The organism is Streptomyces sp. NPDC003720 (genome assembly GCF_042875075.1).
Classification (GTDB): Bacteria; Actinomycetota; Actinomycetes; order Streptomycetales; family Streptomycetaceae; genus Streptomyces.
This window is the reverse complement of record NZ_JBIANZ010000015.1, coordinates 131,321-185,954: the sequence shown is the minus strand read 5'-3', so window position 1 is coordinate 185,954 and position 54,634 is coordinate 131,321. Positions and strand designations below refer to the sequence as shown.

Genomic DNA, 54,634 nt, shown 5'->3' with positions numbered 1-54,634 from the left:
TCGGAGTCGCCCGCGCCTCCCCGCATGCGCTTGGCCTGCAGCTCGAACGGCGGCCGTACCCCGCCGAGCAGCAGGAACCACACCACCGCGTACGCGAACGCCGCCTGCACCTGCGGCCCCGTGAGCCACGACACCAGCAGGAAGGCGCCGCCGGCCAGCACCACGGTCAGTACCCCGTAAGCGTTGCGGATCATCACCAGCATGACGAGCAGCAGGGCGGTGGCCGCCCACAGCAGCAGGGTGATCCGGCCGGTGGCCAGCAGCGCGGCGCCGCCCAGGCCCAGCAGCGAGGGCGCCGTGTACCCCGCCGCCGCGGTGAGGATCATGCCCAGCCCGTACGGCTTGCCCCGGCTGACCGTGAGGCCGCTGGTGTCGGAGTGCAGGCGGATGCCGGTGAGCTGCCGCCCGGTGAGCAGCGCGACCAGACCGTGCCCGCCCTCGTGCGCGATCGTGATGGCGTTGCGGGCTATGCGCCACAGGGTGTGCGGTACGACGACGGCCAGCGCGGCGACCCCGGTGGCCAGCACCACCCACAGGTCGGGGTCGGGCTGGGTGCCGGTGAGCCGGTCCCAGAGGCCGGCGGTGAGGCTTTCCATATGACCGAGCAGCTCCTGTCCTCGTACGGAGTCTGGCAGTGTGGCACGTATGTGCGGACGGTATGCATCCAGTCGTGGGCCCGAGGATCTCGCCGGAATCTTCGAGGTCGAGAAGTGGGAGCCGGAGGAGACCCTCGAGCCGGACTACAACGTGGCTCCGACCAAGGAGGTCTACGCCGTCCTGGACCGCCCGTTGAAAGACGCCGAGGACCCGCGTCCGGTTCGGCAGCTGCGCAGGCTGAAGTGGGGCCTGGTGCCCTCCTGGTCCAAGACGCCCGAGGGCGGCGCCCGGATGATCAACGCGCGCGCCGAGACCGTGCACGAGAAGCCCTCCTACCGCCGCGCCTTCGCCGCCCGGCGCTGCATCCTGCCCGCCGACGGCTACTACGAGTGGGTCACCGGCGCCCAGGAGCGCGAGCTGGAGACCGAGGGCAGGAAGAAGCGGCCGCGCAAGCAGCCGTACTTCGTGCTGCCCGCCGACGGCTCGGTCTTCGCGATGGCCGGCCTGTACGAGTTCTGGCGCGACCGGACCCTGCCCGACGACCACCCGTCCGCCTGGTGGGTCACCTGCTCGGTGATCACCACGGAGGCGGAGCGGACCCCGCTGGCCGTGGCCCCCGCCGAGGGACCGCACTCCCTCGCCGACATCCACCCCCGGATGCCGCTCATGCTCACCCCGGACCGCTGGGACGCCTGGCTGGACCCCGCGCGCACCGACCCGGACGGCCTGCGCGAGCTGCTCGCCCCGCCCCCGCACGGCCTGATGCGCGCCTACCCGGTCTCCACCGCCGTCAGCAACGTCCGCAACGGCGGCCCGGAGCTGCTGAAGGAGCTGGAAGGCCCGGAAGTCGGCACACTCTTCTGACGTGACCACCATGACCACACAGACCGTCCCGACGGACGCCGGCGAGGCCCGGATCACCTGGCACCGGGCCGGCGGGGCCCGGCTCGTGCTCGCGCTGAGCCACGGCGCCGGAGGCGGCGTCGAGGCCCGCGACCTCCAGGCGCTCGCCCGGGTGCTCCCCGGGCACGGGGTGACCGTGGCCCTCGTCGAGCAGCCCTGGCGGGTGGCGGGCAAGAAGCTCGCGCCCGCGCCGAAGACCCTGGACACCGGCTGGCGCGGTCTGTGGCCCGCGCTGGCGGAGCCAGGACTGCCCGTCGTCGCCGGCGGCCGCAGCGCCGGCGCCCGGGTCGCCTGCCGCACCGCCGCCGAGCTGGGCGCGCACGCCGTGCTCGCGCTGAGCTTCCCGCTGCACCCGCCGGGCCGGCCGGAGAAGTCCCGCGCCGCGGAACTGCTCGGCGCCGGGGCGCCCACCCTGGTCGTGCAGGGCGGCAACGACCCCTTCGGCAGGCCGGGCGAGTTCCCCGAGGGGGATTTCCGGCTGCTCGAGGTGCCCGGCGGCGATCACGGGTTCGCCGTCCCCAAGCGCGCCGGGATCACCCAGGAGCGGGCCCTGGAGATCATCACCGACGGCGTCGCGGGGTGGGCCGGCTCACTCGGATGACCCGGGAATGCCCGGCGGCGGGGCGCTGTTGAGGCGAACAGAAAGTGCTGGGGAACCGGCACCGACGTCGTAGGAGAGGAAGTCCGCCGCATGGGTTCGACCATCTGCCCGAGCCGTGAGCGTCGCGCTGACCTGGACTGGACGGTGCTGCACGCGGCCAGGACCGCTCCTATTCGAGCGGCGGCGGGTACGGGTCGTGTTCTATCCTCCGAAACAGGTGGGACCGGTCTCGGTCCCGTCCGGGAACTTGAGGAGGTGGGTCCGGTCACCGGTACCGACGCAGGGACCGACAACGGCCAGGCGGAGCAGCCCGAGGGCCGGGGCACGAGCGCGGACCCGGAGACCGGCTCCGAGTCGACCGCGCAGCGCAGCGCGCGCTTCGAGCGGGACGCGCTCGAGTTCCTCGACCAGATGTACTCGGCCGCCCTGCGCATGACGCGCAACCCGGCCGACGCCGAGGACCTGGTGCAGGAGACCTACGCCAAGGCGTACGGGTCCTTCCACCAGTTCCGCGAGGGCACCAACCTCAAGGCGTGGCTGTACCGGATCCTGACCAACACCTTCATCAACTCGTACCGCAAGAAGCAGCGCGAACCCCAGCGCAGCGCGGCCGAGGAGATCGAGGACTGGCAGCTCGCCCGCGCCGAGTCGCACATGTCGACGGGTCTGCGCTCCGCCGAGTCGCAGGCGCTCGACCACCTGCCCGACTCGGACGTGAAGGAAGCGCTGCAGGCGATCCCCGAGGAGTTCCGCATCGCCGTCTACCTCGCGGACGTAGAGGGCTTTGCGTACAAGGAGATCGCGGACATCATGGGGACACCCATCGGTACGGTGATGTCCCGGCTGCACCGGGGCCGCCGTCAACTGCGCGGCATGCTGGAGGACTACGCCCGCGAGCGCGGACTGGTCCCGGCGGGCGCCGGAGAGTCGAACGAAGCGAAAGGCTCGGGCTCATGAGCTGCGGAGAGCCGCACGAGACGGACTGCAGTGAGGTCCTCGACCACCTCTACGAGTTCCTCGACAGCGAGATGCCGGACGTCGACCGCGACAAGTTCCAGCACCACTTCGAGGAATGCTCGCCGTGCCTCGAGAAGTACGGCCTGGAGCAGGCCGTGAAGAAGCTCGTCAAGCGGTGCTGCGGCCATGACGACGTGCCCGCCGACCTGCGCGCCAAGGTCATGGGGCGGATCGACCTGATCCGCTCCGGGCAGACCGTCCCCGAGCACGACGTCACCAAGGCGCCCGCCGCCCCGGTGACACCGCAGGAGTCCTGACCCCGCGCCCTCCGGCCGGCCCCGTCACCCGAACGTGCTAATCCTCGGGCCATGGGCCCCCGGACCCCCCGAATCCCGCCCTAGGCTCCGAGCCTGCACCGGCACGGTCGGGGGAGGGCGCGATGGAGGCGGCGGTTCCGGCGAGAGCGCGAGGCTACGTGGCCTGTGTCGCCCTGCTCGCCGCGCTCTGTGCCCTGCCCGTGCACGCCACCCGCACGCCCTGGTGGGCGCTGGCCCTGCTCGCCGCGCTGTACGCGGCCTGTGACCACGTCGTACGGCGCCGCTTCGGCGGAACGTTCTACCCCGTGCTGCTCGCCGGCGCCTTCCTGCTGCCGCCGCCCGCCGCCGCGCTGGTCCCGCTGCCGGCCGCCCTGCTCGCCCACGTCGAGCACGGGCCGGTGCTGCTCCGGCGCGTCTGGCGGGCCGCGCAGCCGGCGCTCGCCGTGTGGGCCGCGGCCCGGGTCCACGGGGCGCTCGGCGGCCGGGACGCCGTCGTGGCCCACGCCTTCCCCTACGCCCTCGTGTCCGCGGGGGCGGCCGTGCTCGCCTTCTGCGTGGTGCTCACCGCGCTCGACGGAGGCCTCCTCGCCGCGGGCGTGGGAGTACCGCCCACGCCCTCGAGGCAGTGGCGGAGGGCACCGGTGGGCCGGGCCTGGGGCGGGCTGCTGTCCCGTTCGCTGGCGCCGGTCGCGGTGCACGGGCTCGCCGGGCTGATGATGGCCGTGCTGTGGCGCAGCCGGTACGGTCCGGTCTCCGCGCTGCTCGTGCTGCTGCCGATGTGCGTCTCCTGCTGGGTCTTCGCCCAGTACCACCGGGAGCGCGCCGCCCACCAGGCCACCATCCGCGCCCTGGTGCAGGCCGTCGACATCAAGGACGGCTACACCCGCGGCCACAGCGAGCGGGTCGGCCGGGCCTCGGTGCTGATCGCTCGCGAACTCGGCCTGGACGACGAACGCGTGGAGGTGCTGCGCTTCGCCGGCATCCTGCACGACGTCGGCAAACTCGGCGTCCCCACCCGCCTGCTGCGCAAGGACGGCCCGCTGACCCCCGAGGAGCGGCGGATCATCGAGCTGCACCCGGAGTACGGCCACGAGATGGTCCGCGGGATCTCCTTCCTCGGCGAGGCCCGCGCGGCGATCCTGCACCACCACGAACGGCTCGACGGCAGCGGCTACCCGTACGGGCTGGCGGGCGGTCAGATCCCCGAGTGCGCCCGCGTGGTCGCCGTCGCCGACGCCTTCGACGCGATGACCTCCACCCGGTCCTACAGCAGGGCCCGCCCGGTGGCCGCGGCGGTCGAGGAGCTGGAGCGCTGCGCGGGCAGCCACTTCGACCCGCGCATGGTCACGGCGCTCGTCCGGGCCCTGAGCCGGCACGGCTGGCACCCGGCCGTCACCGCCGACGACGCCCCGCGCACGGTCCCGGCCCAGCAGCCGGCCGCCGGCCGCCGCAGCGGGGCGCACCGGTGACCGCACTGCGGCTCATCCACGCCTGCGCCGCCGTCGCCGCCGCCGTCTGCCTCGCCCGCACCCTGTGGACCGGCATCGCCGACCCGGGCGTCGCGCTCGCCTTCGGCCTGCTCATAGCCGTCGGCGAGCTGACCCGGTGGTCCGGCGCCGGAGCGCGCCGCACCGCGCCGCTGGGCACCGCCGGGTCGCTGTCGTACGCCCTGCTCGGGCCCGACGCCGGGCACCCCACCGGGCACAGCGCCGCACAGGTCGTCACCGTCGTCCTCGCCGCCTCCCTGCTCGGCGGTGTCCCGCACATCTGGTGCGGCCGCACCCCCACCCTCGACCACCTCGCCCGCCGCGTCCTCACCACCGGATTCGCCGCCGTCTGCTTCCAACCCCTCTTCCACAGCGGCGCCTTCCGGAGCTGGGACGGTCCCGCCTACGCCCTGCTGCTCGTGGCGCTGCTCGTCCTCACCGCCCTGTGCGACGCCGTCCTCGCCGCCGCCCTCGCCCACTCCCGCACCCGCTGGCGCTTCGGGCCGCTGCTCCGCGACGAACTGCGCGGACTGCTCGGCATCGGCTCCGCCGTGTGCGCGACCGGCGCGGTGATGGCGCTCGCGGTCGCCGTCGCCGGACTGTGGGCGCTGCCCGTTTTCTGCCTGCCGCTGCTGCTCACCCAGCTCTCGGTCCGCCGGTACGCCGCCGTCCGGGCCACCTACCGGCAGACCATCGCCTCCCTCGCGCGGGCCACCGAGGTGGCCGGCTGCACCCCCGCCGGGCACGCCCGCCGCGTCGCCGCGCTCAGCCGGGCCGTCGGCCGCGACCTGGGCCTGTCCCGCCCCGAGCTGACCGTGCTCGAGTACGCGGCGCTGATGCACGACATCGGCCAGCTCAGCCTGGTCGACCCGGTCCCGGCCGGGGCCACCGCCACGCTGCCCGGCGAGGAGCAGCGGCGCATCGCCCTGCTCGGCGGCGCCGTCGTACGGCAGACCGGGGTGGACGCGGCGGTCGCCACGGTCGTGGAGCGGCAGGCCGACCCGTACCCGGAGCAGCCGCTGGCCGCGCGGATCGTCCGGGCCGTGAACGCCTACGAGGAGAAGGCCCGCGACGCCGGACCCGAGGGCCCGCTGCTGGCCCTGGAGGAGCTGCGCCTGGCCACCGCCGGGGACTACGCTCCCGAGGTTGTCGAATCCCTCGCCCGGGTACTCTCCCAGGCGCTGTCTGACCCTGCGCGTGACGGGGTAACCCATGGGTAATGAGCGCCTTTGAGGCCGTACGTGGTTGGATGCGAGGGAGAGGGTGTCCGGGGGCACAAGCCAGCCCACTGTGCGGAAATGGAACTGGCAGGCGGGAATCGTGAGGATCTTCGGAAAGGGACGACACCGGCCCTCCGCCTCCTGGCGGCAGGCCACCGACCGGGCGTTCACGCTCATCGGCGACGGCCGGTACGAGGACGCGGGCGAGCTGCTGACACGCGCCGCCGACCTGGAACCCTGGCTCGCGGAGTCCTGGTTCAACCTCGCCCTGCTGCACAAGTTCCGGCACGACTGGGAGCAGGCCCGCGCCGCCGGTCTGCGGGCCGTCGCGCTGCTGGACCGGGAGAACGGCGCCCCGGACTGGTGGAACGTCGGCATCGCCGCGACCGCCCTGCAGGACTGGCCGCTGGCCCGGCGCGCCTGGCAGGCCTACGGGCTGCGGGTGCCCGGCGGCGTCGCCGCCGCGGGCGAGCCGCTCGGCATGGAGCTGGGCAGCGCGGCCGTACGGCTCTCCCCGGAGGGCGAGGCCGAGGTGGTGTGGGGCCGCAGGCTGGACCCGGCGCGGATCGAGGTGCTGTCCATTCCGCTGCCCTCGTCCGGGCGGCGCTGGGGCGAGGTCGTGCTGCACGACGGGGTCCCGCACGGCGAGCGCACCACGTCCGCCGGGCACTCCTTCCCGGTGTTCGACGAGATCGAGCTGTGGGCGCCCTCGCCCGTGCCCACCTGGGTGGTGCTGCTGGAGGCGGCCACGGAGGCCGACCGGGACGCCCTGGAACAGCTCGCGGCGGACGCCGGGTTCGCCGCGGAGGACTGGTCGTCCTCGGTGCGGCTGCTGTGCCGGATGTGCTCGGAGTCGCAGATGCCCTCCGACGAGGGCGACGGCGAGCACCTCGACCCCCACGACCACAGTGAACCCGGTCACCCCGGACCGCTCGGACACCGTACCGACGGGCAGCTCTGGGTGCCGGAGCGGGAGTGCGGCGTCGCCGCGCCGGCCTCGCTCGTCCGGGGCCTGCTCGACGGATGGGTCGCGGACAGTCCGGACTCCAGGGACTGGCGCGATCTCGAAGAGGTCTGCTGACCGCCGGCGACCGGCCGCACCGGCCCCGCGAGCCCGGCCCGGCCCGGACGGGAGGGCCTAGGCTGTACCCCGAGAATTCAAGGCTTGCAGGAAGGCATACGTCGGTCATGGCGCAGCAGGACACCGATCAGCAGCACGCGGGCGTGCTCCCCGTCGACGACGAGGGCTACGTCGTCGACACGGGGGACTGCGAGGAGCGCGAGGGGACCTGGCGCGAGCGCGGCACCTCGCGGCCGATCACGGTCGTCGGCAACCCGGTGCTGCACAAGGAGTGCAAGGACGTCACCGAGTTCGGCGCGGAGCTGGACCAGCTGGTCGCCGACATGTTCGCCAGCCAGCGCACCGCCGAGGGCGTGGGCCTGGCCGCCAACCAGATCGGCGTCGACCTGAAGGTCTTCGTGTACGACTGCCCGGACGACGAGGGCGTCCGGCACGTCGGCGTGGTCTGCAACCCGAAGCTGGTCGACCTGCCCGCCGACCGGCGCAGGCTGGACGACAGCAACGAGGGCTGCCTGTCCGTCCCGACGGCCTACGCGCCGCTCCCGCGCCCCGACTACGCCGAGGTGACCGGCCAGGACGAGAAGGGCAACCCGATCAAGGTCCGCGGCACCGGCTACTTCGCGCGCTGTTTGCAGCACGAGACCGACCACCTCTACGGCTACCTCTACATCGACCGCCTGTCCAAGCGTGACCGCAAGGACGCGCTGCGGCAGATGGCCGAGAACGAGCCACGCTACCCCGTGGTCGCCAACGACTGAGCCGCCCGGCCGGAACCCCGGCCACCGCGCAGAGCAGCGACGACGTCCGTCACGACGCCCGTCCGGGACCGGCCCCCGGACGGGCGTCGTTCATTTGTTCGCCAGACGAATCCCGGCAACCAGGGGTGGTGATTGGAGCAAATCCGTTCCCACGGCGGTCAGTTGTGGTGCTGAATGGTAAGTGCGGGGATACGCAACGGCGCACGCCCGGCACGACAAGGAGGGCTGTGCGCGCCTGGCGGCTGAGAGGGGACAGTTCGTGCACGCTTTCTCACACGGCACCACATCGGCGACCTCGGTGGCGGTACCGCCGTCTCTCGCACTTCCGGTGATCGAGGACTCCTTTCCACGACAACTCCACCCGTATTGGCCGAAGCTCCAGGAGAAGACCCGGCAGTGGCTGCTCGAAAAGCGGCTCATGCCGGCGGACAAGGTGCGGGAATATGCCGACGGCCTGTGCTACACCGACCTCATGGCGGGGTACTACACCGACGCCCCCGACGAGGTCCTGCAGGCCATCGCCGACTACAGTGCCTGGTTCTTCGTCTGGGACGACCGCCACGACCGCGACATCATCCACGGCCGGGCCGCCGACTGGCGCCGCCTGCGCCGCCGGCTGCACGCGGCCCTGGACGCGCCCCGGCAGTACCTGGACCATCCCGATCCGGTGGTCGCGGGGCTCGCGGACAGCGTGCTGCGGCTGTTCTCGTTCCTGCCGCACACCTGGAACCAGCGGTTCGCCCGGCACTTCCACACGGTGATCGACGCCTACGACCGCGAGTTCCACAACCGCACCCGGGGTCACGTCCCGCAGGTCGAGGAGTACCTCGCCCTGCGGCGGCTCACCTTCGCCCACTGGATATGGACGGACCTGCTGGAACCCAGCGCCGGACGTGAACTCCCGGACGCCGTGCGGAAAAACCCGGTCTATCGCCGTCCGGCGTTGCTGAGCCAGGAATTCGCCGCCTGGTACAACGACCTCTGCTCGCTGCCCAAGGAAATCGCGGGCGACGAGGTGCACAATCTCGGAATCAGTCTCGTCGCACACCAGGGGCTGACCATCGAGGAAGCGGTCGAGGAAATCAGGCGGCGTGTCGAGGAATGCATCGGTGAATTCGTCGTCGCCGAACGTGAGGCGCTGCGGTTCGCCGACGAACTCGCCGACGACGGCACGGTGTCGGGAAAGGAACTCGGCACCGCCGTCCGCGCCTGTGTCGGCAATATGCGGAACTGGTTCAGCTCCGTCTACTGGTTCCACCACGAGTCGGGCCGGTACATGGTCGACAGCTGGGAGGACCGGTCCACACCCCCGTACGTCAACAACGAAGCGGCAGGTGACCAATGACCGTCGAGTCCGTGAAGCCCCAGACGGCCCGGACGGGCCCCGCGGCCGAACCGCGCGAGGCGCCCCTGGCCGGCGGCGCCGTCCCGTTCCTCGGCCACGGCCTGAAACTGGTCCGCGACCCGCTCGCCTTCATGTCCGGGCTGCGCGCGCACGGTGACGTGGTGCGCCTGAAACTCGGCCCCAAGACGGTCTACGCCGTCACCACTCCCGAACTCACCGGCGCGCTCGCGCTCAGCACCGACTACCGGATCGACGGACCCCTGTGGGAGTCCCTGGAGGGCCTGCTCGGCAAGGAGGGCGTGGCCACCGCCAACGGCCCGCGGCACCGCCGCCAGCGGCGCACCATCCAGCCCGCGTTCCGGCTCGACGCGGTCCCCGCGTACGGGCCGGTCATGGAGGAGGAGGCGCACGCGCTGACCGAGCGCTGGCGGCCCGGCGAGACGGTCGACTGCACCTCGGAGTCCTTCCGGGTCGCGGTGCGCATAGCGGCCCGCTGCCTGCTGCGCGGCGAGTACATGGACGAGCGCGCCGAGCGGCTGAGCGCCGACCTCGCCACCGTCTTCCGCGGTATGTACCGCAGGATGGTCGTGCCGCTCGGACCGCTGTACCGGCTGCCGTTCCCGGCCAACCGTGAATTCAACCGGGCGCTGGCCGATTTGCATCTCCTGGTCGACGAGATCGTCGCCGAGCGGAGGGCATCTGGTCAAAAGCCGGACGATTTGCTGACGGCATTGCTGGAGGCGAAGGACGACAATGGCGAGCCCATCGGGGAACAGGAGATCCACGACCAGGTGGTGGCGATAGTCACCCCGGGCAGCGAAACAGTCGCCTCCACGATCATGTGGCTGCTCCAGGTGCTCGCGGAACACCCGGAACACGCGCGGAAGGTGCGCGCGGAGGTCGAATCCGTGACCGGCGGCCGGCCCGTCGGATTCGAGCACGTCCGCCGCCTCACGCACACCAACAATGTCGTCGTGGAGGCCATGCGGCTGCGTCCCGCCGTATGGATTCTGACGCGGCGCGCGACCACCGACACCACGCTCGGCGGTTATCGCATTCCGGAGGGCGCGGACATCGTCTACAGCCCCTACGCCATCCAGCGCGACGCCCGCTCCTACGGTGACCACCTCGGTTTCGACCCCGACCGCTGGCTGCCGGAGCGGGCCAAGGAGGTGCCGAAGTACGCGATGAGCCCCTTCAGCGTCGGCAACCGCAAGTGCCCCAGCGACCACTTCTCCATGGCCCAGCTCACCCTGATCACCGCGGCGCTCTCGGCGAAGTACCGCTTCGAGCAGGCCGGCGGGTCGGACGACACCACCCGGGTGGGCATCACGCTCCGGCCGCAGAAGCTGCTGCTGAAGCCGGTGCCCTGGTAGGCCGCCCAGGCCGCCGCTGCCGGCGCGCTCAGGCGGCCTCGGGGCCGCGGAACGCGCGCCGGTAGGCGTTGGGGGTCGTGCCGAGGGCGCGGACGAACTGGTGGCGCAGCGCCGCCGCCGTACCGAAGCCGGTGCGGGAGGCGATGGCGTCCATGGTCTCGTCCGTGCCCTCCAGCAACTCCTGTGCCAGCAGCACCCGCTGGCGCAGCAGCCAGCGGTAGGGGGTGGTCCCCGTCTCCTGCTGGAAGCGGCGGGCGAAGGTGCGCGGCGCCATGTGGGCGCGGGCGGCGAGCTGTTCGACGGTCACCTCCTCGCCGAGGTGCCCCTCCATCCACACCAGCACCTCGCCGACCGTGTCGCACGGGGTCTCGGGCAGCGGCCGCTCGATGTACTGCGCCTGACCGCCGTCCCGGTGCGGCGGCACGACCATGCGCCGGGCGATCTTCGTGGCCACCTCCGGGCCCTGCTCCTTGCGCACGAGGTGCAGACAGGCGTCGATGCCGGCCGCGGTGCCGGCGGAGGTGATCACCGGGTCCTCGTCGACGTAGAGGACGTCCGGCTCGATGATCGCCCGGGGATTGCGCAGCGCCAGCTCCCGCGCCTGCCGCCAGTGCACACTGCACCGCCGCCCGTCGAGCAGTCCGGCGGCGCCGAGCACGAACACGCCCGAGCACACGCTGAGCACCCGGGTGCCCCGCGCCACGGCCCGCACGAGGGCGTCGAGCAGCGCGGGGGGATAGTCCCGGGTCACGTAGTCGCTCCCGGCCGGCACCGCGATCAGATCGGCCTCCTCCAGCCGCTCCAGACCGTACGGCGTCGACACGGTGAGCCCGCCGACATGGGTGCTCAGGGCGGGGCCCTCCGCCGAGACGACCGCGAAGTCGTACACCGGCAGTCCCTCGTCACTGCGGTCGATGCCGAACACCTCGCACACCACGCCCAGCTCGAAGGGGTGCACGCCGTCCAGCAGCACTGCCGCCACGTTCCTCAGCATGCTGCCAGTGTGCCCCGAAGCTGGCAGTAAATCGAGGGTGTACGGCAGTACTGCCACTGTCGGTAAGGTGTATCCGGCGCGACAGTGGTGTCATGACCGGAAACCAGATCGAAGGCCTGATCGGAATGCTCGCCACCCTCGGCATCCTGGTCCTCCTGATCCTCCCGTCCGTGCTCGGCATCGCCCGCGACAGGCGGGTCGACCGGCAGCTCAGGGAGGCTCAGGAGGCCCGGGGCGTGGTGAGCCGGGAGAAGGAGGCTCAGAAGTCCTCGTCCAGGTCGACCGTGCCCTCCACGGCCACCTGGTACGCCGACGGGCGGCGCTCGAAGAAGTTCGTCAGTTCCTGAACGCCCTGCAGCTCCATGAAGGAGAAGGGGTTCTCCGAGCCGTACACCGGGGCGAAGCCCAGGCGCGTCAGGCGCTGGTCGGCGACGCACTCCAGGTACTGCCGCATCGACTCGGTGTTCATGCCCGGGAGGCCGTCACCGCACAGGTCGCGCGCGAACTGCAGCTCGGCCTCGACGGCCTCCCGCAGCATGTCCGTGACCTGCCCGCGCAGCTCGTCGTCGAACAGGTCCGGCTCCTCCTTGCGGACGGTGTCGACCACGTCGAAGGCGAACGACATGTGCATCGTCTCGTCCCGGAACACCCAGTTGGTGCCGGTGGCCAGACCGTGCAGCAGACCCCGGCTGCGGAACCAGTAGACGTACGCGAAGGCGCCGTAGAAGAACAGACCCTCGATGCACGCGGCGAAGCAGATGAGGTTCAGCAGGAAGCGGCGGCGGTCGGCCCTGGACTCCAGCCGGTCCAGCTTCTCGACCTCGTTGATCCACTTGAAGCAGAACCCGGCCTTCTCCCGGATGGAGGGGATGTTCTCCACCGCCGCGAACGCCGCCGCCCGGTCGTCCGGATCGGGCAGATAGGTGTCCAGCAGCGTCAGGTAGAACTGGACGTGCACGGCCTCCTCGAAGAGCTGGCGGCTCAGGTAGAGCCGGGCCTCGGGGGAGTTGATGTGCTTGTAGAGGGTCAGCACCAGGTTGTTCGCGACGATCGAGTCGCCCGTCGCGAAGAAGGCGACCAGACGGCCGATCAGATGCTGCTCGGCCGGCGTCAGCTTCGCGAGGTCGGCGACGTCCGAGTGGAGGTCGACCTCCTCGACGGTCCAGGTGTTCTTGATGGCGTCCCGGTAGCGCTCGTAGAAGTCGGGGTAGCGCATCGGGCGGAGAGTCAGCTCGAAGCCCGGGTCGAGCAGGTTCTTGGCTTCGCTGGTCATCACTGGCAGGCCTCGCAGGACTCGGGGTTCTCAAGGGAGCAGGCGACCGCGTCGGGGTCGGCGATCTGCTGCACGGGGACGGTGGCTCGGGTCTGCGCCCGGGCGGCGCGGGCGATCCTCGTCGCCGGGCGCGAGCGCAGGTAGTACGTCGTCTTCAGCCCGGACTTCCAGGCGTACGCGTACATCGAGGAGAGCTTGCCGATGGTCGGCGTCTCCAGGAAGAGGTTCAGCGACTGCGCCTGGTCGAGGAACGGGGTGCGGGCGGCCGCCATGTCGATGAGGCCGCGCTGCGGGATCTCCCACGCCGTGCGGTACAGGTCGCGGACGTCCTGCGGCACCCAGGTGAAGCCCTGCACCGAGCCGTTGGACTCGCGCAGCGCCTCACGGGTCTGGGCGTCCCACACGCCGAGCCGCTTGAGCTCGTCCACCAGGTAGGAGTTCACCTGGAGGAACTCGCCCGAGAGCGTCTCGCGCTTGAACAGGTTGGACACCTGCGGCTCGATGCACTCGTACACGCCCGCGATGGACGCGATGGTGGCCGTGGGCGCGATGGCCAGGAGCAGCGAGTTGCGCATCCCCACCTCGGCGATCCGCGCCCGCAGCGCCGCCCAGCGCTCCGGCCAGGTGAACTCGACGCCGTAGTGGTCGGGGTGCAGCACGCCCTGGGCGGTGCGGGTCTTCCGCCAGGCCGGCAGCGGGCCGTTGCGCTCGGCGAGGTCCGCGGATGCCTCGTACGCGGCGAGCATGATCCGCTCGGCGATCCGCGTGGACAGCGCCCTGGCCTCGGCGGAGTCGAAGGGCAGCCGCAGCTTGAAGAAGACGTCCTGCAGGCCCATCGCGCCCAGGCCCACCGGACGCCAGTTGGCGTTCGACCGGCCCGCCTGCTCGGTCGGGTAGAAGTTGATGTCGACCACGCGGTCGAGGAAGGTGACGGCCGTGCGGACGGTCTCGTCGAGCCGCTCCCAGTCGAGGTCGCCGGCCGCCGTGTCCACGAAGGCGCCGAGGTTGACCGACCCCAGGTTGCACACCGCGGTCTCGCCGTCGTCGGTGACCTCGAGGATCTCGGTGCACAGGTTGGAGGAGTGCACGACGTGGCCCGCGGTCGCCGTCTGGTTGGCGGTGCGGTTGGCGGCGTCCTTGAAGGTCATCCAGCCGTTGCCGGTCTGCGCGAGGGTGCGCATCATGCGGCCGTACAGGTCCCGGGCGGGCATCGTCTTCCTCGCGAGCCCGGCGGCCTCCGCCCTGCGGTACGCGGCGTCGAACTCCTCGCCCCACAGGTCGACCAGCTCCGGCACGTCCGCCGGGGAGAACAGCGACCACCGCTCGTCGGCGTCGACCCGGCGCATGAACTCGTCCGGGATCCAGTGCGCGAGGTTCAGGTTGTGCGTACGGCGGGCGTCCTCACCGGTGTTGTCCCGCAGCTCCAGGAACTCCTCGATGTCGGAGTGCCAGGTCTCCAGGTACACCGCGGCGGCCCCCTTGCGCCGGCCGCCCTGGTTCACCGCGGCCACCGAGGCGTCCAGCGTCTTCAGGAAAGGCACGATCCCGTTGGAGTGCCCGTTGGTGCCCCGGATCAGCGAACCGCGGCCGCGGATGCGGGAGTAGGACAGGCCGATGCCGCCGGCGTGCTTGGAGAGGCGGGCGACCTGGTGGTACCGGTCGTAGATGGAGTCCAGCTCGTCCAGCGGGGAGTCGAGGAGGTAGCAGGACGACATCTGCGGATGCCGGGTGCCGGAGTTGAAGAGGGTGGGGGAGGAGGGCAGGTAGTCGAGCCGGCTCATCAGGCCGTACAGCGCGGCGACCTCGTCCACGGAGCGGGCGGTGTCGTCCTCGGCCAGGCCGGCGGCGACGCGCAGCATGAAGTGCTGCGGCGTCTCGATCACCCGGCGGGTGATGGGGTGGCGGAGCAGGTAGCGGCTGTGCAGCGTGCGCAGGCCGAAGTACCCGAAGCGGTCGTCGGCCGCCGGGTCGACCAGCGCGTCGAGCCGTTCGGCGTGCAGCCGCACGAACTCCGCGGTGCGGTCGGCGACGAGACCCTCACGATGGCCGACGGCGACCGACCCGGTGAAGGACGTGACGCCCTGCGAGGCGGCCTCGGCGCGGATGGAGACGGTCAGCAGCCGGGCGGCCAGCCGGGAGTAGGCGGGGTCCTCGGAGATCAGTCCGGCGGCCGCCTCCGTGGCCAGCTCGCGCAACTCCGCCTCGTCGGCCCGGGCGGACCGGCCGCGCAGCGCGGCGGCGGCGACCCGGCCGGGGTCGGCGTCGGGGAGGTCGGCGGTCAGCTCGGTCAGGGTCCGCAGCAGTGCGGCACCGGGACCGTCGGTCTCCACCGGGGCTCCGCTCGCCGGGGTGGCTGAAGCCGGGTCGGCTGGCGCGATGGTCACGTGGGGCTCTCCCTCGCTCGGCACGGGGCCTTGCGGAGGGCAGGGGGCAGCGCGAGCGCGCACGGCGTCGCGTCCCCGGCCCATTCCACGAGGCCCGGACGTCGATGAGCACCCGGACCGGACGGCCGGGCGCGTGCTGCCGGCAGGTCCTCGGACTGAACAGGCGTGCGGAGACACGCGAGTACACCGTTGCGGGACAGTTCCGGATTCGCACCGGATTCCCCTGCGGCGACAGCGAGCATGAGCATACATCTAGTGCCGGGCCGTCGTGTCACCCCCACATGTTGTGCCTGTTGCGTGTTGCGACGGCTCCGCAGTGTCAACTCGCACGACAGCGGGCCGCCGGGGGAGGTGCCCTCGGCGGCCCGCTGCGGGTGGTCCGTGACCGGTCGCGCTAGTGGGCGCTTCCCGCGGTGGCGGGCGGGAGCTCCACCTCGACGCCGGGGTCGCCCGCGTCCGCCGTGTAGTCCTCCGGCCGGGTCTCGTCGAGGCCCTCCGGGGCCTTCACGGCCTTCAGGACGAAGGTGAGCACCACGGTGACCACGACATTCAGCACGAACGCGGTGAGGCCGATGTAGCCGATCTCCCCGATGCCCGGGATCTCCTTCGCGGAGCCGCCGAAGTGCTTCTGGGTCGGCGAGGCCACCCCGTACGCGGCGAGCGTGCCGTACACCATGCCGACCGCCCAGCCGGCGAGCAGCGCCCAGCGGTGGAACCAGCGGGTGAACAGGCCGCCGACCAGGGCCGGGAAGGTCTGCAGGATCCAGATGCCGCCCAGCAGCTGGAAGTTGATGGCGACCGTCTTGTCCATCGTCAGGACGAAGACCAGCGCGCCCACCTTCACCAGCAGCGACACGATCTTGGAGACCCGGGTCTCCTCCTTCGGCGTGGCGTCCGGCTTGATGAAGTCCTTGTAGATGTTGCGGGTGAACAGGTTCGCCGCCGCGATGGACATGATGGCCGCGGGCACCAGCGCGCCGATGCCGATCGCCGCGAAGGCCACGCCCGCGAACCAGTCCGGGAACATGTTCTCGAAGAGCTGCGGGATCGCCAGCTGGCCGTTGGTGACCTTCACCCCGGCCGCGATCGCCATGAAGCCGAGCAGGGCCAGCAGGCCGAGCATCAGCGAGTACAGCGGCAGGATCGTGGTGTTGCGGCGGATCACCTCACGGCTCTTGGAGGACAGGGTCGCGGTGATCGAGTGCGGGTACATGAACAGGGCGAGCGCGGAGCCGAGCGCCAGGGTGGCGTACGTCCACTGGCCCGCCTCCGGCGGTGCGAGCGCGCCGCGCGGCTTGCCGGTGGCCGGGTTCACCTGGCTGAAGGCGTCACCCGCCTTGGCGAAGACGTCGTCGAACCCGCCCAGCTTGATCGGGATGTAGATGATCGCCACCGCGATGACGATGTAGATCAGCGCGTCCTTCACGAACGCGATCAGCGCGGGGGCGCGCAGACCGGACGAGTAGGTGTACGCGGCCAGCACGCCGAAGGCGATGAGCAGCGGCAGGTCCTTCACGAACCAGTTGGTGTTCTCGCCGCCGCCGACGCCCATCACGTCCAGCACCGCCTGGATGCCCACGAGCTGGAGCGCGATGTACGGCATCGTCGCGAGGATGCCGGTGACCGCCACGGCCAGCGACAGGCCCTTGGAGCCGAACCGGCCGCGCACGAAGTCCGAGGTGGTGACGTAGCCGTGGCGGTGCGAGACCGACCACAGGCGGGGCAGGAACGTGAAGATGAGCGGGTAGACGAGGATCGTGTACGGGACGGCGAAGAAGCCGGCCGCGCCCGCCGCGTAGATCGCCGCCGGCACGGCGACGAAGGTGTACGCCGTGTACAGGTCGCCGCCGAGCAGGAACCAGGTGATCCAGGTGCCGAACGACCGTCCGCCCAGGCCCCATTCGTCCAGGGAGTGCTCGTTGTCGGCCCTGCGCCAGCGTGCGGCCATGAAGCCCACGACCGTGACGGCCAGGAAGAAGAAGATGAAGACGCCGAGTGCGACGCCGTTGACGCCGTCCTTCACTTCGCCGCACCCCCGCTCCGGGCGCCGCGGGCGCGCTGGTCACGCTGCCACAGCTGGTACGCCAGCATCGTGAGCGCGGTGGAGAGCAGCACCCACAGCATCTGGTACCAGTAGAAGAACGGGATCCCGATGAAGGCGGGGTCCGTCTTGGAGTACGAGCCGACCCACAGCATCGCCACGAAGGGCGCGACGAGACACAGCCCGATGATCACCCGGACCGGCGTCACCACCGGTGGTCTCACTTCTTGCGTTTCGGACATGCCACGGCTCCGTCCCCTCGCTGATCACCTGTGTAATGCGCAGGCAATCTAGGTGACGCCGTCACGGCAGCGGAAGACCTCGTCCGCATATCGGCATATCGATTTCGCGTGCGGAGCGTGAAGGTTCTTCGCCGGTCAGTCCTGGGGGCGCTTCAGACGGGCGACGAACTTGTACCGGTCGCCCCGGTAGACGGACCGCACCCACTCCACCGGCTGGCCGCCGCGGTCCAGCGAGTGGCGGGAGAGCATCAGCATCGGCAGGCCCACGTCGGTGCCGAGCAGACCCGCCTCGCGCGGCGTGGCCAGGGAGGTCTCGATGGTCTCCTCGGCCTCGGCGAGGTGGACGTCGTAGACCTCGGCGAGCGCGGTGTACAGGGACGTGTACTTCACCAGCGACCGCCGCAGCGCGGGGAAGCGCTTGGCCGACAGATGGGTGGTCTCGATGGCCATGGGCTCGGCGTTGGCCATGCGCAGCCGCTCGATGCGCAGTACCCGGCCGCCCGCCGTTATGTCGAGGAGCTCGGCGAGCCGGTCGTCGGCGGTGACGTACCCGATGTCCAGCAGCTGGGAGGTGGGCTCCAGGCCCTGGGCGCGCATGTCCTCGGTGTAGGAGGTCAGTTGCAGCGCCTGGGACACCTTCGGCTTGGCGACGAAGGTGCCCTTGCCCTGGATGCGCTCCAGCCGGCCCTCGACGACGAGCTCCTGCAGGGCCTGCCGGACGGTCGTGCGGGAGGTGTCGAACTCGGCCGCCAGCGTGCGCTCCGGCGGGACGGGCGTGCCCGGCGCCTGCGTCTCCGTCATGTCGAGCAGGTGCTTCTTCAAGCGGTAGTACTTGGGCACGCGCGCGGTACGGACGGTCGTGCCGGCCTCGTGCTCCGCACTGCTGACGTCGGTGCTCATGCTCTGCCTTCCCGGCTCCGGGTGCCGAAAGCGACCGACCGACCGTCGGCCACGGCTCACATCGTGGCACGGCTTCGTGTGTCGGGCTCCACCCGCACGCTCCGTGATCTCCTCTGTATACCGGCGCACCCCCTGCTGGTCTAGTCCAGCGGCCCCGGCGGCAGGCCTGGGGCACGCCGGGGCGGGTGGGCCGGACGCTCCCTATATGCCCTGCCAGTCCGGCTTGTGGGCGTAGGTGTGGCGGAAGTAGTCGGCCAGCTTGAGCTTGGACGCGGCGGCCTCGTCGACGACCACCGTGGCGTGCGGGTGGAGCTGGAGCGCCGAGGCCGGGCAGACGGCCGCGACCGGTCCCTCGACGGTGGCGGCGACCGCGTCCGCCTTGCCCTCGCCGGTGGCCAGCAGCACCAGGTGGCGGGCCTCCAGGATGGTGCCGATGCCCTGGGTGATCACGTGGTGCGGCACCTGCGCGATGTCGCCGTCGAAGAAGCGCGCGTTGTCGATCCGGGTCTGCTCGGTCAGCGTCTTGATCCGGGTGCGCGAGGCGAGCGAGGAGCACGGCTCGTTGAACCCGATGTGCCCGTCCGTCCCGATGCCGAGGAGCTGCAGGTCCACGCCGCCCGCCTCGGCGAGCGCGCGGTCGTAGGCCTCGCAGGCCGCCTGGACGTCCTCGGCGGTGCCGTCCGGCCCGATGAAGGCCTCCATCCCGATGCCGAGCGGTTCCAGCACCTCCCGGCGCAGCACCGAGCGGTAGGACTCGGGGTGGTCGGCGGGCAGCCCCACGTACTCGTCGAGCTGGGCTATGCGCGCCCCGGAGGTGTCCACCGCACCGGAGCGCCACTTGAGCGCCAGTGCCTGGTAGACGGGCAGCGGAGTGGAACCGGTGGCCACACCGAGCAGCGCGTCGGGCTTGCGTCGCAGCAGCTCGGCCATGGACTCGGCGATCAGCTCGCCGCCCGCCGCGGCGTCCGGGACGATGACAACTTCCACGCTGGGCCTGCCGTTCTCAAGAGGGCTTGAAGTCTGGGAAACGTGCCATGTGGTTTAGACCAATCTAACAGAATGCGCGGTCGCGGGCAGAGGGGTGCGAGCCGCACGTCTTGTTTTCTAGCGATCGCTACATTAAAACTGTACTACGCGGCACGGACCTTTCTCTAGGGATCGCTATAGAATGCACTCCATGGTGACGGGTCAGGAGACGAACGCGCAGGCCAGGCCGTCGAGATCACGGGGGCGCCCGCGCTCCTTCGACCGGACGACCGCCCTGGAGAAGGCGCTGACCGCCTTCTGGCGGAACGGCTACGAGGCGACGTCGGTCTCCGATCTCACCCGGGTCATGGGCATCGGCGCCCCGAGCCTCTACGCGGCCTTCGGCGACAAGCGGACCCTGTTCGAGGAGGTCGTCGAGGTCTACGCCGGCACCCATGGCGCCTTCGCCGACCGGGCCCTCGCCGAGGAGCCCACCGCCCGGGCCGCCGTCGAGCGCATCCTGCGCGAGGCCGCCGCCCGCTACGCCGACCCCGAGCACCCTTACGGCTGTCTGGTCGCGCACGCGGCCACCAACTGCACGAGCCCCGAGGTCGAGGGGCTGCTGCGGGACCGGCGCGGCGCGTCCCTTGCGGCCCTGGAGTCCCGCGTCCTGGGCGACGTGGCGGCCGGCCTGCTGCCCGCCGGCACCGACGCCGCGGCCCTCGCCCGGCATACGACCGCGGTGCTCCACGGCATGTCCCAGCAGGCCCGGGACGGCGCGAGCCAGGCGCAGCTCCGGGCGCTCGCCGAAATTGCCATGGTTATCTGGCCCCGCGGCTGAGCCGGTCGGGCTAGGCTGCGTGGCATCGCGTGCCGTCTGGACGCATGCTCTCGCGCTCATGGACACGCGCTCGTGGTCTAGTCCACAATGCCTGGGGGGATTCCCCCGGAAAACTGAACAGCTTCCGCCCTCCCCGCACAGGAGGGCGGACCGAGGACCCGGTGCTCTCTGCCCTGACTGCCCCGGCTCCTCGGCCTTCGGCCGGCCGGGACCGCACACCCCGCGGCCGATGATGCTCCGGGCTGCGGTGCCGGAAGGGTTGAGGGTCCCTTCCAGGCGCCGCGGCCCGCGGGTGTTTTTCGGTCACCCGTGCGGCCCCGGGTACGCTCGCATCGTGCCCTCCATGAACGAACTCGTACGCCAGCACACGGCCCTCGACGACTCCGACCTCGAGTGGCTCCACCTGCTGGTCTCGGAGTGGCAGCTGCTCTCCGACCTCTCCTTCGCCGACCTGGTGCTGTGGGTCCCGACCAGTGACGGCACCCGGTACGTCTCGGTCGCCCAGATGCGCCCCAACACCGGCCCGACCTCGTACCAGGACGACATGGTCGGCCACCTCGTCCCGCGCGGCCGGCGGCCCATGCTGGACGCGGCGCTGGACGAGGGCCGGATCGTGCGCGAGGGCGACCCGGAGTGGCGCGAGGAGGTCCCCGTCCGGGTCGAGTCCATTCCGGTGCGGCGGGCCGGCCGCGTCCTCGGCGTCATCGCCCGCAACACCAACCTGCTCACCGTCCGCACCCCGAGCCGGCTGGAGCTGACCTATCTCCAGAGCGCCTCGGACCTCGCGCAGATGATCGCGGCCGGCTCCTTCCCCTTCCCGGACCAGCAGGTCGACATGGACGCCTCGCCGCGGGTCGGCGACGGACTGATCCGGCTGGACGCGGACGGCACCGTCCAGTACGCCTCGCCCAACGCCCTGTCCGCCTACCACCGGCTCGGCCTCGCCGCCGACCTGGTCGGTCACCACCTGGGCCGGACCACCGCCGAACTCGCGCCCACCCGGGGGCCGGTGGACGAGGCGCTCGCCAAGGTGGCGAGCGGCTGGGCGCCGCGTGAGTTCGAGATCGAGGCCCACGACGGGGTCATCCAGTTCCGGGCCATCCCGCTCAAGCCCAAGGGCACCCGCATCGGTTCGCTGGTGCTGTGCCGGGACGTCACCGAACTGCGCCGCCGCGAGCGCGAGTTGATTACCAAGGACGCGACCATCCGGGAGATCCACCACCGGGTGAAGAACAACCTGCAGACCGTCGCGGCCCTGCTCAGGCTGCAGGCCCGGCGCATCGAGTCCGAGCGCGGCCGGGAGGCGCTGGAGGAGGCCGTCCGCCGGGTCGGCTCGATCGCGATCGTGCACGAGACGCTCTCCCAGAACCTGGACGAGCGCGTGGAGTTCGACGACATCGCCGACCGGGTGCTCGCGATGGTCGCCGAGATCTCACCGGGCAAGGTGACCGGCCGGCGCAGCGGGCGCTTCGGCATACTCGACGCCGAGGTCGCCACCCCGCTGTCGATGGTGCTCACCGAGGTGCTGCAGAACGCCCTGGAGCACGGCTTCCGCGAGGGCGACACCGGCACCGTCGAGGTCTCCGCGGTCCGCGGCGGCACCTCCAAGGAGGCCCGCCTGCTGGTCACCGTCCAGGACGACGGCGTCGGCCTGCCCGAGGGCTTCGACCCGCACCGCTCGGGCAACCTCGGCCTGCAGATCGTACGGACGCTGGTGGAGGGCGAGTTGGGCGGAACCTTCGACATGGTCCCGGCGCCGGAGCGGGGGACCCGGGTGATCCTCGACATCCCGGTGCGCGCGCAGAAGTGAGCCCGCTCGTCCCCGAACAGCATTGAGCCCCGGACCACTTGGTGATCCGGGGCTGAAGCTCGAAGCTATGCGCATCGGGGGTACTGCGCGCTGCGGCTCGGGGGCGGGAGATGCGTACGCGGTGTACGCGCCGCCAAGCTCAGGCTGTCATCGGGGTGGGGATGTCAGGCGGAGGCCTGACGAGCCCGGTTGCGGGCGGCGCGGCGCTTCATGGCGCGGCGCTCGTCCTCGCTGAGACCACCCCAGACGCCGGAGTCCTGACCGGACTCGAGCGCCCACTGCAGACACTGATCCATAACGGGGCAGCGACGGCAGACGGCCTTGGCTTCCTCGATCTGCAGCAGCGCAGGACCGGTGTTGCCGATGGGGAAGAAGAGCTCGGGGTCTTCCTCGCGGCAAACGGCGTTGTGACGCCAGTCCATGGCTGCTACCTCTCCTTGGTATTACATGCACGTTGCTTGTGAATGTGAACGCTTTCACGAATCCCTCAACAAGTGAAGGGCCGACCGCCGAGTCTTCCCCGGCGTGGTCCTTGGTTTGTAGAGGGGTTCCGGTGATCAGTGGAGGCCGTTCCTGCGGGCCGTCCCGATCGCCACGTAGAGACTCGCAAACCTCAGCGGCGGATACAACCCCTTCCGGAAAGTTTTTTTTGATTCCTCGGTGTCGACTGGGTCACAGCCGTACTTCCATGGGGTGGATCCTGGCCTAAACGTTCGAGTGAAAGGACTTTCGCCTCTTCCGCTCACACAATCACACGCAGTGCGCGGCGTACGCCTGTGAACGTCACGCTCGTACGCAGCCCCAGGTGGTCACCGTCCATCTGAAGGGGCAGCGGCACCTTCGAATGCAAGGTGAACCGGTCCAGGTCGTGCAGTGAGACGGCATGCTTCCCATGGGGTCCCCGCTCGGGGGACGAAGTGAGCAACTGGGTGCCATACCGGGCAACCGCGGCCGTGGACAGACGGCTGAGACCCAGTACGTCGAGGCCCGTGTCGAACGAGGCCTTAGGTGACGTGTACATCGGGCGATTGCCGAGATACGTCCACGGGGACGTGTTCGAGGCTATGGCGACCACGAGATCGGTGACCGGATCCGCACCGGCCCGTTCGAGCGTGATCGTGCCGTGCCGGCGGTGCTGCTCGCCGAGGAACTGGCGCATCACCTGGCGGACGTACAGCGCGTGCGTCGACTTCTTCCCGCGCTCGCGCTGCTGCTCCACCCGGCCCACCACACCCGCGTCGAACCCGAGACCGGAGTTGAAGGTGAACCAGCGGGCCGGCACCGACTCGTCCTCGGTGCCGGGCGTACCCGAGGTCAGGCCCAGGCCGACGACCCGCTGGCTGTTCTCGCGCAGGGCGTCCAGCAGAGCGCCGGTGGCCTCGACCGGATCGTTGGGCAGACCCAGCGCACGGGCGAAGACATTGGTGGAGCCGCCCGGCACCACGGCGAGACCGGGCAGCCGGTCCGGGTCGGGGCCCGCGTGCAGCAGGCCGTTGACCACCTCGTTGACGGTGCCGTCGCCGCCGAGGGCCACGACCATGTCGATGTCCGAGCTCTGCGCGGCCTGCCGGCCCAGGTCGCGGGCGTGGCCGCGGTACTCGGTGGTGACCGCCTCGAGCTTCATCTCGCTCGCCAGCGCGTGGATCAGCACATCACGCCTGCGTGCGCTTGTGGTGGTTGCCGCCGGATTGACCACGAGAAGTGCACGCATGGACTGCAGCGTACCTACTGGGGGGTACCCGGCCCAGACCGAGGTAGGGATCCGGTAAGAGGAGGGGACGTGAGCCTGCCCACGCGGGCCCTCGGACCGGCGGCCCGCGCCCGGCACCTCCCCGGCTGCCGTGGGTGGCCGGCGGATACCCTTCAGGGGTGAGCAGTGAGCAGAACTCCGCCCCGGACACCGCCGAAGCCCCCGCGGGCGCCGGGCCGCGCCCGCGCCGCCTGACCTGCGCGGCCGCGCTGACCGCGCTGGAGGGGGCCGCCCTCGTGATCGGCGGCGTGTGGATCCTGGTCCTCGCGCTCACCGGCGCCCCGGACGACCGGCAGCAGGCGGTGACCGGCGGGATCACCCTGCTCGTACTGGCGCTGCTGCCGCTGCTCGCCGCGCGCGGCCTGCTGCTGCGGCGCGGCTGGAGCCGCGGACCGGCGGTGATCACCCAGCTCATGGCCCTGCCGGTGGCCTACAACCTGCTCCAGGCCGACAGCATGGCCATCCCGGGCGGCATCGCGCTCGCCGTCGTGGCGGTCGCCGCCCTGGTGCTCCTCGTGAGCCCCGCGACGACCCGGGCGCTCGGGATCAGGGGCCCGGGCCGGGCCGAGTAGGCGGCCCGCTCGGTCCGGTCACTCGCGGCGCCCGGATCAGGCGGACCCGGTCACTCCTCGACCAGCAGCTTCTCCCGCAGCTGGGCCAGGGTGCGGGCCAGCAGCCGGGAGACGTGCATCTGGGAGATGCCGACCTCCTGCGCGATCTGCGACTGGGTCATGTTCCCGAAGAAACGCAGCAGCAGGATCCGCTTCTCGCGGGGCGGCAGGTCCTCCAGCAGGGGCTTGAGGGACTCCCGGTACTCGACGCCCTCCAGCGCCTCGTCCTCGGCGCCGAGCGTGTCGGCCACCGCGGGGGACTCGTCGTCGGTGTCGGGGACGTCCAGGGACAGCGTGGAGTACGCGTTGGCGGACTCCAGGCCTTCCAGGACCTCCTCCTCGGAGATGGCCAGCTTCTCGGCCAGCTCGTGGACGGTGGGCGAGCGGCCGTGCAGCTGGGACAGCTCTGCGGTGGCCGTCGTCAGCGCCAGGCGCAGCTCCTGCAGCCGGCGCGGCACCCGGACCGCCCAGCCCTTGTCGCGGAAGTGCCGCTTGATCTCGCCCACGACGGTCGGGGTGGCGTACGTGGAGAACTCCACGCCGCGCTCCGGGTCGAAGCGGTCGACGGACTTGATCAGGCCGATCGTGGCGACCTGGGTGAGGTCGTCCAGCGGCTCGCCCCGGTTGCGGAAGCGGCGGGCGAGGTGCTCGACGAGCGGCAGGTGCATACGGACGAGCTGGTTGCGCAGTTCCGCGTACTCCGCGCTGCCCGCGTTCAGCCCGCGCAGCTCGAGGAACATGGCACGCGCCCCGCTGCGGTCCTGGGGATCGCGACGGGTGGCGTGCACGGCCTCGGCGCCCACCGCGTCGTCCTCCGCGTTTCGCTCGTGCTCGCTCATCGTCCCGCCCGTAGCCCTTCCCCGAGCCCCCGCCCCCGCGCGGGCGGCGGACCCGGATCCGCCGCGCGCCCCGGGAGGCGCGCTCTGCACGGCACCGTCGCCGGCGGCCTCCGCGGAGTCGTCCTCCGGGTGCGGCCTGGCCTGCTCGGGGATGCCGTCGACGCCGTCCGCCATGCGCCGGGCGCCGTCCGTGGGGCCTCGGCCCTCCGCCGGCAGCTCCCGTGTGCCGCGCTCTTCGTCCCGCACCGGCCCGTCCCCGTTCCTCACGCCGGCCCGGGGCCCGCGCCGCGCTGTTTGTAGAGGCTGATCGACACGGTCTTGTCCTCGTCGACGGCGGACGAGACCTTCCCCGCCAGCGCCGAGAGCACCGTCCAGGCGAAGGTGTCCCGCGAGGGGGCGTGGCCGTCGGTGGTCGGCGCCGACACCGTGACCTCCAGCGAGTCGTCGACGAGCCGGAAGACACAGCTGAGCACGGAGCCGGGCACGGCCTGCTGCAGCAGGATCGCGCAGGCCTCGTCCACGGCGATGCGCAGATCCTCGATCTCGTCCAGGGTGAAGTCCAAGCGGGCCGCCAGACCGGCCGTGGCCGTCCGCAGCACCGACAGGTAGGCACCCGCAGCCGGCAGCCGGACTTCCACGAAGTCCTGGGTCGCGGGCTCGCCTGCGATCTGGGACACCCTCACCTCCATGGTGGTACAAGCTTCACGGGGCCGAGGGTCGCCCCCCGGGGTAACGCGTACGTGGTTCCGCGGTGACGCTATCGCGCTCCGAACGTTTCTGTCCCCGGGGCCCCAACCCCCTGGCGTCACTCACAGTAAAGCTGCGAATACGCTCCGTGTCTAGAGGGTCTGCGAGCCCAAATGGGAAGAGCGCGCGCCGGGTTGACGTACCCCGGCGTCACACGCCCGAACCGCGTCGGCGGCGGCCGCTCACTGAAGTGTCACACGAGTACGTGGTCGACGAAGCACCAGCGCCAGTCCTCGCCCGGCTCGAAGGTCCGCATCACCGGGTGACCGGTCTCCGTGTGGTGCCCCGTGGCGTGCCGTCCCGGCGAGGAGTCGCAGCAGCCGATGTGGCCACAGGTCAGACAGAGCCGCAGCTGCACCGGATGCGTGCCCTGCGCGAGACACTCCGGGCACGTCTCGCTCAGCGGCTCGGGCTGGGGGTGCGGCAGCGCGTCGGAGTGCGTGCACTGTTTCATGATTGCCAGGTTACGACGGGCGCGCGGTCGGCCGCGCGGAAAAACGAGGGTGGGCGAGGACCATGGACGTGATGCCGCTGCTCCTGCTGGTGGCGGGGAGTGCCGCGGTCGCGGGGGCGGCCCGGCGTACGCCGCTGCCGGCGCCCCTGCTGCTGGTGGCGGTCGGCCTGGCGGTCTCCTACATCCCCGGCGTGCCGGACTACCGGCTCGACCCCGAGGTGGTCCTGCCGCTCGTGCTGCCCCCGCTGCTGTACACCTCGGCGAGCGACAGCTCCTACCTCGACCTGCGCGCCCAGCTCAGGCCGGTGGCGCTGCTGTCGGTGGGGTACGTGCTGTTCGCGACCGTCGTCGTCGGCTGGGCCGCCTACCTGGTCATCCCAGGGATGCCGCTGCCCGCCGCCCTGGTGCTGGGCGCGGTGGTGGCGCCGCCCGACGCGGTCGCCGCCACGGCGGTCGCCCGCCGGGTCGGGCTGCCGTCCCGGATCACCACGATCCTGCAGGGGGAGTCGCTGCTGAACGACGCCACCGCGATCACCGCCTACAAGGTGGCGCTGGCCGCCGCCATCGGTGAGGGCGCCACCTGGGCGGGCGGCATCGAGGAGTTCCTGATCGCGTCCGTCGGCGGTGTCGGCGTCGGCCTGCTGCTCATGGCGCCGCTGCACTGGCTGCGCACGCACCTGAAGGAGCCGCTGCTGCAGAACACGCTGTCCCTGCTCATCCCGTTCGTCGCCTACAGCGTCGCCGAGCAGGTGCACGCCTCCGGCGTCCTCGCGGTCGTGGTCGTCGCCCTCTACCTCGGGCACCGCGCGTGGGAGGTCGACTTCGCCACCCGGCTCCAGGAGGACGCGGTGTGGAAGATGGTCGCCTTCATCCTGGAGTCCGCCGTGTTCGCCCTGATCGGCCTCCAGCTCCCGGTCGTCCTCAGGGGCCTCGGCGAGTACGAGGGCGTCACGGCCGCCTGGTACGCGGTCGTGGTCTTCGTGGTCGTCGTGCTGGCCCGGTTCATCTGGGTCTACCCGGCGGCCTTCGTGCCCCGGATGCTGTCGGAGCGGATCAGGACCCGGGAGGAGAACCCGACCTGGCGGGGGGCGATGGTCACCTCGTGGGCCGGGATGCGCGGAGTGGTCTCCCTCGCCATCGCCTTCTCCATCCCGCTGACCGTGCACGGCGGCCATCCCTTCCCGCAGCGCAACCTGATCCTCTTCCTGACCTTCACCACCGTCATCGGCACTCTGGTCCTGCAGGGGGTGACCCTGCCGCCGCTGATCCGCCTGCTGAAGTTCCCCAGCCGCGACCGGCGGGCCGAGACGCTGGCCGAGGCCAACGCCCAGGCGCAGGCCTCCCGGGCCGCGGAGAGCCGCCTCGAGGAACTCCTCGCGGACGAGCGCAACGCCCTGCCGCCGCCGCTCGCCGACCGCCTGCGCTCGGTGCTGGAGCGGCGCCGCAACGCCGTCTGGGAGCGGCTCGGCCAGGTCAACCCGGTCACCGGCGAGTCCGTCGACGACACCTACCGCCGGCTGTCCCGCGACATGATCAGCGCCGAGCGCGAGGTGTTCGTGCGGCTCCGCGACCACCGCTACATCGACGACGAGATGCTGCGCGCGCTGCTGCGCCGGCTCGACCTGGAGGAGGCGGCCGCCTACCGGGAGGCCGCCTAACGAGGCCGCCCGGATCGCGCCGGGCTACGGGAACGGCCGGCCGGTGACGACCGCCGTGACCGTCGTCCCGCGCGCGAAGGCGCCCTCCTCGGCCAGGGAGACGAGCCCGTACAGCATCTTGGCGACATACAGCCGCTCCACGGGCAGCGAATGCCGCTGCTCGAAGTCCTGTGCGAAGGCGTCGAGCGCGGGCGTCGTGCGGGCGTAGCCGCCGAAGTGGAAGCGGTCGTCCAGGGACCAGCTCCCGCTGCGGGCGCCGAAGGCGGCTTCCTGGAGCGCCTGGACGTCGGCGGCGAGGAAGCCGCCCTTCAGCACCGGTATGCCGAGCGCCCGGCTGCCGGCGGGCAGCCCGGCGGCGAGTCCGGCGAGCGTCCCGCCGGTGCCGCAGGCCACCGCGACGACCTCCGCGTGCCCGGCCAGTTCCTCGCCCAGGGCCCGGCAGCCGCGCACGGCCGCGGCGTTGCTGCCCCCCTCGGGGACGACGTACGCGTGTTCGGCGCCGGCTGCGCGCAGGATCGCGGCCCGGGTCTCCGGCTCGTGCTTGTGACGGTATGTCGATCTGTCGACGAAGTGCAGCCGCATCCCGTCGGCCGCGCACCGGGCCAGCGACGGGTTGAGCGGCCGGCCGGCCAGCTCCTGGCCCCGGACCACGCCGGTGGTCGCCAGCCCCAGCAGCCGGCCCGCCGCCGCCGTCGCGCGCAGATGGCTGGAGTAGGCCCCGCCGAAGGTGACCAGCGCCCGGCCCCCGGCCGCCTCGATGTTGGGAGCCAGCTTGCGCCACTTGTTGCCGATCAGCTCCGGGTGGACCAGGTCGTCCCGCTTGAGCAGCAGGCGCAGGCCGCGCCGGCCGAACCGGTCGTCCCGCGCCTCCTCCAGGGGTGAGGGCAGGCGCGGGGCGAGCGGGTCGGTGTGCGGGTCGGCGCTGGTCACGCCCTCATCGTCGCCCGGCGGCGGGCGCGGTCGCGGACGGCTGTCACTTCAGGCGATCGCGTACCCGTTCCCGCAGCCACGCCATCGAGAAGCCGCGCGGGTCCACCTTGCCCGGCTGCCATTCCAGGTGGCCGATCACCGAGCGTTCCGTCCACCCGTGGTGGCGGCACACGGCCGCGGCGGCCCGTGCGATCGCGTCCAGCTGAGCCTCGGGCCACGGGTCGTCGCCGTCGCCCATGTTCTCGCACTCGAAGCCGTAGAAGTGCCGGTTGCCGTCCGTGTTCGCCTCGTTGTCCGGCGGCAGCCGTTTCTCCGCGATCACGGCCCGCAGCACCTCGTCGTCACCGAGCCCGGCGTGGTTGGCGCGGCCGTAGCCGACCAGGTGGATCCTGCCGTCCTTGGTGATGACGCCGTGGCACAACGGGCCGGGCAGGGCCGCGTGCCCGTCGCGGCAGAGTTCGACGGTGCGGGCGCTGCCCCGGGTCACCGTGTGGTGGACCATCACGCCGTGGACCGGGCCCCAGGGGCCCTTGTGGTTGCGGTTGTGGTGCTCCCAGTCGCCGACCTCGACGACGGTCGCGCCCTCCGCTCGCAACGCGGCCAGAAATCCGCTCGCGGACATGGGTGGGGCCATGGCCGCCTCCTTCGTGCTGTGCGCGGTCGGCCGCCGGTCGCGGCCCACTCGTCAAGCTGCTTCTACCGAAACCGGACGTCCCGGACTACCTCGTTCGCACACTGTGCGAGCCGATCCGGACAGGCGGCGCATCCGGGGCGACGTCGGACAAGATCCCACTTTCTGCCCAGTAGTGCGATGATCCATTCCCGCTCTTTCGGGTAATGGCACGGCCACGTTACGTAGTGGAACCTTGCTCGTGAGACCGGTGTGCGACTCGGCGCCGGGCATACATGAGAGGGCATTCCCATATGTCGGTAGGCGAAGAGGTCCGCACGGAGCAGGGCAAGCCGCAGCAGTCTCTCGGCACGGCGGCAGCGCGGAACCTGGCCACCACCACCAAGTCCGTTCCGCAGATGCAGGAGATCAGCTCCCGCTGGCTGCTGCGCACACTGCCCTGGGTGGACGTCCAGGGCGGCACGTACCGGGTGAACCGGCGGCTGACGTACGCGGTGGGCGACGGCCGCATCACCTTCGTGAAGACCGGGGACCAGGTGGAGGTCGTCCCGGCCGAACTCGGCGAGCTGCCGGCGCTGCGGTCGTACGAGGACGACGAGGTCCTCACCGAGCTGGCGCGGCGCTGCCGCCAGCGCAACTTCGCGCCCGGAGAGGTCATCGCCTCCTTCGGCGCGCGGACCGAGAAGGTCTACCTGCTGGCCCACGGCAGGGTCGAGAAGATCGGCTCGGGCCCCTACGGCGACGACGCGGTCCTCGGCGTCCTCGCCGACGGTGCCTACTTCGGCGAGGCGGCGCTGCTGGACCCGGACTCCATCTGGGAGTACACCGCCCGCGCGGACACCGCGTGCACGGTGCTGGTCCTCGGCCGGGAGGACTTCGAGCAGGTCGCCGAGCGCTCCGACTCGCTGCGCGAGCACCTGCGGCGGCTGCGCTCCATCCCGGCGCAGCGGACCAACAAGTACGGCGAGAAGGAGGTCGAGCTGGCGGCCGGCCACAGCGGCGAGCCGGACATCCCGCACACCTTCGTCGACTACGAGGCCCGGCCGCGCGAGTACGAACTCAGCATCGCCCAGACCGTGCTGCGCATCCACTCGCGCGTGGCCGACCTGTACAACCAGCCGATGAACCAGACCGAGCAGCAGCTGCGGCTGACCGTCGAGGCGCTCAAGGAGCGCCAGGAGCACGAGCTGGTCAACAACCGGGAGTTCGGGCTCCTGCACAACTGCGAGTACGACCAGCGGATCCAGCCGCACGACGGCGTACCCGGCCCGGACGACATGGACGAGCTGCTCAGCCGCCGGCGGGGCACCAAGCTGTTCCTCGCCCACCCGCGCGCGATCGCCGCGTTCGGGCGTGAGCTGAACAAGCGCGGCCTGGTCCCGGAGACCATCGACATCGGCGGCAACCGCATCCCCACCTGGCGCGGGGTACCGATCTACCCGTGCAGCAAGATCCCCGTCACCGCGGAGCGCACGACCTCGATCATCGCCATGCGTACCGGCGAGGCCGACCAGGGTGTCGTCGGGCTGAGGCAGTCCGGCATCCCGGACGAGATCGAGCCGAGCCTGTCCGTCCGGTTCATGGGCATCAACGAACAGGCGGTAATCAAATACCTGGTGACGGCGTACTACTCGGCCGCCGTCCTGGTGCCCGACGCGCTCGGCGTGCTGGAGAACGTCGAGATCGGCCGGTGGAGGTGACCTCCGCGCACCGCCCCGCCGTGTCCCCGCCCTCCGGGGCGGGTACATCTCCGGGGTACGCGTTCAGCGGGGGCGCGAGCGCCGCCGTCCGCGGGCATCGCGAGGGGGAGCCATGGCCGATTTCATGACGGAGACCAGACAGCGCGCACCCGGACCGCGTGAGCCGCGCGAGTCCACCGGCGGCGCCGCGGCCGGCCCGCCGGACGGGCAGGAGGCGACGGAGCTGCTGGAGCGCACCCGGGCCCTCGTGGACCCGGAGCTGCGCGCGGCGGTCGACTCGTTGCCGGGTTCGATGCGCCGGATCGCCCGCTACCACTTCGGGTGGGAGCACGCGGACGGCACCGCGGCGGCCGGCAACGCGGGCAAGGCCATCAGGCCGGCGCTCGTCCTCGCCGCCGCCGCGGCGCTCGGCGGCCCGGCAGCGAGGACGGCGGCCGTCCGGGCGGCCGTGGCGGTCGAACTGGTCCACAACTTCACGCTGTTGCACGACGACGTGATGGACCGGGACGCCACCCGAAGACACCGGCCCACGGCCTGGACCGTGTTCGGCGACGCCGACGCGATCCTCGCCGGTGACGCGCTGCAGGCACTGGCCCTGCGGCTGCTCGCCGCGGACCCGCACCCGGCCTCCGGGCCGGCTGTCGCCCGGCTCGCCGACTGCGTCGTCGAGCTGTGCGCCGGGCAGCACACCGACACGGCACTGGAGCGGCGCGCTCCAGGGGAGGTGACCCTGGACGAGGTGCTCGCCATGGCCGAGGCGAAGACCGGCGCGCTGCTGGGCTGCGCCTGTGCGCTCGGTGCGCTGTACGCGGGCGCCGGGAAGGAGGAGGCGGCGGCGCTGGACGGCTTCGGGCGCCAGGCCGGGCTCGCCTTCCAGCTCATCGACGACGTGATCGGCATATGGGGCGACCCGCTGCGCACCGGCAAGCCGGCCGGTGCGGATCTCGCCGCCCGCAAGAAGTCCCTGCCGGTGGTGGCGGCGCTGACCTCCGGCACCCCGGCGGGCGCCGAACTCGCCGCGCTGTACGGCAGACCGTACGCCGAGGGAGAGGACGGGGACGGCGGGGAGATCGCGCGTACGGCCCTGGCGGTCGAACGGGCCGGCGGCCGGGACTGGGCGCAGGCCGAGGCGGCCGACCGGATGGCCCGGGCGGTGCAGGAGCTGGCCCGTGCCGTCCCCGCGCCGGAGAGGGCGGGCGGACTGCTGGCCCTGGCCGAGTTCGTGACCCGGCGCAGCAGCTGAACCGGCCGCCGTCCGGCGGCCGGCCGAGGACCCCGGGGCCACCGGGACCGTGCGGCTCCTGACCCCGCACGGTCACCGGGGCTCCGGCTCGGGCGGGACCCGCGCACCCCCACCGTGCGCGGGTCCCGTCGCTCGTCCGTCAGGTCGCGCTGCCAGCCTGCCCGCCGGCGGGTGAACAGCCGGAGGGGGTCGCGCCCCCGGTTCACGCCTCCGGTACGACCGTCCTCACGATGCGGTCGACCAGGCCCTCCGGCACCGTCACGCCCTCCAGGGCTCCGTCCAGGACGCCGGGGAGGGTGAGGTGTTCGAGGAGGAGGCCGAGCATCGCGAGGTAGAGCACGGCGACGGTCTCGTCACCGCCGGGGAGCCCGGCCGCGCGGTGGAACTCCATGCCCTGCTCAAGGTCGCCGCGCACCGACGCGGTGAAGGAGGCCCGCAGTTCCGGGCGGCGAGTGGCCTCCAGACGCATCTCGAACAGGGCCAGGTAGCCGGTGCGGTCACGGACCGCGCGGTCCATGAGGTCCCGCATGAAGGCGGTGACCAGGGCGCGGTCGCGGCGCTGCGACAGCAGCGCCTCCAGCACCTTCGGGTCGGGCGCGAGCCGCACGTGCAGCCGGGCGTCGATCTGGCGGAGCAGGTCGTCACGGCTGGCGAAGTAGTTGGAGGCGGTGCCCGTGGGCACGCCGGCCTCAGCGTCCACCGCGCGGAACGTCAGCCCGCGCGCGCCCTCCCTGGCCAGTACGGCGATGCCGGCGTCCACCAGCGCCGCACGCCGCTCCGGATTGCCCGCCATTGCGGAGCCCCTTCTCTCAGTTGACCCCGGACGGGATTCCGTCCCGGAAGTCTCTTGCAACCACTACGACTGGAGTACTACAAATGGAGCACTACAAGCGCAGTGGTCATCCCGCCGCTGCGCAGCCTACGAAAAGAGACCCGCTTGCGAAAGCTCACGTACTTCGTCGCCTGCTCGCTCGACGGCTTCATCGGCGACGAACAGGGTGACGCCTCGGCGATGTTCCGCTTCCTCGACGAGGAGTACCTCGATTTCCTCCGGACGGAGTTCCCGGAGACCCTGGCCAGTCATGCCCGGGCCCAGCTCGGTCTCGACCACCTGGAGAACCGGCGGTTCGACACCGTCATCCAGGGCCGCCACAGCTATGACCTGGCGCTGAAGGAGGGCATCACCAGCCCCTATGCGCACATGCGGGAGTTCGTCGCCTCGCGCACCCTCGGCGCCTCGCCCGATCCGAACGTCGAGATCGTCGCCGACGACGTGGTCGGCCGCGTGCGCGAGCTCAAGGCGGAGCAGAGCGGCCTGGACATCTACCTGTGCGGGGGCTCGCGGCTCGCCGGCGCCCTGGTCGACGAGATCGACGAACTCGTCGTCAAGAGCTACCCGATCATCTACGGCACCGGTATGCCGATGTTCGGCACCGGGGCGCGGATCACGCAGTTCGCCCTCGATTCGGTCCGGACCTTCGGCAACGGCGTGATCGTGCGGACGTACCGCAGGGAGCGCTGAGCCCACGGCCGCCCTACCCTGAGGACATGGGCAGCGAGAGCAGTGTCTGTCCCGTCTGCGGGCAGGCCGTCGAAACGGTCGTCAGCCGGTACAAGACGCTGGGCGCGTGGGTGCCGAAGTGGGGCCCCGGCCCCTGCCGCAACCCGGGCTGCGCGTCCCGCGCGGAGCACACCGGGACCGCCGACGTACCGGCCGCCCCGGACACCGGGGCGGAGGGCCCGCCGTCCGGTGGGGACGCCGCGCGCCGGACGTGAACCCGCGCAGCGGCCGCCTTTCCCCGGTGCGCGCGGCCCGGCGGGGGCCGTAGCGTGGCCGCATGCCGAAGCTCCCGCACATCGTCCACATCACCGAACGCGCACTGTGGGACGAGGCCCGCGCCCGCGGCGCCTACGAGATGTCCACCCGCGGCCGCACCCTCGAGGAGGAGGGGTTCGTCCACTTCTCCACCCGCGAGCAGCTCCCGCGCATCGCGGCCTTCCTGTACGGCGAGTACGAGGGCCCCGACGAGCTGGTCGTGCTGGTCGTGGACCCGGCCCTGCTCGGCGTGCCGGTGAGGTACGAGGCCATGCCGCCGAACGGCGAGGAGTTCCCGCACGTGTACGGGCCCGTCCCGGTCGGCGCCGTGGTGGACGTCGAGCCCTGGGGCCGGCCGGACTCCCGCTGACCGGGCTCACCCCGGCGGACGCCGGGCGCGGTCCGGCGACCGTGGCGGACGCGGGGCGCCTCAGCCCGCCTCCGGGTCCACGGGCCAGCGCCCGGGGGGCGGGCCGGCGGGTCGCTGGAGGAACCGCAGCATGTTCCCGGCCGGGTCCCGGAACGCGCAGTCCCGCACCCCGTACGGCTGGTCCGTCGGTTCCTGCAGCACGTCGCCGCCGGCCTCCCGGACCCGCTCGTACAGCGCGTCGCAGTCGGCGGTGGTGAAGATGACCCCGCGCAGCAGCCCCTTGGCGAGCAGTTCGGCGATCGCCTGCTTGTCGGCCGCCGAGATGTCCGGGCTGGCGCCCGGCGGCTCCAGCACGATCTCCACGTCCGGCTGCAACGGCGAGCCCACGGTGACCCACCGCATCCCCTCGAAGCCCACGTCGTTGCGGACCTCCATGCCGAGCACGTCGCAGTAGAAGTGGAGCGCCTTGTCATGGTCGTCCACGGCGATGAAGCACTGCTTGAGTTTCAGGTCCATGGCCTCACGCTAGGCCCAGCCGGGCCGCCGCGCGCGGAAGTCCCGGCCGAACCGATCGCCGGAGTGAGGGCCGGCGCCGTTCAGTACGGCCGGCGGCGCGGGCGCGTGAACGAGCGCGCCACGCAGGACGGGATCACCGCGCTCTCCTCGTGCGAGCCGGCCCGGTAGGCGCTCGGCGTCTGGCCGACCAGCTCGGTGAACCGGGAACTGAAGGAGCCGAGGGAGGTGCAGCCGACGGCGAAGCACACCTCGGTCACCGTCAGATCGCCGCGCCGCAGCAGGGCCTTGGCCCGCTCCACCCGGCGGGTCATCAGATAGCTGTACGGCGTCTCCCCGTACGCCTTGCGGAAGCTGCGCTGGAAGTGCCCGGGCGACATGTGGGCGCCGCGGGCCAGCTCCGTCATGTCGAGCGGCTCGGCGTACTCGCGGTCCATGCGGTCGCGCACCCGCCGCAGCCGTACCAGGTCCTCCAGATCCACCCCGACAGCTTGGCACGGCGCGGCTGCGATACTCCAGCCATGGACACGGGGACGGCGACGGGCGGGCGGCGCACGGACACGGCCGGGCGGGCCCGCCCCGCGGACTGGTCGACGCGGCCCGCGACGGCCGAGGACGTCGAGACGATCGCCGAGCTGCGGGCCGAGGTGATGCGCCCGGACCTGGAACGCCTCGGACGCTACGACGAGCACCGGGTCCGCCAGCGGCTGCGGGACGCCTTCTCCACCCGGTACACCTCGGTGGTCCTGAGCGGCGGCGAGTTCGCCGGATGCCTCACGGTCCGGCCGGACGCCGGGGACAGGCAGTGGCTGGAGCACTTCTACCTCGCCCCGCGCCACCAGGGCCGGGGGCTGGGCTCCGCCGTCCTGCGCGCCGTGCTGGAGCGCGCCGACGCACAGGGGACGGCCGTCGCCCTGAACGTGCTGCGGGGCAGCGCCGCCCGCAGGCTCTACGAGCGCCACGGCTTCGTCATGGAGGCCGAGGACCCGGTCGACGTGTTCATGGTGCGCCCGCCCGGCGGCATCGGTCTCCCGCTGTAGGTCCGCGGCCCGATCCGGTTTCCGCCGGTGCGTGCCAGCCTCGTCCCATGACGCATTCCTGGCCCGGTCACCTCGACGTCGGAGCGGTCCGGTTCGCCCGGCCGACCGCGCACTTCGAGGACGTCGTGGTCTTCTACCGCGACGTCCTCGGCCTGCCCGTGCTCGCGCAGTGGCGCGGTCACGCGGGCTACGACGGGATCGTCCTCGGCCTGCCCGGCGCCCCGGTGCACATGGAACTCCTCCAGCACGGCGATCCGCCCCGCATCCCCGAGCCGCACCCCGAGAACCAGCTGGTGCTCTACCTGCGCGGCCCCGAGGCCGTCTCCGTCGCCGTCCGCCGGCTGGCCGGCCACGGGTACGGCCCGGTCCCCGCCGCGAACCCCTACTGGACCGAACGCGGCGGCGTCCTCTTCCAGGACCCGGACGGCTGGCAGGTCGTGCTGGCCCCCTGGGTGTTCGGCGAGGATCCGCCACCGGCGCCCTGAAGCGCGACGAGGGCGCGAAAATACCGCACCCGGACCGTCAGGACGCCCAGGAGGGCGTGCCGACGATCCGGGTGCGGGGAGGCGGACCTGGCGACCTGGAAAAACGGGTCACAGGGCGTGATCGTGAGATCAGGCCTTCTTGGTCTCCCAGAAGATCTTGTCGATCTGCGCGATGTAGTCCAGCGCCTTCTGGCCCGTCGCCGGGTCGGTGGACGCCTTGGCGGCCGAGAGGGCCTTCAGGGTGTCGTTGACCAGCTGGTGCAGCTCCGGGTACTTCTCGAAGTGCGGGGGCTTGAAGTAGTCGCTCCACAGCACGGAGACGTGGTGCTTCGCCAGCTCGGCGCGCTGCTCCTTGATGACGGTGGCACGCGCCTGGAAGTGCGGGTCGTCATTGCCGGCCATCTTCTCCTGGACGGCCTTCACCGACTCCGCCTCGATGCGGGCCTGGGCCGGGTCGTACACGCCGCAGGGCAGGTCGCAGTGCGCGCTGACCTTGACCTTGGGGGCAAACAGGCGGGAAAGCATGGAGCATTCCTTCCTCGTGATCGTCTTCTCAGGTGCGACATTACTCCCTGTGGGACCTGTTTTCGTGAGTGCCCCCTAGGGCTTAGGACAAAAGTCCGGGGTCACACTGGGACTGGTGGAGGAACGGACCGGGGAGGTGCCGGGATGCCGGAGCTGTCGCAGGAGAGCGAGCGGGGGAGATCCGGGGCGCCCTTCGGGCTCGCCGAGGTGACGGGTCCCTCCATGGTGCCCACGCTGCACCATGGCGACCGGCTCCTGCTGCAGTACGGTGCGGCGGTCCGGCCGGGGGACGTCGTGGTGCTGCGGCACCCCTTCCAGCAGGACCTGCTCGTCGTCAAGCGCGCCGTGGAGCGGCGCGAGGGCGGCTGGTGGGTGCTCGGGGACAACCCCTACGCGGGCGGCGACAGCACCGACTACGGGGTGGTGCCCGACGAGCTGGTCCTGGGCAGGGCGCGGCTGCGCTACCGGCCGCTGCGGCCCGGTCAGCGTTCGCCGCTGGCGCTCGTGCGCTGGGCGTTCTCCGCGGCGAGGCCGCTGCTCACCGACCGGTCGGCCTCCAGGCGCTTGCGGGCCCGGTAGGCGGCCACGTTGGCGCGGGTCGCGCAGCGGTCGGAGCAGTAGCGCCGGGAGCGGTTGGTGGACGTGTCGAGGTAGGCGTTGCGGCAGGGGGCCGCCTGGCACAGGCCCAGCCGGTCGACGCCGTACTCGGTCAGGTGGAAGGCCAGGCCCATCGCGGCGATGGCCGCGTAGCCGGCGGTGGCGTTGGAGGGGTGGTCGGCCAGGTGCATGTGCCACAGCGGGCGGCCGTCCTCGTCGCGGTGGTCGTGACCGGAGATCTGCGGACTGACCGGGAACTCCAGCAGCAGTGAGTTGAGGAGGTCGACCGCGAGGGTCTCGTCGCCCTCGTCGGCCGCCTCGAAGACCGAGCGCAGCCGGGACCGCACCGAGCGGAAGCGGGTGACGTCGGCGTCCGTGGTGCGGCGGGCCGCCGAGGCGTTGGCGCCGAAGAGGTCGCGGACGGCCTCGACCGACGTCAGGGAGTCCTTGCCCCGGACCGGCTCCTCGCTGTTGACGAGGCGTACGGCGTAATCCGAGTAATAGGCCAGTTCCACTTGTAGTCCTTACGGAGGCGCTCTATGGTCATGTCTGCGGTCGGGTAACAGCCGGTCGTGCTTCCAGGGTATTACGCGTGCGTGAGGAGACGGGGCTTCCATGACCACCAGTACCGGCACCGGAACCGACTGGACCGCCTGGCAGAAGAGCTGGGACCGGCAGCAGGAGTGGTACATGCCGGACCGCGAGGAGCGGTTCCGGATCATGCTCGACATGGTCGAGGCGCTCGTCGGCACCGCGCCGCGCGTGCTCGACCTCGCCTGCGGCACCGGCACCATCACCGCCCGGCTGCTGGCCCGCTTCCCCGACGCGACCAGCACCGGGGTCGACCTCGACCCGGCCCTGCTGGCCATCGCCCGCGGCACCTTCGAGGGCGACGACCGCGTCTCCTTCGTCACCGCCGACCTCAAGGACCCCGACTGGCCGGCACGGCTGCCGTTCGGCTCCTACGACGCGGTGCTGACCGCCACCGCCCTGCACTGGCTGCACAGCGAACCCCTCGCGGCACTCTACGGACGGCTCGCCGAGCTGGTGCGCGCCGGCGGTGTGTTCATGAACGCGGACCACATGATCGACGAGAGCACCCCGAGGATCAACGCGGCCGAACGCGCCCAGCGGCACGCCCGCATGGATCAGGCCAAGCGGGACGGCGCGCTGGACTGGGCCGAGTGGTGGCGGGTGGCCGCGGAGGACCCGGTCCTGGCCGAACCGACGGCCCGCCGCTTCGAGATCTACGGCGAGCACGCCGACGGCGACATGCCGTCCCCGGCGTGGCACGCGCGCGCCCTGCGCGAGAAGGGCTTCGAGGAGGCCCGGCCGGTGTGGTGCTCGCCCTCGGACACGCTGCTGCTCGCGGTGAAGTAGGTGGGGACGATGCTCGCAGGTGATGGGGTGAATGCCCTGCGATCGGTCCTGGTGTCCTCGTGTGAAAACAGTGCTACGGCGGCCACCGTATCGATGTTCCGCCGTAGCACTGCGATTGTGAGGAGGCCGACCCTGACGGCCTCGCCCTCGGTCAGCGCCGCCCTCGTTGCGGTAGGAGCACCATCAAAACTGTCATGCTCTGAGGAAGATCTGAGCTTTGTGTGCGCGGTTTCTGCCAGCCTCACAGAAGTGCAGTGCAACGGCGGGGTGCGCTCACCTGTCCCGGTGAACGCACCCCGCCGTAGGAACTCTCTCAGAGCACCTTGGACAGGAACGACTGGGTCCGCTCGTGCTGGGGATCGGTCAGGACGTCGCGGGGATGGCCGGATTCGACCACCACGCCTCCGTCCATGAACACCAGACTGTCGCCCACCTCGCGGGCGAAGCCCATTTCGTGCGTGACGACGACCATCGTCATGCCGGACTCAGCGAGGTCGCGCATGACGTCCAGGACGTCACCGACCAGCTCCGGGTCCAGCGCCGAGGTCGGCTCGTCGAACAGCATCAGCTTCGGGTCCATCGCCAGCGCCCGGGCGATCGCTACCCGCTGCTGCTGGCCACCGGAGAGCTGCGAGGGGTAGTTCCCGGCCTTGTCGGCGAGGCCCACCCGCTCCAGGAGCTGCATCGCGCGCTCCTTGGCCCGGGCTTTGCCGACGCCCTTGACCTGGACCGGCGCCTCGATGACGTTCTCCGCCGCTGTCATGTGCGGGAACAGGTTGAAGCGCTGGAAGACCATGCCGATGTCCCGGCGCTTCAGCGCGACCTCGCTGTCCTTCAGCTCGTACAGCTTCTCGCCCTTCTGGCGGTAGCCGACCAGATCGCCGTCCACGTAGAGACGGCCGGCGTTGATCTTCTCGAGGTGGTTGATGCACCTCAGAAAGGTCGACTTGCCGGAGCCGGAGGGGCCGATGAGGCAGAACACCTCACCCTGTTTGACCTCCAGATCGATGCCCTTGAGCACCTGGACGTGGCCAAAGGACTTGTGGACGCCCTCCGCCTTGACCATCGCGGCCGTGCCCGTGGGAACGGCGTCACTCTTGCTCAGCTTGTCGGTCATGCGCCCACCGCTCCCCTCGGGCTGCCCAGCGACAGCACGTTCGCCCGCACCTTCTGCCACGGGGTCGGCGGCAGCTGGCGGCTTGAGCCGCGTGCGTAGTAGCGCTCGATGTAGTACTGGCCCACGCTCAGCACCGAGGTCATGATCAGGTACCAGGCCGCGGCCAGGAAGTACATCTCCACCGGGGCGCCGGAGTTCTGGCCGATGTCCTGGGCGAAGCGGAACAACTCCGGATACTGGACGGCCGCCACGAGCGAGGTCGTCTTCAGCATGTTGATCACTTCGTTGCCCGTCGGCGGCACGATCACACGCATCGCCTGCGGGATGATGATCCGCCGCAGCGTCTTGCTGTGGCTCATGCCGAGGGCGTGCGCCGCCTCGGTCTGGCCCTCGTCCACCGCGAGCAGGCCGGCCCGGCAGATCTCCGCCATGTACGCCGCCTCGTTCAGACCCAGGCCGAGCAGCGCCGTCAGCAGCGGCGTCATGAAGTTCGACCAGTAGTCCTTGTAGAACGGCATCAGGTTGATGTACTCGAAGACCAGGCCCAGGTTGAACCAGAGGAACAGCTGGACCAGGACCGGGGTGCCGCGGAAGAACCAGATGTAGAACCAGGCGATCGACGAGGTCACCGGGTTCTTCGACAGCCGCATCACCGCGAGGACGATGCCGCCCACGATGCCGATCAGCATCGACAGGACCGTCAGCAGAAGGGTCTTGCCGACACCCCTCATGATCCGGTCGTCGAAGAAGTAGTCCGGAACTGCGTGCCAGTTGATCTGGCCCTGGCTGAACGCGTAGATGATCGCGACGAGGATCGCGATGGCGATGACGGCGGTGACGTACCGTCCGTAGTGCCGGACCGGGATCGCCTTGATGGCCTCCGGGCCGGCCGGGGGAGTGCGCTGTTCCCCGGCCGCCGACTTGTCGATGTCAGTCACGGGTGTTGCCTCTCAGTGGCCGCTTCGGGTCCGCGGGTCACTTGCCGCCGTTGATCACGGACTGCTTGACGGCGCCGTCCTGCGCGCCCCACTTCTCCAGGATCTTGCCGTACTCGCCGCTCTTGATGACGGCGTCCATCGCGGCCTGCAGGGCGTCCCGGAGCTGGGTGTCCTTCTTGGCCACGGCGATGCCGTAGGGCGCGGCCTCGACCTGCTCGCCGACGACCTCGAAGTCCTTGCCGCCGCCGGAGGTCTTCACCGCGTACGCGGCGACCGGGAAGTCGGCGGACACGGCGTCCGCGCCGCCCGAGCGCAGCCGGGTCTGGGCCTGCTGGTTGTCGTCGAAGGCCTCGATCGCGAGCTTCTTGCCGCTCGGACATTTCTTGGCCTGCTCCTTGGCCAGGTCCTCCGAAGTGGTGCCGCGCTGCACGGCGAGCTTCTTGCCGCAGAGGTCGTCCCAGGTGGTGATGCCCTTGGTGTCGCCCTTGCGGGTGTAGATGGAGACACCGGCGGTCAGGTAGTCCACGAAGTCGACGCCCTCGCCAACCTTCTTGCCGGTGTCGGGGTCGACACCCTCCTGACGGTTCTTGTTGTCCGTCATCGCCGACATCGCGATGTCGTAGCGGTCCGAGCGCAGACCGGTCAGCAGGCCGTCGAAGGTGCCGTTCTCGAACTGGAACTTCACCCCGAGCTGCTTGCCCAGGGCCGCCGCCAGGTCGGGGTCGAGGCCGACGACTGCGCCGGAATTGTCCTTGTACTCGACCGGGGCGTACGCGATGTCCGACCCGACTCTGACAACGCCGCTGCTGCGGATGTCCTTGGGCAGCTTGCCGGCCAGCGGCGCGCTGCCGGCGGCCGAGCTGCCGGAGTCGTTGCCGCTGTCCTTGGTCTGGTCACCGCAGCCGGTGAGGATCAGGGCGCCGGCGACCGCGATCGCACCGACCGCTGCAGTCCGGGCGCGGGCGGGAGTACGACGGGTGGAGCTTGCGGTCATGGTGGTTCCTCCGGCGGGTGGAGAGAGGTGCCGATGGGTCGACGGAAACACACACCTTCGGGTGTCGCGACCTCGTGGGTTTACGGCATCTTGCCATTCGGGTTAGCCCATTCAGTGGAGTCGCAATGTCAAAATCGGATAACGGGCGATCCCCCCATCACGTCAGGACGGGCCCTCCCCGGCCCCGCACCCCGGATCATCTGCGGAGATCCCGCCCTCTGGCCGCAAGAACTTCTACCCGTCTCACGATGTGGTCGGCCAAGACGGTGGTTTTTCCCATCCTGCAGGGCCCTTGCCAGGGGCGTGAGCGTCCTGTCAGCCCCGTGTCACCCCTGTGTGGCTTTCTGGTTCCCAGATGTGACCTTGCACCTAATGGACTCGTCGTCAGCGCCGTCCGTCCGGTAAGAAGGTTCTTTACACCCCTCATCCGGGGCTCAGGGCGCGTGTGCGGCGCGCCCGTCGCGCAGCCGCCCGTACGTATCGGCAACCGGGCCTGCGCGGTGCCCGCCCACCCCTCACCAGGAGTGGTCGACCCTCAAACCATGCATACCTAAGGGGTAAGACAAAGTGGCAGCGGAGATCGTCAATCCTCGCAGCGACAACACAACGGATCAGGACGGGGCCGAGCCCCTCGATTCCTTCGATCCCGCGTTCGCGCTCCATCGCGGCGGCAAGATGGCCGTGCAGGCCACCGTTCCGGTCCGCGACAAGGACGACCTGTCCCTCGCGTACACGCCCGGCGTCGCGCGCGTGTGCACCGCGATCGCGGAGCAGCCGGACCTGGTCAACGACTACACATGGAAGTCCTCGGTGGTCGCCGTCGTGACCGACGGCACGGCCGTGCTGGGACTCGGGGACATCGGACCCGAGGCCTCCCTCCCCGTGATGGAGGGCAAGGCCATCCTGTTCAAGCAGTTCGGCGGGGTCGACGCGGTGCCCATCGCGCTCGACTGCACGGACGTCGACGACATCGTCGAGACCGTGGTCCGGCTCGCTCCCTCCTTCGGCGGAGTGAACCTGGAGGACATCTCGGCGCCCCGGTGCTTCGAGATCGAGCGCCGGCTGCAGGAGCGCCTGGACATCCCGGTCTTCCACGACGACCAGCACGGCACGGCCGTCGTGACGCTCGCGGCGCTGCGGAACGCGGCCCGGTTGAGCGGGCGCGAGATCGGACAGCTCCGGGCGGTCATCTCGGGCGCCGGCGCGGCCGGTGTCGCCATCGCCAAGATGCTGATCGAGGCCGGCATCGGGGACGTGGCCGTGGCGGACCGCAAGGGCGTCGTGTCGGCCGGCCGGGAGGACCTGACGCCGGTCAAGCGCGAGGTGGCCTCCTTCACCAACAAGGCCGGCATCACCGGGTCGCTGGAGGACGCCCTCGCGGGCGCGGACGTCTTCATCGGCGTCTCCGGCGGCACGGTCGCGGAGGCGGCCGTCGCCTCCATGGCCGAGGGCGCCTTCGTGTTCGCGATGGCCAACCCGAACCCGGAGGTGCACCCGGAGGTGGCGCACAAGTACGCGGCGGTCGTCGCGACGGGGCGCTCCGACTTCCCGAACCAGATCAACAACGTGCTGGCCTTCCCCGGGATCTTCGCGGGCGCGCTGCAGGTGCGGGCCTCGCGGATCACCGAGGGTATGAAGATCGCCGCCGCCGAGGCGCTGGCCGCCGTCGTGGGCGACGACCTCGCCGCCGACTACGTCATCCCCTCGCCGTTCGACGAGCGGGTCGCCCCCGCGGTGACGGCGGCGGTGGCGGCCGCCGCCCGGGCCGAGGGCGTGGCCCGACGCTGACGTCGCGCCGGAATGGCCCCGCCCGTTTCGGGCGGGGCCATTCCCTTTTGCACGCCCGCCCGACTGCCCGATCGACTGCCTGCCCGACCGGCCCGCGGGACGGAGCGGTGCCCCGGAGGCATGCCGGGCCGGGCTGCGCCGGTCGGGTGCCCTTGCGCAAGAGGGCATGTGTCACAGCCCCCCGCGGTTCCGCCGGCTGCACGGCGCACCTATCGTCGAGCCCATGTTCGCTGCCTACGCCGCCCGAATCGACCGCGACCAGCCGCTCACCGGACTCGAGTTGGGGGAGCGTCCGGCCCCCGAGGCCCGGCCCGGCTGGAGCACCGTGAACGTCCGCGCCGCCTCCCTCAACCACCACGACCTCTGGTCCCTGCGCGGTGTGGGCCTGGCCGAGGACAAGCTGCCGATGATCCTCGGCTGTGACGCCGCCGGGATCGACGAGGACGGCAACGAGGTCGTCCTGCACTCCGTCATCGGCCAGAGCGGCCACGGGGTCGGTCCCAAGGAGCCCCGCTCCATCCTCACCGAGCGCTACCAGGGCACGTTCGCCGAGCAGGTGGCGGTGCCGACCTGGAACGTCCTGCCCAAGCCGAAGGAACTGTCCTTCGCCGAGGCCGCGTGTCTGCCGACGGCCTGGCTGACGGCCTACCGGATGCTGTTCACCAACGCCGGGGTCCGCCCCGGTGACTCGGTCCTCGTGCAGGGCGCGGGCGGCGGTGTCGCCACCGCCGCGATCGTGCTGGGCAAGGCGGCCGGCCTGCGGGTCTTCGCGACCAGCCGGGACGAGGCCAAGCGCAAGCGCGCACTGGAACTCGGCGCGGTCGAGGCGGTGGAGTCGGGAGCCCGGCTGCCGCAGCGCGTGGACGCCGTCATCGAGACCGTGGGCGCCGCCACCTGGTCCCACTCGGTGAAGTCCCTGCGGCCCGGGGGCACGCTCGTGATCTCCGGCGCCACCAGCGGTGACCGTCCCTCGCACGCCGAGCTGACCCGGATCTTCTTCCTCGAGCTGAAGGTCGTCGGCTCCACCATGGGCACCAAGGACGAGCTGGAGGACCTGCTCTCCTTCTGCGCCGCCACCGGCGTACGCCCCGTCATCGACGAGATCCTGCCGCTGGACCGGGCCCGTGAGGGTTTCGAACGGCTGGCATCCGGCGAGCAGTTCGGCAAGATCGTCCTGACCAACGAGTGATCGAGCCCGCCGGCGGCGTGGCCCGGGGGAGGGCCGGGGCCACGCCGCCGTGCGGGCCCCGGCCGCCCGCGGGTCAGACCCTCGGGCGGCGCAGTATCGCGCCGATGTGGGCCGCCGCCGCGGACAGGTGCCCGCGGGCGTCCTGGAGCTGGTCGGCGGTGACGCCGTGGTCCCGGGCCGCGTCGCGGATGTCGTCGCGGAAGCGGTCCAGCAGGCGGTCCAGGTCGCGGGCCGGTTCGCCGGTGGGGGCCTCGTGCGCCCAGGACGGTTCGTACTCCGCCGGGAAGTCCTCCGGGGGCGTGGAGTACTCCGGCGCGGGGGCCGACTTGCGCGGGGTGGCGCCCGCCCCTTCCGCGGTCCGGCCGAAGCCCCGGTCCTTGCCGAACTCCTTGCCGTACTCCTTCCCGAACTCGCCGAACTCCTTGGCGAGTTCGGTCAGCCCCTCGCGTACCCCGGTCGGCCAGTCGCCACGGGTGAAGTGGTCCTGCACGCGCTCCTGGACCCGGTGGGCGATGCGCTGCATCTCCTCCTGCGCCTGGGCCCGCGCCCGCGCCTGCGCCTCCTGGGCCTGGTGGCGGGCCCGCTGGGCCTCCTCGCGGGCCCGGCGGCTCTCGTCCTTGGCGCGGCGGGCCTGCTCCTTCCACTCCTGCTTGACCCGGCGCATCTCCTCCTTGGCGGCCCGCCAGGCCTCCTTGTCGCCGAGGTCGCCGCTGTCCCCGAGGGGGCCCGTCTCGCCGCCGGTCCGCCCGGAGCCCCGGCGGGCCTCGGAGGCGGCGGCGCGCATCTCGCGCCGCAGATCGCCTGCCGCGCCGCGCACGTCGGCCTTGATCTCGGCGGCGAGCTCCGCCACGGACTCGCGGATCTCCAGCTCCAGGTCGGCCAGCTCGCCGCTGCGGTCGGCGAGTTCGGCGCGGCCGGCGTCGGTGATGGCGTAGACCTTGCGGCCGCCCTCCGTGGTGTGCGTGACCAGGCCCTCGGCCTCCAGCTTGGCCAGACGGGGGTAGACCGTGCCCGCCGAGGGGGCGTACAGGCCCTGGAAGCGCTCCTCGAGGAGTCTGATCACCTCGTAGCCGTGGCGCGGGGCCTCGTCGAGCAGCTTGAGCAGGTACAGGCGCAGACGGCCGTGGGCGAAGACGGGGGGCATGTCAGAGCACCTTCTTGTCGGTCGTGCCGTCGGTCGTGCCGCCGGCCGGGGAGCCGGCGCCGGCCTCGCGGGGGGTGTCGGGCTCGTCCTCGCCCGGCGGGCGGCGCAGCAGCGCGATGGAGCCCGATACCGTCGTCGCCCTGAGCTTGCCGTTGCCCGCGCCGAGCCGGCCGGTGATCTTGTGGGCGCCCCACTGGCCGTGCACGCGCAGTCCGTCGAAGGCGTTGGAGATCGTGCCGCTCGCGGTGTTGGCCTCCACCTCCGCGTCCGCCGGGTGCGGCAGGCGGATCGCGATCTCGCCGGAGACGCTGGTCAGGCGGACGTCGGTGGGCCCGTCCGGGTCCAGGTCGATGATCATGGAGCCGCTGACCGAGTCGGCCCGGACGGAGGGGCCCGAGCCCTCGACCACGGTCAGGTCGCCCGAGACGGAGTTGAACCGCAGATCGCCCGTGACGGCCTGGGCCTCCAGGTTGCCGGACACGGTGTCGGCGCGGACCTGGCCGGAGAGGCCGACGAGGGTGGTGTCACCGGTGACGCCCTTGATCACCGAGGGGCCGCTCGTCCCGGAGACGACCGCGCCCGCGCCGACCACGCCCACCTCCACGCGGGTGTCGGCCGGCACCGCGAGGGAGACGACCGCGCTGCGGCGCCAGCCCTTGCGGTCGAGCCACTTGAGGAAGCCCTTCCACGGCAGGTCGTCGTAGGCGACGGTGAGCGTGCCGCCCTGGTGGGTGACGATCAGGGGTGGACCCTCGATGTCCGTGACCTCCAGGCGCGCGGAACCTTCGTCCGTGCCGACGACGTTCACCGTTCCGTTGACGATGCGGACGTGCAGGTCGCGTACCGGGGTGTCGAAGGTCAGTTTCTGGGGGTCGGCGATGGACCACTCGGACATGAGGCCTCCTTGGCCGGACACGGACACGCCATATCGCGTCTTCTGAGAAACACGATATATCGTGGATGGGGAAAGTCAAGGCGTCTCTGCATAGGCTGTAGGTGCGCCCACAGGGCTGGGCGGACAGGCAGGAGAGGCAGTCCATGTACTTCACCGACCGCGGGATCGAGGAGCTCGAGAAGCGGCGCGGCGAGGAAGAGGTCACCTTCGAGTGGCTCGCCGAGCAGTTGCGCACGTTCGTCGACCTCAACCCGGACTTCGAGGTGCCCGTCGAGCGGCTCGCGACCTGGCTCGCCCGGCTCGACGACGAGGACGACGAGTAACCCGGCGACGCCGGCGATCCGGCGCCGAGAGCGGCGAGGGTGATGAACGGCCCTTGTCGTCCGTTGCCCCTCCCCCTCACCTGTCACCGGAGTTAGCCTTCTTCTCCATTCGGTGAACGGGGGCGTCATGGGTGGAGGAGTCGAACGCGTACGGCTCGACGACGGAACGGTCGTCTGGGCCAGGATCGGCGGGCGCGGCGAGGACGCGCCCGACGAGGGCGGTTACTGGGACACGAGCCTCGGCGACCGGGTCGTCGACATGGCGGGCGGGCTGGCCGGCACGGTGGGCGGCGTCGTGCGCTCCTTGCGCGCCGGTCTGGACACGCCCGCGGCGGTCGAGGTGTCCGTCAGCTTCGGCATTGAACTGACGGCGCAGGCCGGCCGGATCGTGAGCGCCATCGCGCAGGGCGGCGGCACGTCCTCCCTGACGGTGTCCCTGACCTGGACCGAACCCGCGACAGCGGCGGGCGGCGCGGATCCCGCGGCGCCCGGCGGCGGGGACACCGCCCCGCGCCCGCCGGCCCCCGGCTCGGCATGAGCGCCTTCGACGAGATGGTGCGCCCCTCCCTCGCGCGCATCGGCGCAGCGGGTGACGGGTATGCAACGGACCGTGACCCGTACTGGGGATCGGGGTTCTTCATCGCCCCGGGCTGGCTGTTGACCTGTGCCCACGTCGTGGGGAAGGGGGGAGCCGCGGTGTGCCGAGGGGCGAGCGCCTTACGCGTGACCTGGCAGGAACGCTCCACCGAACCCGCCGCCGCCGACGCCTGGCAGGAACGCTCGGGCACCGGGACCGCGGTGCTCCTGGCGCCCCGGCCCGAGGAACCGGAGTCGCTCCGCGACCCCTGGCCGTTCCCCGACCTGGCGCTCGTCCGGGTCGACGGCGCGGACGACGTGCGGTGCCTCTGGCTGGGCGACCGGGAACCCGGCGCCCGCGCCCCGCTCGGGCTGTACGGCTGGTCCCTGCAGACCGGCGAGCTGGGCGTCCGGCACGGCACCGGCGAACTCGCGGGTTCCGACGCCCGCGCACTGCTGCTCGGCGGCAGCCTGCCGATCGGCGGACTGTCCGGCGGACCCGTGCTCGACCTGCGGCACGGCTCCGTCGTCGGCGTCATCAAGGGCCGCCGCCGGGAGGAGGGCGTCGCCGTCCCGGTCACCGCGCTGCACGAGCTGCTGGACCGGCGCGACACGGCCGGCGTCCTGCGCGACGTGCTGCGCGCGCACGATCGGCACCATCTCCGGCTCCTGGACGACCCGTCGCCGTACCCGAACTGGACCATGCTCCAGGCCACGCTGCCCGCGCTCGCGCCGCCCGTCTCCGGGATCACCGCCGAACTCCGGGCGCGGCTCTACGGCCACCTCGCCGAGCTGCCGCCGCCCGCCGGGGCGGGCGAGATCGTCCACCTCGTGGAGCAGGTCAAGGAGCGGGTGCGGGGCGAACGGCTGCGCTCGCTGGTGCCGCGGAACGTGCGGACCTGGCGCGAGGGCGCGGCCCTGCTGTACGGACTGCGCACCCTGGACGAGGAGGGCGGCGGGACGCTGGTCGACCTCGACGCCGTCCTGCTGTACGCGGCGGAGGTGGTGCGCAGGACCGTGCGGGAGCGCCCCGGTGAGACCGACCCGGCCCTGCTGCGCGCGTTCACCGAATGGCTCGGCGCGCAGGCCGGGAGGCACCGGCACTGGGCGGTGAGCGGGGCCATCCGGGGACTGCTGGACGGTGTCGACGGCCGGTGGCCGGACGGAGGAGCGAACGCGGCGGCGGGTGGAGCGGCCGGAGGGGTGACGGGTACGGGGCCGGGCGCCGGCCGCACCCCCACGAGCACCCCCGTGCCCGCCGCAGCCGCCACTACGGCCGCCGCCACGGCCGCGCCCCCCGCCCCCGTGACCGTCCCTCCCCTCGTTTCCGGACTCCAGGCCCCGCCCGCGCCCGTGCTCCCGTCCATACCCGAGCCCCCGGCCCCGCCGGACCTTCCGTTCGTCCCCGACCCCCGGGTCGCCCCCGAGGCCCACGGGGTGGGGGCCACGCCGGCCGAGGCGGTGGCCACCGGCCGTACCGACGTCCTCGTCAGGGTCGGCGCGTCCATGTACGGCGGGCTGCATCCCTGGAGCGTGGAACTGGTCCACGACGGCCTCGACGTCACCCCGGTCGCGTCCGACGACCGGGGGGTGCCCGTCGGCGAACTCGCGGCGGTGCTGCGCGCGCCGCTGGGCCGCGCGCTGGACCTCGGCGACCAGGGCGAGCACCTCGCCGGGATCGAGGTCTTCCTCCCCCGCAAGCTGTTCGACCTGCCGGTGGACGAGTGGCAGTTGCTGCCCGACCACCCCGGCGCGCCGGGGGACGAGGGCCGGGACGACGAGGAGGACGACGACTTCGTGGACGAGCGGTCCATGCCCCTCGGCATGCGCCGGACCGTCGTCATCCGGGACCTGCGGCGCAACGAGCGCCCGCCCTCCCCGGAGTGGCGCAGGCGCTGGCGGGCGGTGGCCCGCGGACCGCTCACGCACGAGCCGCTGCACGGCCGCGCCCCGGCCGACGGCCACGCCGCCATGCCCCGCTCGGGGAGCCGCTACCCGTACTACGGCACCCTGACGGCGCTGGACGACACCTGCGTCCCGGTCTACTGCGGTCCCGTGGCGAGCGGGGAGGGGCAGGCGGCGATGAGGGACGCGCTGACGGCGGGCCACCCGGTGGTGCTGTGGCGCCGGGACCGGCACGACCACGACGAATGCAAGGACTTCCACGAGCAGGCCGCCCATGTGGTGGGCGCCGCCCGGCACGCCGACGGCCTGCACGAACCGGTGCGCGAGCTGCGCATCCGGCTGTACGACCCCGACGCTGCCGGGGCGCAGGGCCTGCGCGGGAAACTGGCCCTCCTCTACGATCCGCCGGACCGCCCGCCACGATCCGCCGGGACGATGCGCCCGCCCCCGCTGGCCGCTCCGGACGGCTGACGCATGGCGTGTGCCAGGCGGACGGATCCGCCGGAGCGCCAGGCGAAGAGTTCCGCCGGAGAGCCAGGCGGACCGCCCCGCCGGACAGCGCGGCGGAGGGTCCCGCCGGACAGGCCCGGCGGACGCCCGCGGATGGCCGGCCGGTCCCACGGCCGGCCCGGCCCCGGCCCTGCCGCCGTCCCCGCCCGCCCCGGCCGCCCGCCGGTCCGGTCGCCACCCCACGGCGGATCCGCCCGGCGCGCCCGGACATCCCGTCAAACCCCGTACGCAACACGGCTGTTCGAAGGTCCGGAAGTGAACGCCGGGCCGCTCGAACCTCGGCAGACACGGCCGCCTGACGGTAGCCTCGTAGCGCGCATGGCCGGGCCCGCTGCATGATCACCGGATTTGGGAGGAGCCCAAGGTGAACGACTGGCGGATCTACTGCGGAGTGGGTCAGCCGCACGACGGCATGCGGCGGTTGCCGCCCCCGCCGCCCTGGCGCGACTTCACGTCCGCCCGGGGCGACGACGCGGAGGCCGGCCCCGAGGACCCCAGCAGCGCCCGCCGGCTCGGCGTCCGCCGCCGCCTGGTGGAGAGCTACGCGCCCCGGCCGGCCGAGGTGGACGCGGTCAACGCGGCCCTGTACCTGCGCCGGCCGCTCCTGGTCACCGGCAACCCGGGCACGGGCAAGTCGACCCTGGCGTACGCCATCGCCCATGAACTCGGTCTCGGCAAGGTGCTGCGCTGGCCCATCGTCAGCCGCACCGGTCTCCAGGACGGGCTGTACCGGTACGACGCCATAGGCCGCCTCCAGGACGTGCAGCTCGAGCGGGCCCGCGGCGGCGAGGGCGGCACGGCCGCGCCCGGCATCGGCTCCTACATCCGGCTCGGCCCGCTCGGCACCGCCCTGCTGCCCGCCGAGCAGCCCCGCGTACTGCTCATCGACGAACTCGACAAGAGCGACCTCGACCTGCCCAACGACCTGCTCAACACCCTGGAGGAGGGCGAGTTCTCCATCCCCGAGCTGGAGCGGCTGGCCGACCGCGAACCCGTCGTCGAGGTGCTGACCCACGACGGCGGCCGGGTCGCCGTGCACGGCGGCCGTATCGCCTGCACCGCCTTCCCGGTGATCGTCCTGACCTCCAACGGCGAACGCGACTTCCCCGCCCCGCTGCTGCGGCGCTGCGTCCAGCTCGAGCTGGACCCGCCCGGCGAGGAGCAGCTCACCGCGATGGTCGAGGCGCACCTCGGCACGGAGGGTGTGGCCGGCGGGGCCGATCTCATCCGCAGGTTCCTGGAGCGCGAACCCGGCGAGGTGCTCGCCGCCGACCAGCTCCTCAACGCCCTCTTCCTCACCCGCCACGACCCGCGCGCGCAGAGCCTCACCCGGGAGCGGATCGCCGAGATGCTCATGCAGCCGCTCGACCGTACGAGGTGAGGGACGGATGCCCGGGATGCGCCTGGACGAGCTGATCGGCAAGCTGCGCCAGGGCGGGCTCGACCTCACCGCGGAAGACGTGGCCGACGCGGTCTGGCTGGCCCGGCGGCTCGGCGCGGCGCCGCCCCGCGACGCGCCCGCGCGGCAGCCCGGCCCCGGCCCGGTGGACCCGCCCGCCGCCGGTCCGGACGCAGCTCCCGTCGACGCCGACGCCGACGCCGACGCCGGCACGCAGACGCCGGCCGCCGAACCGCCCCGGACCCGGGCGGACGCCCCCGCAGCCCCGGTACCGCTGCTCACCCCCGGCCTCCCGGCGCGCCCGCACGGGAACGCCGGCGCGCCCACCGCCTTCCCGGTCCGGGCGCCCGCCGCGGGCGCCCTGCCCGGGCTGCTCGGCCTGGAGAAGGCGCTGCGCGCCCTCGGCCGCTACCAGGTCGCCGCCGCCCCGCCCCGTGACGAGCGGATCGACGAGGAGGCCACCGCCGAGCGCGCCGCCGCCAGCGGCATCCTGCTCCCGGTCACCCGGCCCGGCCGCCGCCGGCGCTGCGACGTCCAGCTGCTCATGGACACCGGACCCAACATGGCCGTCTGGGGGCAACTGGTCGAGGAACTAAGGCAGGCCTGCCAGCAGTCCGGCGCCTTCGCCTCGGTCCGCGTCCACCAGCTGTACGCCGACGACTCCGGCGCCCTCCTCGTCGGTACGACCACCGGTCCCGGACGGCACACCCGGCTGCGCCCGGCCGACGAACTGCACGATCCCACCGGCCGCCGGCTCACCTTCGTCATCAGCGACTGCGTGGGCCCGCTGTGGCAGAACGGCAGCGCGCAGCGGCTGCTGCACCAGTGGCCGCGCACCGCCCCGCTGGCCGTCGTCCAGCCGCTGCCGCCCCGCCTGTGGGGCCGTACCGAGCTGCCCGCCGAGCCGGGCCTGCTGGTCCGCCCCTACGGGGTGGCCGGGAAGCTTTCCTTCGAACCCGACGACGAGCCGTGGGAGGAACCCGCGCCGGGCGCCCGGCCGGTGCCGGTGCTGCAGCCCACCCCGGAGGCCTTCGAGGCCTTCGCCCGGCTGCTCGGCGGCAGCGGTCCGGTGAGCGAGCGGGCCTGGGCGGCGTTCACCGACCCGGGCAGGGCCCCGGCGCCCGCCGGTGCGGCCGCGCGGGAGGACGGCCCGTCGTACGACGACGGTGATCCGTACGGCGGCGACCGGTCGCGCGTCCACGACGAGCCGCGCAGCGACGACGAGTTGCTGCGGGCCTTCCGTGCCGGAGCCTCGCCCGGCGCCGTACGGCTCGCCGTCTATCTCGCCGCGGCCCCGCTCACCCTGCCCGTGATGCAACTGGTGCAGCGGGCGATGCTGCCCGACACCGGGCCCATGGAACTGGCCGAGGTGCTGCTCGGCGGGCTGCTCAGGCAGCTCCCCGGCACCGGTGACCAGCCCTGCTTCGCCTACTCGGGCCGGGTGCAGAACCTGCTGCTGTCCTCCCTCGACCAGGACACCGCCGGACTCGTTCTCAAGCACTGCTCGGCGTACGTGGAGCGGCACTTCGGGCGCGGCACCCGCAACTTCGCCGCGCTCGCCGCGGCCCGGCTCGCCGACCACGACCCGTCCGCCGGCGCCGGTCACGTCCCACCGGACGGCGTCCGCCCCGAGGACGGCGGCAGCGTCGAGGCCGAGCTGTTCGCCCGGATCCCGGCCCGCGTCCTGCGCTTCTACCTGCCCGACCTCGTCACGCCCGACCCGCTCACCGAGGCCGAGCGCCTGCTCGACCAGTGGCGCCACCTGGCCGACCCGGAGGTGCTGCGCCGCGCCCGTGAACAGGCCCGCGCGGCTACCGCCCCCGCCCACGCCGTCCTCCCGGGCGCCGGCGCCGCCGTCCGGTCCCACCTGGTCCTCGGTCGCGTCCTGCGCGCCGAGGCGGGCACGGCGGCCGCACGTGCGGCGGGGCGCCGCGCCGAGCTGCTGCGCGAGGCGGCGGCCGAACTCGCCGCGGCGCACGCGGCGGCCGGCGCCGACAGCCGTGAACGCGCCGAGGCCGCGCTGGAACTGGCCTCCTGCCGCCGTGAGCTGTGGCGTCTGACGGCGGAGGGCGACCAGCTCGCCGCCGCCCTGGACGTCCTGGACGCCGCGGCCGCGCCCTGGCCGTCCCTGACCGAACGGGCACGGGCCTGGCCGGGCGCCGGGCACGAGGCCCCCTCCGCGCGCCCGGACGACACCGGCGGGAGCGCCCGGCCCGGCACCGGGACGGGGGAGGGGACGGCCGACGGTACGGTCCCGGCCGCCCGGGCGGACGCGGACGATACGGCTCGCGGCGCGACCGTCGCACAGCACCGGGCGCCGACGGCTGCCGGCGAGGGCGCCCGGCCCGGCACGGACACGGGCGGCGGGACGGCCGACGGCGTGGCCCCGGCCGCCCGGGCGGAGGCGGACGGTACGGCTCGCGGCGCGACCGTCGCACAGCACCGGGCGTCGACGGCTGCCGATGAGGGCACCA

At 72.1% G+C, this 54,634-nt stretch carries 56 protein-coding genes and 1 riboswitch (1 of these 57 only partly in view); of the genes, 31 read left to right on the top strand and 25 right to left on the bottom strand.

Annotated elements, in window-relative coordinates:
• On the bottom strand, positions 1-596 hold the 5' portion of the coding sequence (locus ACFYU0_RS33315) for a M50 family metallopeptidase (RefSeq protein ID WP_351662600.1). 115 nt of this gene lie to the left of the window's left edge; the window shows 596 of its 711 coding nt (coding positions 1-596); it begins with the start codon at positions 594-596; its stop codon lies beyond the left edge, outside the window.
• 49 nt (positions 597-645) lie between these two features.
• On the opposite strand from ACFYU0_RS33315, the gene ACFYU0_RS33310 reads away from it, so the two are divergent.
• The 10 genes from ACFYU0_RS33310 (at position 646) to ACFYU0_RS33265 (ending at position 10,642) form a co-directional block, all read left to right on the top strand.
• On the top strand, positions 646-1,461 hold the full coding sequence (locus ACFYU0_RS33310) for an SOS response-associated peptidase (protein ID WP_351662602.1): 816 nt from the start codon (positions 646-648) through the stop codon (positions 1,459-1,461).
• Between the two features lie 10 nt (positions 1,462-1,471).
• A complete protein-coding gene (locus ACFYU0_RS33305; protein WP_389306043.1) occupies positions 1,472-2,101 on the top strand; it encodes an alpha/beta family hydrolase in 630 nt (209 codons plus the stop codon).
• Between the two features lie 255 nt (positions 2,102-2,356).
• Entirely contained in the window at positions 2,357-3,058 is a 702-nt protein-coding gene (gene sigR, locus ACFYU0_RS33300) for an RNA polymerase sigma factor SigR (RefSeq protein WP_351662604.1), read from the top strand.
• Complete coding sequence (gene rsrA / locus ACFYU0_RS33295; RefSeq protein WP_351662607.1) at positions 3,055-3,375, top strand: mycothiol system anti-sigma-R factor; 321 nt, start codon at positions 3,055-3,057, stop codon at positions 3,373-3,375. The genes sigR and rsrA overlap by 4 nt, the downstream gene beginning before the upstream one ends.
• A gap of 122 nt (positions 3,376-3,497) precedes the next feature.
• The gene (locus ACFYU0_RS33290; protein ID WP_389306040.1) at positions 3,498-4,844 is read left to right on the top strand and encodes an HD-GYP domain-containing protein; all 1,347 of its coding nucleotides are present in this window, start codon (positions 3,498-3,500) and stop codon (positions 4,842-4,844) included.
• On the top strand, positions 4,841-6,082 hold the full coding sequence (locus ACFYU0_RS33285; RefSeq protein ID WP_351662613.1) for an HD domain-containing protein: 1,242 nt from the start codon (positions 4,841-4,843) through the stop codon (positions 6,080-6,082). The genes ACFYU0_RS33290 and ACFYU0_RS33285 overlap by 4 nt, the downstream gene beginning before the upstream one ends.
• A gap of 100 nt (positions 6,083-6,182) precedes the next feature.
• The gene (locus tag ACFYU0_RS33280; protein ID WP_351662616.1) at positions 6,183-7,163 is read left to right on the top strand and encodes a hypothetical protein; all 981 of its coding nucleotides are present in this window, start codon (positions 6,183-6,185) and stop codon (positions 7,161-7,163) included.
• A gap of 107 nt (positions 7,164-7,270) precedes the next feature.
• Positions 7,271-7,921, top strand: coding sequence for a peptide deformylase (gene def, locus ACFYU0_RS33275; protein WP_351662619.1), 651 nt, complete (start codon positions 7,271-7,273; stop codon positions 7,919-7,921).
• Positions 7,922-8,180: 259 nt separating this feature from the next.
• Positions 8,181-9,266, top strand: coding sequence for an epi-isozizaene synthase (gene cyc1, locus ACFYU0_RS33270; protein WP_351662621.1), 1,086 nt, complete (start codon positions 8,181-8,183; stop codon positions 9,264-9,266).
• The gene (locus ACFYU0_RS33265; RefSeq protein ID WP_351662624.1) at positions 9,263-10,642 is read left to right on the top strand and encodes a cytochrome P450; all 1,380 of its coding nucleotides are present in this window, start codon (positions 9,263-9,265) and stop codon (positions 10,640-10,642) included. Before cyc1 ends, ACFYU0_RS33265 begins: the two co-directional genes overlap by 4 nt.
• A gap of 28 nt (positions 10,643-10,670) precedes the next feature.
• Here the strand turns inward: ACFYU0_RS33265 and ACFYU0_RS33260 are convergent, their stop codons facing one another.
• Positions 10,671-11,636 (bottom strand): helix-turn-helix domain-containing protein, encoded by a 966-nt coding sequence (locus ACFYU0_RS33260; protein WP_389306036.1) that lies wholly within the window; start codon positions 11,634-11,636, stop codon positions 10,671-10,673.
• Positions 11,637-11,728: 92 nt separating this feature from the next.
• Here ACFYU0_RS33260 and ACFYU0_RS33255 point away from each other — a divergent pair, with 92 nt between their 5' ends.
• A complete protein-coding gene (locus tag ACFYU0_RS33255) occupies positions 11,729-11,983 on the top strand; it encodes a hypothetical protein (RefSeq protein WP_351662629.1) in 255 nt (84 codons plus the stop codon).
• Here ACFYU0_RS33255 and ACFYU0_RS33250 read toward each other — a convergent pair.
• From ACFYU0_RS33250 to nagB, 6 genes are all read right to left on the bottom strand, one after another.
• Entirely contained in the window at positions 11,896-12,909 is a 1,014-nt protein-coding gene (locus ACFYU0_RS33250) for a ribonucleotide-diphosphate reductase subunit beta (protein WP_351662632.1), read from the bottom strand. The two genes, ACFYU0_RS33255 and ACFYU0_RS33250, sit on opposite strands and share 88 nt — an antisense overlap.
• Entirely contained in the window at positions 12,909-15,293 is a 2,385-nt protein-coding gene (locus ACFYU0_RS33245; protein WP_351662635.1) for a ribonucleoside-diphosphate reductase subunit alpha, read from the bottom strand. Before ACFYU0_RS33245 ends, ACFYU0_RS33250 begins: the two co-directional genes overlap by 1 nt.
• Positions 15,294-15,416: 123 nt before the next feature.
• Positions 15,417-15,576: riboswitch (cobalamin riboswitch) on the bottom strand.
• A 111-nt stretch (positions 15,577-15,687) separates the two neighbouring features.
• A complete protein-coding gene (mctP, locus tag ACFYU0_RS33240) occupies positions 15,688-17,316 on the bottom strand; it encodes a monocarboxylate uptake permease MctP (RefSeq protein ID WP_351662638.1) in 1,629 nt (542 codons plus the stop codon).
• Entirely contained in the window at positions 17,313-17,576 is a 264-nt protein-coding gene (locus ACFYU0_RS33235; protein ID WP_351662640.1) for a DUF3311 domain-containing protein, read from the bottom strand. Before ACFYU0_RS33235 ends, mctP begins: the two co-directional genes overlap by 4 nt.
• A 135-nt stretch (positions 17,577-17,711) precedes the next feature.
• Complete coding sequence (locus tag ACFYU0_RS33230) at positions 17,712-18,476, bottom strand: GntR family transcriptional regulator (protein WP_351662643.1); 765 nt, start codon at positions 18,474-18,476, stop codon at positions 17,712-17,714.
• Between the two features lie 201 nt (positions 18,477-18,677).
• A complete protein-coding gene (nagB, locus tag ACFYU0_RS33225; protein ID WP_351662646.1) occupies positions 18,678-19,463 on the bottom strand; it encodes a glucosamine-6-phosphate deaminase in 786 nt (261 codons plus the stop codon).
• A 190-nt stretch (positions 19,464-19,653) separates the two neighbouring features.
• On the opposite strand from nagB, the gene ACFYU0_RS33220 reads away from it, so the two are divergent.
• Together ACFYU0_RS33220 and ACFYU0_RS33215 are read left to right on the top strand one after the other, a co-directional pair.
• Positions 19,654-20,283 (top strand): TetR/AcrR family transcriptional regulator, encoded by a 630-nt coding sequence (locus tag ACFYU0_RS33220; RefSeq protein ID WP_389306031.1) that lies wholly within the window; start codon positions 19,654-19,656, stop codon positions 20,281-20,283.
• Positions 20,284-20,626: 343 nt separating this feature from the next.
• Positions 20,627-22,093: a PAS domain-containing sensor histidine kinase gene (locus tag ACFYU0_RS33215; protein ID WP_351663005.1), complete on the top strand. Its 1,467-nt coding sequence runs from the start codon at positions 20,627-20,629 to the stop codon at positions 22,091-22,093.
• A 164-nt stretch (positions 22,094-22,257) separates the two neighbouring features.
• Here the strand turns inward: ACFYU0_RS33215 and ACFYU0_RS33210 are convergent, their stop codons facing one another.
• Both ACFYU0_RS33210 and ACFYU0_RS33205 read right to left on the bottom strand, forming a co-directional pair.
• A complete protein-coding gene (locus ACFYU0_RS33210; protein WP_006142322.1) occupies positions 22,258-22,515 on the bottom strand; it encodes a WhiB family transcriptional regulator in 258 nt (85 codons plus the stop codon).
• Positions 22,516-22,835: 320 nt separating this feature from the next.
• Positions 22,836-23,804 (bottom strand): diacylglycerol/lipid kinase family protein, encoded by a 969-nt coding sequence (locus ACFYU0_RS33205; RefSeq protein WP_389306029.1) that lies wholly within the window; start codon positions 23,802-23,804, stop codon positions 22,836-22,838.
• Between the two features lie 158 nt (positions 23,805-23,962).
• Between ACFYU0_RS33205 and ACFYU0_RS33200 the strand changes: the two genes are divergently transcribed.
• Positions 23,963-24,415, top strand: a complete 453-nt coding sequence (locus tag ACFYU0_RS33200; RefSeq protein ID WP_389306027.1) for a hypothetical protein — start codon at positions 23,963-23,965, stop codon at positions 24,413-24,415.
• A 50-nt stretch (positions 24,416-24,465) separates the two neighbouring features.
• Here ACFYU0_RS33200 and ACFYU0_RS33195 read toward each other — a convergent pair whose 3' ends face one another.
• The 3 genes from ACFYU0_RS33195 to ACFYU0_RS33185 form a co-directional block, all read right to left on the bottom strand.
• Complete coding sequence (locus ACFYU0_RS33195; protein ID WP_351662657.1) at positions 24,466-25,560, bottom strand: RNA polymerase sigma factor SigF; 1,095 nt, start codon at positions 25,558-25,560, stop codon at positions 24,466-24,468.
• Entirely contained in the window at positions 25,557-25,970 is a 414-nt protein-coding gene (locus ACFYU0_RS33190; protein WP_004925829.1) for an anti-sigma regulatory factor, read from the bottom strand. The genes ACFYU0_RS33195 and ACFYU0_RS33190 overlap by 4 nt, the downstream gene beginning before the upstream one ends.
• 263 nt (positions 25,971-26,233) lie before the next feature.
• Positions 26,234-26,494, bottom strand: a complete 261-nt coding sequence (locus ACFYU0_RS33185; protein WP_250403376.1) for a UBP-type zinc finger domain-containing protein — start codon at positions 26,492-26,494, stop codon at positions 26,234-26,236.
• 62 nt (positions 26,495-26,556) lie between these two features.
• On the opposite strand from ACFYU0_RS33185, the gene ACFYU0_RS33180 reads away from it, so the two are divergent.
• Positions 26,557-28,152: a Na+/H+ antiporter gene (locus tag ACFYU0_RS33180; protein ID WP_389306025.1), complete on the top strand. Its 1,596-nt coding sequence runs from the start codon at positions 26,557-26,559 to the stop codon at positions 28,150-28,152.
• Between the two features lie 24 nt (positions 28,153-28,176).
• Here ACFYU0_RS33180 and ACFYU0_RS33175 read toward each other — a convergent pair whose 3' ends face one another.
• Positions 28,177-29,082, bottom strand: a complete 906-nt coding sequence (locus tag ACFYU0_RS33175) for a pyridoxal-phosphate dependent enzyme (RefSeq protein WP_351662663.1) — start codon at positions 29,080-29,082, stop codon at positions 28,177-28,179.
• Positions 29,083-29,125: 43 nt separating this feature from the next.
• Entirely contained in the window at positions 29,126-29,716 is a 591-nt protein-coding gene (locus tag ACFYU0_RS33170) for an N-acetylmuramoyl-L-alanine amidase (RefSeq protein WP_351662666.1), read from the bottom strand.
• Between the two features lie 290 nt (positions 29,717-30,006).
• Between ACFYU0_RS33170 and ACFYU0_RS33165 the strand changes: the two genes are divergently transcribed.
• Positions 30,007-31,413: a family 2B encapsulin nanocompartment shell protein gene (locus ACFYU0_RS33165; protein WP_389306022.1), complete on the top strand. Its 1,407-nt coding sequence runs from the start codon at positions 30,007-30,009 to the stop codon at positions 31,411-31,413.
• 112 nt (positions 31,414-31,525) lie between these two features.
• Complete coding sequence (locus ACFYU0_RS33160; protein ID WP_389306020.1) at positions 31,526-32,656, top strand: family 2 encapsulin nanocompartment cargo protein polyprenyl transferase; 1,131 nt, start codon at positions 31,526-31,528, stop codon at positions 32,654-32,656.
• Positions 32,657-32,858: 202 nt separating this feature from the next.
• Here the strand turns inward: ACFYU0_RS33160 and ACFYU0_RS33155 are convergent, their stop codons facing one another.
• The gene (locus tag ACFYU0_RS33155) at positions 32,859-33,449 is read right to left on the bottom strand and encodes a TetR/AcrR family transcriptional regulator (RefSeq protein WP_389306018.1); all 591 of its coding nucleotides are present in this window, start codon (positions 33,447-33,449) and stop codon (positions 32,859-32,861) included.
• Between the two features lie 144 nt (positions 33,450-33,593).
• On the opposite strand from ACFYU0_RS33155, the gene ACFYU0_RS33150 reads away from it, so the two are divergent.
• From ACFYU0_RS33150 to ACFYU0_RS33140, 3 genes are all read left to right on the top strand, one after another.
• On the top strand, positions 33,594-34,178 hold the full coding sequence (locus ACFYU0_RS33150; protein ID WP_389306016.1) for a dihydrofolate reductase family protein: 585 nt from the start codon (positions 33,594-33,596) through the stop codon (positions 34,176-34,178).
• A gap of 26 nt (positions 34,179-34,204) precedes the next feature.
• A complete protein-coding gene (locus ACFYU0_RS33145; RefSeq protein WP_351662681.1) occupies positions 34,205-34,432 on the top strand; it encodes a hypothetical protein in 228 nt (75 codons plus the stop codon).
• Positions 34,433-34,494: 62 nt separating this feature from the next.
• Positions 34,495-34,842, top strand: coding sequence for a DUF952 domain-containing protein (locus tag ACFYU0_RS33140; RefSeq protein ID WP_351662684.1), 348 nt, complete (start codon positions 34,495-34,497; stop codon positions 34,840-34,842).
• 60 nt (positions 34,843-34,902) lie between these two features.
• Here the strand turns inward: ACFYU0_RS33140 and ACFYU0_RS33135 are convergent, their stop codons facing one another.
• Positions 34,903-35,358 carry a VOC family protein gene (locus tag ACFYU0_RS33135; RefSeq protein WP_389306014.1) on the bottom strand — a complete coding sequence of 152 codons (456 nt, stop codon included), beginning with the start codon at positions 35,356-35,358 and terminating at the stop codon, positions 34,903-34,905.
• A gap of 80 nt (positions 35,359-35,438) precedes the next feature.
• On the bottom strand, positions 35,439-35,837 hold the full coding sequence (locus ACFYU0_RS33130; protein WP_351662690.1) for a helix-turn-helix transcriptional regulator: 399 nt from the start codon (positions 35,835-35,837) through the stop codon (positions 35,439-35,441).
• Between the two features lie 39 nt (positions 35,838-35,876).
• Here ACFYU0_RS33130 and ACFYU0_RS33125 point away from each other — a divergent pair, with 39 nt between their 5' ends.
• Both ACFYU0_RS33125 and ACFYU0_RS33120 read left to right on the top strand, forming a co-directional pair.
• Entirely contained in the window at positions 35,877-36,395 is a 519-nt protein-coding gene (locus tag ACFYU0_RS33125) for a GNAT family N-acetyltransferase (RefSeq protein WP_351662693.1), read from the top strand.
• A 47-nt stretch (positions 36,396-36,442) separates the two neighbouring features.
• Positions 36,443-36,880, top strand: coding sequence for a VOC family protein (locus tag ACFYU0_RS33120; protein WP_351662696.1), 438 nt, complete (start codon positions 36,443-36,445; stop codon positions 36,878-36,880).
• 129 nt (positions 36,881-37,009) lie between these two features.
• On the opposite strand, the gene sodN is transcribed toward ACFYU0_RS33120, so the two are convergent.
• Entirely contained in the window at positions 37,010-37,405 is a 396-nt protein-coding gene (gene sodN, locus ACFYU0_RS33115) for a superoxide dismutase, Ni (protein WP_004983535.1), read from the bottom strand.
• 144 nt (positions 37,406-37,549) lie between these two features.
• Between sodN and sodX the strand changes: the two genes are divergently transcribed.
• Positions 37,550-37,984, top strand: a complete 435-nt coding sequence (sodX, locus tag ACFYU0_RS33110) for a nickel-type superoxide dismutase maturation protease (protein WP_351662699.1) — start codon at positions 37,550-37,552, stop codon at positions 37,982-37,984.
• On the opposite strand, the gene ACFYU0_RS33105 is transcribed toward sodX, so the two are convergent.
• The gene (locus tag ACFYU0_RS33105; protein ID WP_351662702.1) at positions 37,888-38,517 is read right to left on the bottom strand and encodes a CGNR zinc finger domain-containing protein; all 630 of its coding nucleotides are present in this window, start codon (positions 38,515-38,517) and stop codon (positions 37,888-37,890) included. The two genes, sodX and ACFYU0_RS33105, sit on opposite strands and share 97 nt — an antisense overlap.
• Positions 38,518-38,617: 100 nt before the next feature.
• Here ACFYU0_RS33105 and ACFYU0_RS33100 point away from each other — a divergent pair, with 100 nt between their 5' ends.
• Positions 38,618-39,382, top strand: coding sequence for a class I SAM-dependent methyltransferase (locus ACFYU0_RS33100; protein ID WP_351662705.1), 765 nt, complete (start codon positions 38,618-38,620; stop codon positions 39,380-39,382).
• A gap of 313 nt (positions 39,383-39,695) precedes the next feature.
• On the opposite strand, the gene ACFYU0_RS33095 is transcribed toward ACFYU0_RS33100, so the two are convergent.
• Genes ACFYU0_RS33095 through ACFYU0_RS33085 form a run of 3 tightly spaced genes read right to left on the bottom strand, consistent with a single transcriptional unit; the run spans position 39,696 to position 42,431 of the window.
• Positions 39,696-40,499 carry an amino acid ABC transporter ATP-binding protein gene (locus ACFYU0_RS33095; RefSeq protein ID WP_389306010.1) on the bottom strand — a complete coding sequence of 268 codons (804 nt, stop codon included), beginning with the start codon at positions 40,497-40,499 and terminating at the stop codon, positions 39,696-39,698.
• Positions 40,496-41,437: an amino acid ABC transporter permease gene (locus ACFYU0_RS33090; RefSeq protein WP_389306008.1), complete on the bottom strand. Its 942-nt coding sequence runs from the start codon at positions 41,435-41,437 to the stop codon at positions 40,496-40,498. Before ACFYU0_RS33090 ends, ACFYU0_RS33095 begins: the two co-directional genes overlap by 4 nt.
• A 37-nt stretch (positions 41,438-41,474) precedes the next feature.
• Positions 41,475-42,431 (bottom strand): ABC transporter substrate-binding protein, encoded by a 957-nt coding sequence (locus tag ACFYU0_RS33085; protein ID WP_351662715.1) that lies wholly within the window; start codon positions 42,429-42,431, stop codon positions 41,475-41,477.
• A gap of 567 nt (positions 42,432-42,998) precedes the next feature.
• On the opposite strand from ACFYU0_RS33085, the gene ACFYU0_RS33080 reads away from it, so the two are divergent.
• Positions 42,999-44,219, top strand: coding sequence for an NADP-dependent malic enzyme (locus ACFYU0_RS33080; RefSeq protein WP_351662718.1), 1,221 nt, complete (start codon positions 42,999-43,001; stop codon positions 44,217-44,219).
• Between the two features lie 223 nt (positions 44,220-44,442).
• Complete coding sequence (locus tag ACFYU0_RS33075) at positions 44,443-45,408, top strand: zinc-binding dehydrogenase (RefSeq protein WP_351662721.1); 966 nt, start codon at positions 44,443-44,445, stop codon at positions 45,406-45,408.
• A gap of 73 nt (positions 45,409-45,481) precedes the next feature.
• Here the strand turns inward: ACFYU0_RS33075 and ACFYU0_RS33070 are convergent, their stop codons facing one another.
• Both ACFYU0_RS33070 and ACFYU0_RS33065 read right to left on the bottom strand, forming a co-directional pair.
• On the bottom strand, positions 45,482-46,552 hold the full coding sequence (locus tag ACFYU0_RS33070; RefSeq protein ID WP_351662723.1) for a PadR family transcriptional regulator: 1,071 nt from the start codon (positions 46,550-46,552) through the stop codon (positions 45,482-45,484).
• Position 46,553: 1 nt separating this feature from the next.
• Positions 46,554-47,447 carry a DUF4097 family beta strand repeat-containing protein gene (locus ACFYU0_RS33065; RefSeq protein WP_351662726.1) on the bottom strand — a complete coding sequence of 298 codons (894 nt, stop codon included), beginning with the start codon at positions 47,445-47,447 and terminating at the stop codon, positions 46,554-46,556.
• A 143-nt stretch (positions 47,448-47,590) separates the two neighbouring features.
• Between ACFYU0_RS33065 and ACFYU0_RS33060 the strand changes: the two genes are divergently transcribed.
• The 5 genes from ACFYU0_RS33060 to ACFYU0_RS33040 form a co-directional block, all read left to right on the top strand.
• A complete protein-coding gene (locus ACFYU0_RS33060; RefSeq protein WP_003992906.1) occupies positions 47,591-47,770 on the top strand; it encodes a DUF6104 family protein in 180 nt (59 codons plus the stop codon).
• 127 nt (positions 47,771-47,897) lie between these two features.
• A complete protein-coding gene (locus tag ACFYU0_RS33055; RefSeq protein ID WP_351662729.1) occupies positions 47,898-48,308 on the top strand; it encodes a CU044_2847 family protein in 411 nt (136 codons plus the stop codon).
• Complete coding sequence (locus tag ACFYU0_RS33050; RefSeq protein ID WP_389306004.1) at positions 48,305-50,722, top strand: trypsin-like peptidase domain-containing protein; 2,418 nt, start codon at positions 48,305-48,307, stop codon at positions 50,720-50,722. Before ACFYU0_RS33055 ends, ACFYU0_RS33050 begins: the two co-directional genes overlap by 4 nt.
• A 403-nt stretch (positions 50,723-51,125) precedes the next feature.
• The gene (locus tag ACFYU0_RS33045) at positions 51,126-52,142 is read left to right on the top strand and encodes a MoxR family ATPase (RefSeq protein WP_351662732.1); all 1,017 of its coding nucleotides are present in this window, start codon (positions 51,126-51,128) and stop codon (positions 52,140-52,142) included.
• A 7-nt stretch (positions 52,143-52,149) separates the two neighbouring features.
• A partial coding sequence (locus ACFYU0_RS33040) for an SAV_2336 N-terminal domain-related protein (protein WP_389306002.1) occupies positions 52,150-54,634 on the top strand: 2,485 nt, incomplete at its 3' end.

Bases quoted from the DNA above. Each gene is read 5' to 3' on its own strand.
- ACFYU0_RS33310 (WP_351662602.1), top strand. From the start codon at position 646: ATGTGCGGACGGTATGCATCCAGTCGTGGGCCCGAGGATCTCGCCGGA.
- ACFYU0_RS33305 (WP_389306043.1), top strand. From the start codon at position 1,472: ATGACCACACAGACCGTCCCGACGGACGCCGGCGAGGCCCGGATCACC.
- rsrA (WP_351662607.1), top strand. From the start codon at position 3,055: ATGAGCTGCGGAGAGCCGCACGAGACGGACTGCAGTGAGGTCCTCGAC.
- ACFYU0_RS33290 (WP_389306040.1), top strand. From the start codon at position 3,498: ATGGAGGCGGCGGTTCCGGCGAGAGCGCGAGGCTACGTGGCCTGTGTC.
- def (WP_351662619.1), top strand. From the start codon at position 7,271: ATGGCGCAGCAGGACACCGATCAGCAGCACGCGGGCGTGCTCCCCGTC.
- ACFYU0_RS33265 (WP_351662624.1), top strand. From the start codon at position 9,263: ATGACCGTCGAGTCCGTGAAGCCCCAGACGGCCCGGACGGGCCCCGCG.
- ACFYU0_RS33260 (WP_389306036.1), bottom strand. From the start codon at position 11,636: ATGCTGAGGAACGTGGCGGCAGTGCTGCTGGACGGCGTGCACCCCTTC.
- ACFYU0_RS33255 (WP_351662629.1), top strand. From the start codon at position 11,729: ATGACCGGAAACCAGATCGAAGGCCTGATCGGAATGCTCGCCACCCTC.
- ACFYU0_RS33250 (WP_351662632.1), bottom strand. From the start codon at position 12,909: ATGACCAGCGAAGCCAAGAACCTGCTCGACCCGGGCTTCGAGCTGACT.
- ACFYU0_RS33235 (WP_351662640.1), bottom strand. From the start codon at position 17,576: ATGTCCGAAACGCAAGAAGTGAGACCACCGGTGGTGACGCCGGTCCGG.
- ACFYU0_RS33230 (WP_351662643.1), bottom strand. From the start codon at position 18,476: ATGAGCACCGACGTCAGCAGTGCGGAGCACGAGGCCGGCACGACCGTC.
- ACFYU0_RS33220 (WP_389306031.1), top strand. From the start codon at position 19,654: ATGGTGACGGGTCAGGAGACGAACGCGCAGGCCAGGCCGTCGAGATCA.
- ACFYU0_RS33215 (WP_351663005.1), top strand. From the start codon at position 20,627: ATGAACGAACTCGTACGCCAGCACACGGCCCTCGACGACTCCGACCTC.
- ACFYU0_RS33210 (WP_006142322.1), bottom strand. From the start codon at position 22,515: ATGGACTGGCGTCACAACGCCGTTTGCCGCGAGGAAGACCCCGAGCTC.
- ACFYU0_RS33205 (WP_389306029.1), bottom strand. From the start codon at position 23,804: ATGCGTGCACTTCTCGTGGTCAATCCGGCGGCAACCACCACAAGCGCA.
- ACFYU0_RS33185 (WP_250403376.1), bottom strand. From the start codon at position 26,494: ATGAAACAGTGCACGCACTCCGACGCGCTGCCGCACCCCCAGCCCGAG.
- ACFYU0_RS33180 (WP_389306025.1), top strand. From the start codon at position 26,557: ATGGACGTGATGCCGCTGCTCCTGCTGGTGGCGGGGAGTGCCGCGGTC.
- ACFYU0_RS33170 (WP_351662666.1), bottom strand. From the start codon at position 29,716: ATGGCCCCACCCATGTCCGCGAGCGGATTTCTGGCCGCGTTGCGAGCG.
- ACFYU0_RS33165 (WP_389306022.1), top strand. From the start codon at position 30,007: ATGTCGGTAGGCGAAGAGGTCCGCACGGAGCAGGGCAAGCCGCAGCAG.
- ACFYU0_RS33160 (WP_389306020.1), top strand. From the start codon at position 31,526: ATGGCCGATTTCATGACGGAGACCAGACAGCGCGCACCCGGACCGCGT.
- ACFYU0_RS33155 (WP_389306018.1), bottom strand. From the start codon at position 33,449: ATGGCGGGCAATCCGGAGCGGCGTGCGGCGCTGGTGGACGCCGGCATC.
- ACFYU0_RS33145 (WP_351662681.1), top strand. From the start codon at position 34,205: ATGGGCAGCGAGAGCAGTGTCTGTCCCGTCTGCGGGCAGGCCGTCGAA.
- ACFYU0_RS33140 (WP_351662684.1), top strand. From the start codon at position 34,495: ATGCCGAAGCTCCCGCACATCGTCCACATCACCGAACGCGCACTGTGG.
- ACFYU0_RS33135 (WP_389306014.1), bottom strand. From the start codon at position 35,358: ATGGACCTGAAACTCAAGCAGTGCTTCATCGCCGTGGACGACCATGAC.
- ACFYU0_RS33125 (WP_351662693.1), top strand. From the start codon at position 35,877: ATGGACACGGGGACGGCGACGGGCGGGCGGCGCACGGACACGGCCGGG.
- ACFYU0_RS33120 (WP_351662696.1), top strand. From the start codon at position 36,443: ATGACGCATTCCTGGCCCGGTCACCTCGACGTCGGAGCGGTCCGGTTC.
- sodN (WP_004983535.1), bottom strand. From the start codon at position 37,405: ATGCTTTCCCGCCTGTTTGCCCCCAAGGTCAAGGTCAGCGCGCACTGC.
- sodX (WP_351662699.1), top strand. From the start codon at position 37,550: ATGCCGGAGCTGTCGCAGGAGAGCGAGCGGGGGAGATCCGGGGCGCCC.
- ACFYU0_RS33100 (WP_351662705.1), top strand. From the start codon at position 38,618: ATGACCACCAGTACCGGCACCGGAACCGACTGGACCGCCTGGCAGAAG.
- ACFYU0_RS33095 (WP_389306010.1), bottom strand. From the start codon at position 40,499: ATGACCGACAAGCTGAGCAAGAGTGACGCCGTTCCCACGGGCACGGCC.
- ACFYU0_RS33085 (WP_351662715.1), bottom strand. From the start codon at position 42,431: ATGACCGCAAGCTCCACCCGTCGTACTCCCGCCCGCGCCCGGACTGCA.
- ACFYU0_RS33075 (WP_351662721.1), top strand. From the start codon at position 44,443: ATGTTCGCTGCCTACGCCGCCCGAATCGACCGCGACCAGCCGCTCACC.
- ACFYU0_RS33070 (WP_351662723.1), bottom strand. From the start codon at position 46,552: ATGCCCCCCGTCTTCGCCCACGGCCGTCTGCGCCTGTACCTGCTCAAG.
- ACFYU0_RS33065 (WP_351662726.1), bottom strand. From the start codon at position 47,447: ATGTCCGAGTGGTCCATCGCCGACCCCCAGAAACTGACCTTCGACACC.
- ACFYU0_RS33060 (WP_003992906.1), top strand. From the start codon at position 47,591: ATGTACTTCACCGACCGCGGGATCGAGGAGCTCGAGAAGCGGCGCGGC.
- ACFYU0_RS33055 (WP_351662729.1), top strand. From the start codon at position 47,898: ATGGGTGGAGGAGTCGAACGCGTACGGCTCGACGACGGAACGGTCGTC.
- ACFYU0_RS33050 (WP_389306004.1), top strand. From the start codon at position 48,305: ATGAGCGCCTTCGACGAGATGGTGCGCCCCTCCCTCGCGCGCATCGGC.